This window comes from Nostoc sp. DSM 114160, assembly GCF_053470305.1.
In genome coordinates this window covers 1,667,501-1,724,465 of sequence record NZ_JBPFGO010000002.1, presented here as the reverse complement: position 1 = coordinate 1,724,465, position 56,965 = coordinate 1,667,501, and the positions used below count along the sequence as shown (strand labels likewise).

Here is a 56,965-nt window from a genome sequence, read left to right as displayed (position 1 = left end):
CATTCCTCTTACTCAAAGCCTGATTAATTGCCAACTTCCGCATATCTAACGAGAACCAACGCTGATAAGTTTGCGTGTGAACTTGTACGCTATGCCCCAAATTATCTGCCGCCGCTTTAATTGGTATTCCCAAAATATGCGCCCGAATTGCCCAAGCATGACGTAAATCATAGGGTTTAAAATCCAATCCTATCTTGCGAAACCACCAACTAACTCGCTGTGTTAACGCGGTTATCTCAGCATGATTAGTGTTATCTTTTTTAGCGATCGCACCCTTTAACATCTCCAAATACTTCGGATTTCTCAAATCAAAATCCTCAATCCATTGTCTATGTAAAGGTAATGCTTCTCTCTCACCAGTCTTACAATCTTTATCAACCTTCCATGTCAAATCTGTATTTTCTTGACTCAACCACCAATCAATATCAGGATTAATAAAAAGTTCCCGTGGACGTAAACCAAAAACTGCTAACATTCCATAAGTCCACCGCCAAAGGTGCCAACTATCTTGAAGATTTTGATTAACTTGATTGCCTCTGTTATCCAAATAATCTTCAAACTTGAGAATTCCATCAGCTATTTCCGCATCTGTAGGAATATTGCGGGAATTATTCTCAGGCATTTTGGAATATTTAGATAAATCAATTTCGATATTGAATGTCACGCAAAATGCTGCGATCGCTCTAGCTGCATTATACTTAGCCCATTCTTTATCAATTTGTTCAATGGAACTTATCAAATTTTCAGCGATCGCTAAATCTTTAGAATTCGTAAATCGTTTAGTTCGGGAAAAATAATAAAAGAAAGTATGTTCGCTTTTTGTAGTTCGTTTATGGTTTTTAAAATACTCAGTTTCAAATCGTTCGAGTAATTCTCCTATAGTTTTAAATCCTTTTTTAATTGCCTCATTTCCTAAATATTTGTCATTCCATTCAAAAGTTTTACGAGCGATTAACTTTCCTAACTCATAAGCTTCTTCCTCAGCCGTCTTGAGTCCATCCAAGTTAGCGGGAATATTCAAACTGAGATTGTATTGCTTTCTCCCAGTACCGTTGCTATCTTTGTCTCCTGGCTTAATTGGCAACGTCGCTCGTAATTGCAGACTTCCATTCGATTCTCTAATTGTCACCTTTGCTTTTGCAGACTTCAAACGCAGATTAACTTTCTCTAATTCCAGTAGTACTTTTGTTCTCATGTGTTCTTTTTGCTGCTGTGCTTGCAGAGATGAGCAAAAAAACGGGCGATTGTTTAATCGCCTTGGCTCAGGACAACATTTAGATGATGCGTGAGTCCTGAACCTAATTATGCTGTGTTTTTAGCCTATATTTAGGCTAAAAATAAATGTGTTCTCAGAGAACAATGTTTATCGCTGACACTGTTTACTGCAAACATTAGACAGTTGAAAAGAATTAAACCACAAAAAGGATTACTCCGGCCCTTATCACGGTTATGACGGCTTCGCCATCTTTGCTCGTGATATGGACTTGGCACTCAACAGCCCAACTTGGTCATTAATTGGCGCTCCTTGGAATGAAAAAGCTCAGGCTAAGAAGGCTGAAGCTAAGGCTACAGCTGCCGTTTAGGGAAATGGGAGAGAGCGATAAGTAAGGATAACCTGGGGTTAAAACCCCAGGGGGGAGTTGGGAATCCAAAATTCAAAATTAAAAAATTAAAATTTTGTTTTGATTTTTGCATTTTGAATTTTGAATCATATTTCCACCTCCCTTGTACAGACGCAATTAATCGCGTCTCTCCCACTCCCATCTCGATTAGTAAAGAATTCAGTAACCTTGGAGATCCAAAAATGCCTCAGAATCCCGAAAAAATTCAAGATCACGTCGAGTTATTCCACCAGCCTGAGTACCAACAGCTATTTGAAAACAAAAAGCAGTTTGAAAACGGTCACGAAACCGAAGAAGTACAACGGGTTGCAGAGTGGACAAAGAGTTGGGATTATCGTGAAAAGAATTTCGCTCGTGAAGCTTTAACCGTTAACCCTGCTAAAGGTTGTCAACCACTAGGAGCAATCTTTGCTGCTGTTGGTTTTGAAGGTACTCTACCTTTCGTTCAAGGTTCTCAAGGTTGCGTTGCTTACTTCCGCACCCACTTAACCCGTCACTACAAAGAACCATTCTCTGGTGTATCTTCTTCAATGACTGAAGATGCAGCCGTGTTTGGTGGTCTGCAAAACATGATTGACGGCTTGGCGAACTCTTACCAACTCTACAAGCCCAAGATGATCGCTGTCTGCACCACCTGTATGGCAGAAGTAATTGGTGATGACTTACAAGCCTTCATCAACAACGCTAAACAAGCTGGTTCAGTTCCTCAAGATTTCCCAGTACCTTACGCTCACACCCCAAGCTTTGTCGGTTCCCACATCACTGGTTACGACAACATGATGAAGGGAATTCTTTCTAACTTGACCGCAGGTCATAAGAAAGAAACCAGCAATGGTAAAATCAACTTCATCCCAGGTTTTGACACCTATGTAGGTAACAACCGCGAAATCAAGCGGATTGCTTCGCTGTTCGGCTTTGACTACACAATTCTAGCTGATAACAGCGACTACTTGGATTCACCTAACACAGGTGAGTTCGATATGTACCCAGGTGGTACAAAGTTAGAAGATGCAGCAGATTCAATCAATGCAAAAGCAACGATCGCTCTGCAAGCACACTCTACCCCCAAAACCCGCGAGTACATTGAAAAAGAGTGGAACCAACCAACTTCAGTTTCCCGTCCTTGGGGCATTAAGGGTACTGATGAGTTCTTGATGAAACTCAGCGAATTGAGCGGTATCCCCATTCCCGAACAATTGGAAATTGAACGCGGTCAGGCAGTTGATGCCATGACTGACTCTCACGCATGGATTCACGGTAAGCGCTTCGCTATCTACGGTGAACCAGATTTAGTATACAGCGTAGTTGGCTTTATGCTAGAAATGGGTGCTGAACCTGTGCATATCTTGGTTCACAACAGCAACGAAGTATTTGAAGCAGAAATCAAAGAATTGCTTGCTTCTAGCCCCTTCGGTCAACATGCAACTGTTTGGCCTGGTAAGGATTTGTGGCACATGCGTTCATTGTTGTTCACCGAACCAGTAGACTTCTTAGTTGGTAACACCTACGGTAAGTACCTGTGGCGCGACACCAAGATTCCCCTCGTGAGAATCGGCTACCCCATCATGGATCGCCACCACTTACACCGCTACGCCACCATTGGTTATCAAGGTGTGATCAACCTCCTCAACTGGACTGTAAATACCCTGTTTGAAGAAATCGATCGCAACACCAACATTCCTTCTAAGACAGATATTTCCTACGACTTGATTCGTTAGAAATTGCGTAGAAACACAACGTGTTAATTAAAGGGTAAAGAAGGGGAATAGGGAATAGGGAATAGGCTTGCCGTGACTTGTACTGAGCGCAGTCGAAGTAGCGTAGCCGAACGGGAATAGGGAAATATCCAAACCCAATGCCCGATGCCCAATCCCCCATCCCCAACTTTCCTTTTTCTTGATAGCATTTACCCAAGGGATTTATAAATGGAAACCATCAATCGCACTCACGAACATACTCACACTCATCCTCATCCTAATTACCATCCACCTAATCAGAAAAAACGAGGATGGTTCAACAATCTTCTGAATCCGTTGCGTGGTGTAGTGGATGGAATTCAGGTTAAAAATAATCGCTTCGCTCATCTAATTTGTCAAACAATTCCTTGTTGTTGTCCCTTTGAGCGACAAATTAAATTATTTGGAAAGTGTATTGATATCCCACCACTATGTAAACTCAATCCTTTATATGACGAATTTGTAGGATTGCGTTTCCGCGCTCTATCTTACCTGACTGATGTCTGTGGAGAGGATGTCACAAAATACATTTGTTAGTCATTAGTCATTGGTAGAGACGCGATTATACTCTGCGAGAAGCCGCTCTTCGAGCGTCTACGCGTCTGTACAATAGTCGATTCAAATGACAAAGGACAATTAACAATTAAGAGAAGAGAGATGAAAAGCACCCAAGGCAAAATCAACGAGCTGCTGACTGAGACAGGATGCGAGCATAATCAGCACAAACAATCCGAAAAGAAAAACAAGTCATGCGCTCAACAGGCACAACCTGGCGCGGCTCAAGGGGGCTGTGCCTTTGATGGTGCAATGATTGCTCTAGTGCCGATCGCAGATGCTGCTCATTTAGTCCACGGGCCGATCGCCTGTGCTGGTAATTCCTGGGGCAGTCGTGGTAGTCTGTCGTCTGGCCCTCAACTCTACAAAATGGGCTTTACCACTGACTTGGGTGAAAACGATGTCATCTTCGGTGGCGAAAAGAAACTCTACAAAGCAATTTTGGAACTTCACGAGCGCTACCAACCAGCAGCAGTATTCGTCTATGCCACTTGCGTTACAGCCTTAATTGGCGATGATATGGATGCTGTCTGCAAAGCGGCGGCTGAGAAAATTGGTATTCCTGTTGTTCCCGTCATTGCTCCAGGATTCATTGGCAGTAAAAATCTGGGCAACCGTTTTGGCGGTGAATCTTTATTAGAATATGTTGTCGGCACAGCAGAACCGGAACATACAACGCCCTATGATATTAACTTAATCGGTGAATACAATATCGCCGGGGAAATGTGGGGAGTAACACCACTGCTAGAAAAATTAGGCATCCGTATTTTGTCTAAAATTACGGGCGATGCTCGCTACAATGAAATTCGCTACGCCCACCGCGCCAAGCTCAACGTCATGATCTGCTCGCGAGCGCTGCTCAATATGGCGAGAAAGATGGAGGAGCGTTACAACATCCCTTACATTGAAGAGTCTTTCTACGGCATCGATGATATGAATCGCTGTCTGCGAAACATCGCCGCTAAATTAGGCGATCGCGATTTACAAGAGCGCACAGAAAAGCTAATTGCAGAAGAAACGGCTGCTTTAGATTTGGCACTGGCTCCTTATCGCGCTCGACTCAAAGGTAAGCGGGTTGTTTTGTATACTGGTGGTGTTAAGAGTTGGTCGATTATTTCGGCGGCTAGAGACTTAGGCATTGAAGTTGTTGCTACCAGTACTCGGAAAAGTACTGAAGAAGATAAAGCCAAAATCAAGAAGTTGATTGGCAACGATGGCATCATGCTAGAGAAAGGCAACGCTCAAGAATTGCTACAACTGGTTAAAAACACCAAAGCAGATATGCTGATTGCTGGTGGACGTAACCAATACACCGCTTTGAAAGCTCGAATTCCTTTCCTTGATATCAACCAAGAACGCCACCATCCTTATGCAGGTTATGTGGGAATGATTGAGATGGCGCGGGAACTGTACGAAGCTCTGTATAGCCCGATTTGGGAACAAATACGCAAACCCGCTCCTTGGGAAGAAGAGGAGGAAGTTTAATGGCGATCGTTACCGCTTCTAACAAAGCACTGACAGTTAATCCCCTCAAGCAAAGTCAAGCTTTGGGCGCAACCTTAGCCTTTTTGGGATTGAAAGGGACGATGCCCTTATTCCACGGTTCTCAAGGTTGTACTGCTTTCGCCAAAGTTGTCCTAGTGCGACATTTCCGGGAAGCGATTCCCTTAGCTACGACAGCAATGACGGAAGTCACGACCATTTTGGGTGGTGAAGAAAATGTGGAGCAAGCAATTCTGACTCTGGTAGAAAAGGCTAACCCAGAAATTATTGGTTTATGTAGTACTGGGTTAACGGAAACTAGAGGCGATGATATTGAAGGTTTTCTGAAGGAAATCCGCGATCGCCATCCTGAATTGAATGATTTAGCGATTGTTTTTGCACCTACCCCAGATTTTAAAGGTGCGTTGCAAGATGGCTTTGCGGTTGCTGTCGAAAGCATAGTTAAAGAAATTCCTCGCGCGGGTGGACTCAGAACTGAACAAGTCACAATTTTGGCGGGTTCTGCCTTCACACCTGGGGATGTACAGGAAATCAAAGAGATAATCACGTCTTTTGGATTAGTGCCAATCTTTGTACCTGACCTTGGCGCTTCCCTGGATGGACATTTAGAGGATAATTATAGTGCGGTTACAGTCAGTGGAACTACCTTAAAACAACTACGAGAAGTCGGTAGTTCTGCCTTTACCCTGGCATTGGGTGAAAGTATGCGGGGGGCTGCCAAGATTCTCGAAGAACGCTTTGGTACACCTTACGAGGTGTTTGGCGAACTGACTGGATTAGAACCAGTAGATGAATTTATCCAAGCATTGGCGATTCTGAGCGGTAATAGCGTACCCGAAAAATACCGCCGCCAACGTCGTCAGTTGCAAGATGCGATGCTGGATACTCACTTTTACTTCGGTGCAAAACGAGTTTCCTTAGCACTGGAACCAGATTTGTTGTGGTCAACAGTGCATTTCTTGCAATCGATGGGAGCGCAAATTCATGCAGTGGTGACAACCACGCGATCGCCTTTGTTAGAAAAACTCCCGGTTAAAAGCATCACCATCGGCGATTTAGAAGACTTTGAGAGTCTAGCAGGCGGTTCTGATTTGCTAATTGGTAACTCGAATGTGGGTGCGATCGCAAAACGCCTTTCGATTCCTCTTTATCGTTTAGGATTGCCCATTTATGACCGCTTAGGTAATGGTCAATTTACCAAAGTTGGCTATCGAGGCACAATGGAACTTTTGTTTGGCATCGGCAACCTGTTTTTAGAGGCAGAAGAAGCGAGAGTTAAGCAGTTCCAAGAATTCGGAACTGTCAGCGCAGAGTTTTGAATTCACACTTGAAATTCAAAACAGTTCAGTTAAGAGTTGATCCTCCCTAACCCTCCTTAAAAAGGAGGGAATAGAGCAAGTCTTAAATTAGCCCCCCTTTTTAAGGGGAGTTGGGGGGATCTTCCGAAGCTAAATATTACTAACTGAACCGTATTGCTTCAAAATTCAAAACTTTAGAGAGGAGAATTACAATGAAAATAGCCTTCACAACGAGCGACCGAGTTCATATTAACGCTCACTTCGGATGGGCAAAAATGATTGATGTTTACGAAATTTCCGATGAGGGATATCACTTCGTAGAAACCCTCACCTTTGAAGGCGAACTCAAAGAAGACGGAAATGAAGACAAAATCACCCCAAAACTTGAAGCAATAGGCGACTGTACGATTATTTACGTAACAGCAATTGGTGGTAGTGCCGCCGCTCGGTTAATCAAGAAAGGTGTCACCCCAGTGAAGGCGCGATCGGAAGAAGAAGAAATTAGTGAAGTGCTAAACAAGCTAGTGCAAACCCTCAAAGGTAATCCTCCACCTTGGTTGCGTAAAGCTTTACAGCCAAAAGCCGCAAACTTTGCTGATGAAATCGAAGACGAAGCAACAGTATGACCGCAAATAATAGTGTTAACGGAACCGCTACAACTGAAGTCTTGAACTCACCTTTTCTTAAGGTATTAATCAAACAAATCCGTGGTCAAGACAGCTATGGAGTTTATCGTACTTGGTCGGATGAGTTGATTCTCAAACCCTTTATTGTCACCAAACAAAAGAAACGGGAAATCTCCGTTGAGGGCGAAGTTGATGCGGTAACTCAAGCCCGGATTTTGGCATTTTTTCGAGCTGTAGCAGCTGGGATTGAACAAGAAACAGGTTTGATATCCCAGGTTGTAGTTGATTTGAGCCATGAAGGATTTGGCTGGGCGCTAGTTTTTTCTGGTCGTCTTTTGCTAACTGTGAAAACTTTGCGAGATGCTCATCGTTTTGGCTTTGACTCCCTAGAAAAATTAGCAGAAGAGGGAGAGAACTACGTCAAAAAAGGTCTTGATTTGGCGAAGCGTTTTCCTGAAGTTGGCAAACTTTAAGAGTGCTGAGTGCTGAGTCATGAGTGCTGAGTGAAGAGTTAAGAGTAAATAGTGAAGAGTTATAAATTAAAAATTATATAATTTATAACTTTCAACTCATAACTTCTAACTTCTAACTCATTACTTGTAACTCATAACTCAGCACTCAGTACTCAGCACTGAAAAGGAGTGGCTGATTGTGCAAGCAGAAGAAACGAGTATTGAGGAACTACAGGGACAAATCAGACGGCTCAACAGCAAAGCAGGTCAAATGAAGATGGATCTGCATGATTTAGCTGAAGGTCTGCCAACAGATTACAACCAACTTATGGATGTTGCCGCTGCAACTTATGAAATCTATCGCCAGTTAGATGAACTTAAGCAACATCTAAAACAATTGGAGAATGCGAAATGACTGGAACTATTGATGAATTCAAGAAACTCGTAGATGCAGAAGAATTTTTTCAATTCTTTAATATGTCCTACGATTTAGAAGTTGTGAATGTAAATCGTCTACATATTCTGAAAAAGTTTTCTCAATACATCCAGGAAATTGATGATAATTCTCCTGACTTGAATCAAGAAGAGAGATTAAATCAATATTCTTTGGCTTTGCAAAAAGCTTATCAGGTATTTGTCGAATCAACACCCCACGAACAAAAGCTGTTCAAAGTATTTAACGACAAGCCGAAAAATGTAGTCACACTGACAGAAATCACTTCTGATTAGGAGGTATAAATTGGTTAACCTAACGCCTACCGAATTAGAACGCTATCGTCGCCAAATGATGCTTCCGAATTTTGGCGAAACAGCACAGAAACGCCTGAAGTCAGCGACAGTTTTGGTTACGGGTGTGGGAGGATTAGGCGGTACGGCGGCGCTTTACTTAGCAGTAGCGGGCGTTGGGCGGCTAATCTTAGTCCGGGGTGGTGACTTGCGGCTAGATGATATGAATCGTCAAGTTCTTATGACTGATGATTGGGTAGGTAAGCCAAGGGTATTCAAAGCTAAAGAAACTCTGGATGCGATTAATCCTGATGTCCAAGTGGAAGCTGTTCATGATTACATCACCCCGGAAAATGTAGATTCGTTAGTGCAATCTGCGGATATGGCTCTTGACTGCGCTCACAATTTTACAGAGCGCAATTTGTTAAATGAAGCCTGTGTGCGATCGCGTAAGCCAATGGTAGAAGCCGCAATGAATGGGATGGAGGCTTACCTGACAACGATTATTCCTGGTGTGACTCCTTGTTTATCTTGTCTGTTTCCAGAAAAGCCTGATTGGGATCAGCGCGGCTTTTCAGTTCTAGGCGCTGTTTCTGGAACACTAGCTTGTCTAACAGCTTTGGAAGCTATCAAGCTGATCACCGGGTTTAGTCAGCCTCTATTGTCGCAATTGCTGACAATCGACTTAAATCGGATGGAATTTGCGAAACGCCGTTCTTACCGCGATCGCTCTTGTCCAGTATGCGGTAATAGTGCGCCTTGGAGACACGCGCAATCCAATTCGATGGAACCGACAGTCAATAGTCATTAGTCATTAGTCATTGGTCATTGGTCATTGGTCATTAGTGAATGACAAAGGACAACTGACAAATGACAAAGGACAAATAACAAATGACAACCCACATCTGCAATTAGAACAACTAATCGCTACAAATCAGGAGAACTGATGGCCGTTATTTTATCAGAAAAAGCAGAATTTCATCTGCGGGCATTCCTTAAAGGTTCCGCACCCGATGCTGATGGCGCAACTAAAGGTGTCCGCATCTCTGTAAAAGATGGTGGTTGCAGTGGCTATGAATATGCGATCGATATCACCAGCAAGCCCCAACCAGATGATTTAGTAAGTCAGCAAGGCAAAGTACTGGTTTACGTTGATGCTAAAAGTGCGCCCTTATTAGACGGAGTTATCGTTGACTTTGTTGAGGGAGTGATGGAAAGCGGTTTTAAATTCATCAACCCTAATGCAACTGATACCTGCGGTTGTGGAAAGTCTTTTAAAGCAGGCGACTGTACGCCTACTGGTGTACCTTGCAGCTAACATCATTCTATTAGTGCTAAGTCAATTGTAGAGACTTCTCATCAACGCACTCCGCAGAGTTTCAATGCCCTTGAGATAGCTTCTAGTTCGCATTGCATCCCTTATCTCTATAAAAAAGCTAACTAAACTTAGCATCTCTGTCAGAAGAAGGGAAGCAAAAAGTAGGATAGGTTGCTCAAAAAATTCGGAAATTAGACCAACTGTATAACGTTTGAGGAGAATCTGAAAATGGCTACCTACCAAGTTAGATTAATCAACAAAAAAGAAGACCTCGACACCACAATTGAAGTTGACGAAGAGACTACCATCTTAGAAGCAGCAGAAGAAAATGGTATTGAGTTGCCCTTTTCATGTCATGCAGGCTCTTGCTCTAGCTGTGTTGGTAAAGTTGTCGAAGGTGAAGTTAATCAAGACGATCAAAACTTTTTAGATGACGATCAGGTTTCTAAAGGATACGCTCTACTTTGTGTAACTTATCCTCGTTCTAATTGCACAATTAAAACACATCAAGAAGCATATCTGGTCTAAATTATTACTTTGGTTGCTGCCTTTCGCAACCAAATAAAAAATGAAGGATGAAGGATGAAAATATACTTCCTTCCTCCTTTCACAATTCCTAATTTATAATTAAAATATTTATCTGCTTTTGTGTTTTTGGCCGTTTATTATAATTATTGAGAATGGAAAAGCGAGGAATCGCAACTTTTTATAAAACTCAAAATAAAACAATCTTGAAAAAAATTGTATTAATAGGAATAGTAATAAAAACTCATATCAGATTGCAACAAGATTTTTTTGATTTGATCCTTCCTCAATCTTGATAACATAGATTTTGTCCTAGATTTAGAAAATATCCGAGCAATTTATGTTTTCTAATTGTATAAAGAAATGCAATTTTATATGAAAAAATAGAGTGGCTCGCAAAGGAAGCCAACTCTATTTTTTAATCAACAGCAACGATCACATCTGATGATTTAATCACAGCATAAGCTTGCTTACCTTCTGCAAGTGATAGCTTTTCTGCTGATGATTTTGTGATAATTGAGACTAGCTCTACTCCTGGCGCTAGTTCTAAAGTTATCTCAGTATTAACTGAACCATGTACAACTTTTTTGACAGTACCCTTCAGAGAATTACGAGCGCTAATTTCCATGTTTTTAATCCACTAATTTGAACTATTTATACTTTAGTAAGTTAGCAAGTTTTGATTTTAAAAATAGCTTTTATTAAAATATCTTAATAATTTTTAAATAACCTTATTTGTTTGACGAGCATTACGCAAATAGGTGGGACGGTCATTTGCTCCAAAAAGTAAGACAAAAACTTTAAAAAAACTAACTATTAATGTATATTATCATCAATTTAAGATGGCTATTTTGTTATGTGGAAATACTGAGGTACTAATATGATTGCATCTTTATAATAACTAGTTTAAAAAGAGGTTCATATTGTGCAGGATCGAGTTAATACAACAAGGCAAAATCTATTTTTTGAACATTTAAGTCTAGGTGTAGGTGTAGGATTTCCTGTTCCTAAAGACTGGTTGCCAATAACAAGTTTCCCTTTACTAATCATAGTAGGTATGACTGGCGTTGGAAAAAGCACGATCGCGAAAGCTTTGGCTGAAGAAGGCTTGGATTTTACACTTTTACCTAATCGTCGTGTTTTAACCGAACGCGTAATAATTGCGCCAATGTTAAAAATGCAAGAGAAACTCATGCAACCCCATTGCCGGATTAAACGCCTAACTTATACTCGCCTTTATCGAGAACACTTTCCTGGTGGAATGGGTCACATTTTAGCTTCGCTACATATTAATCCACAACAAGTCAACTCTATGTTAGTTTTCGATAGTTTACGTGGTGAAAATGAGATTCGCTATGCAGCTAAGGCTTTAAAAAATGCTAAATTTGTAATGTTGACTGTACCAAATACTGTACGTTTAGAAAGACTTATAAAACGTCATGATTCTTTCGATCGAATTGCTAATCAAGAGTTAGACGATCGGATGCAAATTATTCCAGAAGTACTGAGCAATTTTGCTAGTTTGGGCGTACCAGAAGCTTCTGCTTATTTTACTCCTAAAGAAGAACAACAAATCTTAGAACTTGTCTATAAACAAGTTGTCACAGGTCTAGAATTGCAGGAAAAACTAAAAATATTTGTCGAAGAAAGTCAGAACTATGATTCGGTTTCGACGAAACAGATTTTAGAGGCGATGGATACGAGCGATCGCTCTCTTATAATTGATACTATAGCCAGTCCCCAAGAATCAGCCAAAGCAATTATTTCTCGATTATGCAAATCTGCTAATATAAAAACTAATAAGTGAATATCCTTAGTCAGAATTAGTATAGGGATTGCTCAATGTCGCTATCTGAATTTGCAATTGTAGAAAGTACTCTCCGTGAGGGCGAACAATTCGTCAAAGCCAATTTTTCTTCAGATGATAAAGTCGAAATTGCTGAGGCCCTTGCTGCATTTGGAGTGGAATATATAGAGTTAACGTCACCAATTGCTTCACCTCAGTCTAGACAAGACTGTGAACGATTGGCTCGGTTAGGCTTGCCATCCAAAATATTAACTCACATTCGCTGTCACTTAGAAGATGCTAAAGTTGCTTTAGCAACAGGCGTAGCCGGAATTAATTTAACTATTGGTAGTTCTTCTTTGATGCGTCAGTTCAGTCATGGTAAAAATATTAATCAAATTATTGATTTAGCATCTGAAGTTTTAACTTTTATTCATCAACAAGCTCCCGATATTGAGTTACGGTTTTCAGCTGAGGATTCGTCACGTACTTCCATAGAAGATTTAATCACAGTTTATTCCGAGATTGAAAAATTAGGAATTGTCAAACGCATAGGAATTGCTGATACAGTAGGAATTATTACGCCAATGCAAGTATTTGAATTAGTGAAGACTTTACGCCAGTTCACCAATTTAGATATTGAGTTTCACGGTCATAATGATACAGAATGTGCAAATGCTAACAGTTATACAGCATTAGAAGCGGGAGCAACTCATATTGACACTTGTGTTTTGGGAATTGGTGAGCGCAATGGTATTACCTCACTAGCTGGATTTATTGCGAGGTTATATGCTACAAATCCTGAGCAGATTAAGTCGAAATATCGCTTGGAAGAACTTAGTTACTTGCATGAATTAGTTGCAAGAAAAGTAGGAATTTCTATTCCTTTTAACCACTGTGTTTTTGGTGAGAGTGCTTTTAGTCATAAAGCTGGCATTCATACTAAGGCTATGCTTAATAACTCTGAGACTTATGAAGCTATTAATCCCCGAAGTTTTGGTGTAACGCGCTCAATTTTAATCAATCATAAATTGGCTGGAAAACAGGCGGTTAATCACCGAGCTAATGAATTAGGACTTTCCTTTAATTTATCCCAGCTTCAAGATATTACCAATATGCTAAAAACTTTAGCTGACAAACAAAATCTTACTATCGAAGATGTAGACAAGATTTTATATTCTTATCATTGCCAGTAAATTTAAAAATATACGCACTTACTATTCAAGTACAGATCCCCGACTTTTTGAAGAAGTCGGAGATTTAAATCCACTTATATCTGTTATTAATCTATCTTCTAAAAGAAAACTGTAAAAATTACTGCTTTTCCATTATTTTTCCAGCTTTTTTAAAAAGAATATTTGCTGTTCTTTATAAATGATTCATAATTTAAACTTATAAAATTGATAGCATATATGTAAGTTAAAAGAATTTAAATAACATTTTTGCAAAAATGGTGAGCAATGCTCACCATTCTATTTGCCAAGCAAATTTATATTAGTAAAAAAGTTAACTTAGGAGTAGTTATGAATCGAACCAACAGTCAAAATTTGAGTGAAGCAACAACCCAATGGTTAATAGAAAAAGGCTATAATCTTAATCATTTAAATCAGCCAGGTGAAAATGGCGATACAGCTTTGATGAAAGCGACAAGAGAAGGAGTTTATACAGTCGTTAAAGAATTAATTGATGCCGGTGCGAATATCAATGCTCGAAATAGCGATCGCAACAATGCTTTGTGGTTTGCTTGTTTTGGAAATCACTACAATTTAATTAATTTACTGTTAGCTCATAACATTGATATTAATAACCAAAATGATAACGGTGCAACTGTTTTAATGTACGCAGCATCAGCCGGAAAGACAGAAGTCGTAAAGTTACTTTTACAACATCATCCTAATTTATATTTAAAAAACTTAGATGATTATAAAGCAATAGATTTTGCTAGCAACGTAGAAGTTTTGAGGATAATTAAAAATGCCATCAAGTCAGATATCGGGCAAAGCTTATCATGACGCTACCAAGCATTCTTACTTATCGGTACAACTCGATCCAAATTATGTAGATGCTTCAACACAGCCATCTTCATTTAAAGTTTATCCCAAGTTTTATCGGAGAGTGAAATTAAATCTCAATAATCCTGTTCACTCTTTTATCTCATTAACCAGTGCGATAACACTAGAAAAAGTATATAAAGATGGCCCATTAAAACTGCGAGTAAATCCATCAGCAGGCGCTCTGTATCCTACAGAAGTTTATGTACAGGTTCGCGGCATTGAGGGAATAGTAAATGGTATATACCATCTAGAAGTTGAGAATAATTGTCTAACTCTCATCTATGAATTAATTGATGATGGGTTAGAGAATTATATTATACCTGGTAAATGTATCAACGGATTCATCTTTTTAATTAGTTGTGTTTATTATAGGTCTAGCTGGAAATATCAAAACAGGAGCATAAGATATTGCTTCTTAGATAGCGGACACCATTTAGGTGCAGTTGCCGCTTCAGCTTTTCTCCACAACCGAGATATACAACTAGTTTTTGACTTTGATAAACTTACTCTCAATTCGGATTTAGGATTTGAGAATAAGGAGTTTATCACTGCTTGTGCGGTGTCAGGAGAAGTACAAGACAAGAAAATCAGACGCTTAAGGCTGAAAGTTCCTTTTGTCTGCGGTACTGATTATTTTGAATCCAATCAATTGATTGAAGATGCTTATCAAGCAACTGCTCTACAAAAGAGTCGCCAGCAGAAATTAGAGTATCCTCAATTTGATTTCGATCGGGATAAATTTTACCAAACTGTTTGGAATAGACGTTCTATTAGACGTTTCCGGAAAGAGGCTATTTCTCAAGAAGATTATTTATATGTAGTGCAACAACTTCAGCAGTCAATACCGACAGAAAACTATGAGGAGATAGAAATTTACTCAGTGGTGCATCGAGTAGAGGGAATGACACCTGGGTTATATAAAGGTACGTATTTGATTAAAGCGGGTAACTTTAGTGAAAAGACAGGTTACTTATGTATTAATCAAGCTATTGCTAGAGATGGCGCTGTAACTTTATTTTTTGTGTCAGATTATTTAAACTATCAAACTGCTATGCAAATAGCTGGTTTTCTGGGACAGAGACTTTATTTAACTAGTAATTATTTGGGGATTCAGTGTAGTGGGATTGGTGCTTATTATGATGACGAAACCCAAGAATTATTAGAAACAAATGAAGATGTACTTTATGGAATGGTGATTGGAATATAAGCAGGAACAGAAAGAGAGATGGCTAGAAAAATGTATTACTTAAATGGTGATGATTCACATCCTATACAACCGACATCTGCGGATATTATACTGCGGCAACAATTAGAGGATTCTATTAGCAGATACTTTTATGACGCGTGCGATCGCACGATTCAAAATCTTCTATCTAATTGTCGGTGGTATGTCACAACCCATGCCAATGCTTTAACATTGGTAATTGAATGTCCCGATCGAGTTACTAATTGGCGGGTTTTACAAAAAATTGTGCCAATGGGGACATTGCTATATGGAATCGTGAGCAGTGCAAAAATTCGTGTTTGTCCGCCAGAAAGCCAAGGCGTACCTTTTGAAATGAGGGTAGATGAACTTTCTGTTTATCGGGATTGGGCTTAAAAAATAGTTAAGAGTTAGGAGTTAGGAGTTTAAAATTTCTGCTCATTATTTTGGCTGATAAGTGCAGCTACCTCTTCAAAAACCAAATCAGCAGAATGTTTGATAGCAGGACTTAACTCTAGTCCCAAACCAAGATTTGCCGCTTCAATTAAATAAACTGTCACCTCTTCGGGAAAATCATTTTGAAAGATTTTCCGTCCGGCGGCTAAAGCATTATCCCAACGAAAATCGTGCAAGTTATAACTAGGTTCGGGCATTGCTTCCAGTTCTTTTCCTGGAACTTTAAACACAGCACCCGGTTCAGAACCAGTTAAACTTGCATCAATAATTACTAATTGTTTACTACCTCTAGCTTGAAACATTACTTCCATCCCTGCGGTGCCACAGTCATATATTCGTACATTGGGATAAGGGTTTTCAACTAGATATTTTTGTAAGCGTTGGGCAATGATTACGCCTACTGCGTCGTCACTGCGATTGAGATTGCCGCAACCGATAATAGTTAGCATATTATAGTGAAAAAGTTTTAGGATAGGTATTGCTTATTAATTTTTGCAAGCAATTTTAAATTGCTATACTATGCCTTTATGATTAAAGCTGTACTTTTTGACCTTGATGATACACTTATCGATCATGATGCTGCAATTAGAGCAGCAGCAAGTAGATTATTTGATAAGTTCATGCTCGAAGAAGAATATGACCATAAGATGTTTGTAGAACAATGGATATCTTTGAATCGAGATTGGTACCAAAAGTTCTTCAGAAAACAGGTAACATTTCAGGAATCAGGTAGAGGAAAACTGCGAGAAGCATTCTTACCATACGGTTGTGAATTCTCAAATGCAGATGCCGATGCTTTCTTATCAGATTACTGGCAAGACTATGTAAGTATGTGCCGATTGTTCGATGATGTCAGCAAATGCTTTGTACAGTTACAAGGGTACAAGCTTGGCGTGGTTACAAATGGTCAGGAGACTCAGCAGGTTGAAAAACTCAGACAGTGCGGTATTTTGTCTGTTTTTGATGTAGTTGTAACTTCGGAAACAGCCGGATTTGCGAAGCCACAACCTCAGATTTTTCAGTATGCTTGCGCCAAACTAGGAGTACAGGAAAAAGAAAGTTTTTATGTAGGAGACAATCTTGAACTAGATGCGATCGCGGCAAGAGATACTGGATTAGTAGGAGTCTGGCTTAACCGTATTCATAGAAATGCAGAATGCTCTATTAGCAGTGTTGAAAGAATAAATTATCTGACTGAACTATGTGAGTTATTAGTAATTTTTTAGCTTCACCCGCTACTAACGCGATTTACGATCGCAAACTGGCGGCTAAATTTAGCGATCGCGTTGTATTACTACAATCAGGTAATCTATGATGGACAGAAGCTTTGTTTGCAAATGTCATTCGCAAACAAAGCTTTTTGTTCAAAATCTAAAATATAGACGAAGCCTCTGAAAAACTAAATTATCAGCAGGAAACTAGAACTCAACACCATGTTTCTTGGCGATTTCATTCAGTTTATCATACTGATCTTGTGAGACTTTAGTTAATATCTCTTCAGCTTGTTCTTTAGTACTGCCCTCTTTAGGAATTAAGTACTTGATATAAAGAGACACAAAATCGGCTGCGATCGCTAAACCGGATAAAGCATGTTTGTCAGCTTCCTTACCAGCGATCGCAGCTACCAAACCAGCTTTAATTGGGTCTGGTTTAACTTTCATGAACTGCTCGACAAGCTTCGGAACGTAGTCTTCTGGTGGCAAATTATCTAACTTACTTCTATCAGGAGTAAAGTTAAATTCTGCGGCTTTTGCCTGTTCTAAAACACACCATTCGATGAATTCTTGCAATGCTGCATCGGGAACGCGAGGAAGATAATTATGTAGCGCTAAATCAGACACAAGCTTACCTTGTAAATTTCTGTTTTGTTGAAGTGAATTAAGGCAAGCCTAACGCACTGTTTCTATATGTTTTAGTGTGTTACGCTACGAGTTTTGAATATAAGGCATTGGGAATAGGGCATTGGGAATAGATTATTTCTCCCTTCTTTCACTCACTCTCCACTCCCCGGTTCAAATAGTTGGTGGCGCGATCGCTTTTTTAGTGTTATCTATTTGTGTAAAAAAGGGTACATTATAAAGAAAGTACAAGTATGTTATTTGTTGATGAAACCTACTTTACACATAGGACAGCTAACCATCTGGAAGGACGATCGCGGGTTTGGTTTCATACAACCCAATGATGGTACTCAAGAAGTCTTTCTACACATTACTGGATTAAAAGACGTTAACCGTCGTCCCCTAGTTGGTGATTTCATTTGTTATCAACTGATAGCTAGTAAAGATGGCAAAGTCCGCGCTTGTAATGCTTCAATCAAAGAAGTTACATCAAAATCCTCTTCTTCTACTGCATCAAAGAAGTCTATATCCAGATATGTAGACAAATCTTCATCATTAGTATTAAAGACATTACTTCTATCTTTACTACCTGGGTTAGGTTCGATTCATCTTGCACTAACAACTGGCAACCCAATTCCTCTAATTCTTTATCCTGTCATGAGTTTAATTACCTTTAGGCTATATGCCGATGATAAATCTCGTGCCCAACAAGGAGGATGGAGAAGGCAAGAAAATACTTTACATCTATGCGAATTTATGGGTGGTTGGTTAGGTGGATTTGTTGCCCAACAGAAGCTACGTCATAAAAATAGCAAAGTTTCTTATCAAATTGTATTTTGGGTAATAGCAATTCTTCACATTGTATTTTGGTTAGATTGGTTATTTTTTGGTAGAGCGTTGATAAATCTGTTTTTCAGTATTGCTTCTAAAGGGTAATTGAATTAACTAATATTGGAGAGCCTTTTAAGAGCTGATTCGTAAACAAAAGCTTAAGAAGCCATCCGCTTGATCATCAGACGAATCAATGAGCCATAAATCATAGCTTCACTTAACTCTGTGTACAACTCATAATCCTTACTCAAACGCCGAAATCTATTAAGCCAGCCAAATGTCCGTTCCACAATCCATCGTTTCGGCAATCGCTCAAATGTTTTCGATATCCTTTCAATCACCTCAACACGAACCTTTTCTCCGCAAACTTTCTTGACTGCTTGAGCAAAGTTTTCTCCTGAATAGCCTTGATCTACCCAAACAACTTCCAATTTGGACAATTCTTTAACCGCCTCATGCAGTACAACCACAGCACCTAAACGTTCTGACGCATTGGCTTCAGTTACTAAAACACCAATCAACAACCCTTGAGAATCTACAACTATATGTCGCTTACGCCCTTTAACCTTCTTACCACCATCGAAACCGTAGACCCTCCCCTTTTTTTCCGTGGTCTTCACTGACTGAGAATCTGCGATCGCCACGGTAGAATTTTCATCTCGCCCTAAATCTTGTCGCAGTTGATAGCGCACTTGGTCGTGAATCTGCTGCCAGATGCCTTTACGCTGCCATTTTTGAAAGTAGCCATACACTGTTGTATATGGAGGAAGGTCATGAGGTAGCATTTCCCATTGACACCCAGTACGTTGCACGTAGAAAATTGCATTCAATATTTCTCGTAAATCTACTTCTACAGGATGCCCAAATCCCTTTGGCGTAGGGAGAAGAGGCTTGAGAATCAACCATTCAGCATCGCTTAAATCACTTGGGTAGGGTTTGCGGTGTGGATTCTCAATCGTAGGTATACGGCTCATCGACAACAACATAAATTACACTCGATTTAGCCTATAACCTTAACAAAGCCGGATTCAGCTTTCTTTAGATTTTCTTTACGAATCAGCTCTAAGGTGGTGGATGGCGACCCAGGAGTTCCTCTTCTGCGCGAATCGCTAGCATAATCGCACGATTCATGTTTAGTGCATTGATGGTTCCTCGTCCTATAGCTGTTAATCCAAAAACTTCTACACCATTCCACTGAAAGTGTTCTTTCCATATTTGTTGACGAGGGTTGAAGATTAGGACTTTTTCTCGTGTTTCTGGATCTTCAACCATTTGTCGGGCAGCCTTACGTAAGGAACAGGACACGCAGGCAAGTGCCAAATTATCTGCTGTTGTTGTACCACCTGCTACAACAGGAATGATGTGATCGATATGAAATGTAGCTGCTTGACCTGCTTGGGATAAACTGCAATATTCACAGCGATCGCCTGCTCTTTGAATGACCAATCGACGTAAAGCGGCTGAAATCGCTACCATTTATCCCTGCTGCATCACACGCTGCGATCGCAAGTGCAGCAGAGATAAAAATTCTGCCAACTCAACCAACCCTTCTGCTTCTCGTCGTTCTCCTTGGGTAAGCGCTTCGCCTGCATCTTGGCGATCTAGCAGATAGTGTAGACGCTCGTGAACAGCTTCAGGAAGTTGAAAGTGAGTCAACTCAACAGGTATCTCAATAATTTCAACCATACAAAGTATGTCTAGCAAAATTGTAACCACTTGTAGAGTTAGTGTAACTCAATATGCATTCTGCTAGACGATCTGATATTTGAGAATTAAGCAGTCCGAAAACGCGCTAACTCTTCACCAGTTTTCGCATCGTGGGCGTGAACTGTACACACCAAACATGAATCAAACGATCGCGCCACATGACCAACTTCGACCGGATCGCTAGAATCGTAAATGGGTGTCCCAATTAACGCTTCTTCAATTGGGCCGCGGATTCCTTCACCGTCACGAGGGCCGATATTCCAAGTACCTGGAGCAATAACTTGGTAATTCTTAATTTTACCGCCTTCTATTTCTACCCAGTGAGATAAGGAACCCCGCGCTGCTTCCGTTGCACCCCAACCGCGTCCATCTTTTTCTGTAGGTTTAATATACCAAGGGTCGTTTAATTTGAATTCGCGCAAACAGTGTTCAGCTTGGCGATATAACTTGACAAGTTCGTGAACTCGTGCTAGCTGACGCACATGAATACTAGCACCACCCATCTCCTTGAATACATCTAGGATAAATCCATCGTAGTGTTGCCAAGATTCGCCATGCTTACCACCAGCTACTAATTGCCGCGCTAACGGGCCAGTTTCTAAACGTCCGAAGTCTTTATGAAGGACTGCACTTGACCAAGAGTAGGCATTATCGAAGTCTTTGGTATTGATTGCAGTGGGTTTAGTGGTGCGATCGCTAGGGTGAATATCTTCTGTCCCTTCATCGTACCAAGAATGAGTTGTATTCTCGCGGATAAATGACTGATCCATTAAGGTGTGAGTGTGTGTGAAGCTGTCATACACTCCACTTTTCATGATCGTTGCCGCATTTCGTCCTTCGATAGTCGGCTTTTGGTATTTATCTTCATGGGCTAAATATCCCCAAGTGACATATTTACCAACACCAGCGCCATATCTATCTAAACCGATATCTAAACCCATGCGCCAATAAAAACCTAAGTCGGAATCTCGATGATTTCGGTTTTCGTCTAACCAATCTCTGAAGTCATCATAAGTTTGGATTTGTTCGTAGCGTTCTAAAGAACAACCTAACCACACTGGTTCTAACCAATTGGTACGGAAATATTCGAGAATCGCCCAAGCGCGGGTAATGTCTGTTAAGGTTGGGGCGCACATCACGCCACCGGGAACCATATAACTGCTGTGGGGCCATTGTCCGCCTAATAGTGCATAAATTTCTACAGGTTTAGCGGAAATTGTTATACCGAGTTCGTAAGATTTGCCAGTGAAAGCGGCAAAGCGTCTAGTAGCTTCTTCATAAAAGCGACTATTGCGGTATTTTCTATTGGTTAAGTCAATGGCAAACAAACCATAAAAATAGCGGGGGATGCTTTGAATTGTTTCAACAATTTGTCCGAGATTTCTCGCTAAAATTGCATTGCGGGGAACTTCCGTTTCCCAAGCTGTATCTAATGCCCAAGATGCAGATGTCAGGTGAGAACCGCCGCAAATTCCGCAAATGCGAGGTGTGACAATTAAACCGGCTTGGGGATCTTTACCGCGTAGGATAACTTCAAATCCTCGGAAAAGTTCAGCGTGTGTCCAAGCGTTGACTACTCTTCCATGTTCAATATCAACTCGAACATCTAAATCGCCTTCAACTCTACCAACGGGCGATATATCTAATGATTGAATTGTCATTTGTCATTTGTCCTTTGTTATTTGTTATTTGTCATTTGTCATTTGTCATCGATCATTTCCGAAAAATAATCTTAAACTCTTATCCTCTCTAGGTAAAAACCTAATTTCTGGAGATATCTATTAGTCATTGGTTTTTCACAAAAGACTAATGACCAATGACTAATGACCAATGACTAAACAGTAAAAAAGTCTTCTTCTGCCCAAGGTGGTGCTGCGTCTTTGGCGACCATTGTGAGTAAGGCGTAGTCTTTTTTGTTCACCCCTGGCGGTAATTCTTTGGGAACTCCCATTACTGTTTGGGTTTTAAATACGGTTCCTGGTTTGAGGTCAAAGAAGGGAAATTCTGGTTCTGTGCAACCTAAACAAGGCATTCCGGCACGAGTTTTGGATGAGACGCGGTTCCATAAGATGCGGTTGCAGGAGGAATGAGTCATGGGGCCGCGACAACCCAAGTCGTAAAATAAGCATCCTTTGCGCTGACCAAATTCGGCGGTTGATGCTTTGTAGGCAAAGTGAACGTTGCGGGTACAACCTGTTTGGGTATAGGTGTTAAAGAAAGTTTGGGGACGATTTAGTTCATCAAAAGCAATGTCTGCTATGCGTCCAGTAGCGATCGCAACTAATATCTGCGTAATCCAGTCGGGATGGGCGGGACATCCAGGTATATTAATTACAGGTAATCCCGCTTGTGATACGAAGTCTTTTCCTAAAAAGCCGCCTTCTTGACGTTTGAGAAATTGTAAACCTTCCGATTCGCTGGGGTTGGGTGACATAGCAGGAATTCCTCCCCAGGTTGCACAGTCTCCTACCGCGACGATAAATTGAGCAACTTTGGCAAGGTCTAATAACCAATCTTTCATGGCGCGATCGGCAAACCGATTCCATTCGCCAGTGCCGTTGGGGGCGTTAACTACACTGCCTTCAAATACCAAGATATCTAAAGGAATTTTGCCAGAAATGCAATCCCGCAACAGTGTTTGTAGGTCGTTGCCTAATTCTAACCCCAAGGAAGGATGCCAAAGTACGTTGATACCAAAGTCGGCAATTAAATCGCAGACTGTCGGTTCTTCAGCGTTGAGAAATGACATGGTGTTGCCGGAACAAGCACCACCTTGTAGCCATAGTACGTTAGTCATCGGCTAGGTATTTTTGTATTGTTTCCCATGCATGATGTAGGTGATAATGCTTGCAAAGTCTCACCTGTTTATCAATATTTATTTTTCAATACTAAGATATTTTTTATCTAAATTACTTTCATTAAAAAAGAATTAATCATTAACAATAAATTAAATACTCTCAAGATTGTTTTCAATGGCTATGTCTGTTATCTATGTAACACATTTGAAAAATGCAAAATAGTAAAAATAAACACTAGCTCTTGCTTTTGAATGTTGATATTAAACAAACTCAATATGCTTAATTTCTCACTGACAAAACTCTGTAATAATTAATAATTACTGTAAACTGTTAATATGCGTGAGGTAATGAGTATTTTAAGTCATCAGATTTTCACATAATAAAAGAGCCAAAAATAGGGGCACTAAACTTTGCGCCCCATCAACTATATATCAGTTGTTTTAGGATTTTGGTTGTGCAGCTTGCCTAACAACTTGTTCATCCAAACCTAACGCTTGAGCTATCTGCTCAATACTGCAACCGAACGCTAATAAGTGCGGTATCACTTCCAACTTAGCTTCTTGTTTACCTTCTTCAAAAGCTTCTTGCTTACCTTCTTGTTTAGCTTCTTCAAAAGCTTCTTGCTTACCTTCTTTTTTACCTTCTTCAAAAACATCTTGGAAAAATCTAGTTTGCCTCAAGTCATTTAATTCAAAATTTGCTCCAAACATTTTTCCTATCTCCTCCTGGCTCAATCGCGGCAACTTGTAGATTAATATCGTCTCTATTAAACGCACTGTTAATCCTTGGCGCACCTCATTGTTTTAGGATTTCGGTTGTGCAGCTTGCCTAACAACTTGTTCATCCAAACCTAACGCTTGAGCTATCTGCTCAATACTTAAACCTAACCCTAATAATCGAGGTATAGTTTGTAACTTAGTTTCTTGTATACCTTCTTGTTTCCCTTCTTGCCTACCTTCTGCAAAAACATCTTGGTAAAATCTAGTTTGCTTTAACTCATTTAATCCAAACATTTTTCCTATCTCCTCCTGGCTCAATCGCGGTAACTTGTAGATTAATATCGTCTCTATTAATTGTATAATTTCCCTAATAGTAGTGACATCTGGAATTTGCTGTCGGGCAATGTTTACTATCTCTACAGCTTTTGTTGTCGCCGTTGATTCGGGTTCGATAATCAGTTTAACTGCCTCCATACCGATTGATGATGTCTCAATTGAGCTTAATTCGTCGAGATAGACGCGAGTTACTCGTTGAGAGTTGAGTAATTCTGTATATCTTTCGGTATCTCCAGTATCAACGCTGCGGTTGGGGAAGATGACAACACCACGCCAATTGTTAGTTAATTCGGTTTTGTCGAGATAGTTAAAGATTTCGGTAAATAAACGTGAGTAGAATTTTTTATCTGATTGAAATTGCACTTCAGCAAAATAAATCGGTAAGTCTGGCGTATTTGGAAGAAAGACACCATCGATTCTAAACGCCAGTTGTTTAACTTCTACTGAAGAAAATTGGTAAGCACTAGCTAGTTGGGGTGGTTGATTAATCAGTTCAAAAAAGGTGCTGGGGATACTTTGAAAGATCCGATAGAAGATACTGTCTGTTTTCAAGGTAGCTTGTTTTACAGTTGATGAATATATTTTACACTTCGGCGATCGCGTGGCGACTATTTTGAGTACAATAAATATATGTATGTCAACAATTCAATAAAAAAGATTGAAATTGTATAACACGATGATACAAAAAGTATTTAAAAAATATTAGGTGTTTAAAACTGACATTAATATTAGCAATTTCCCCCTAGAATTTTAGAAATAGGGTGTTTTATAGTATTGTATTGAGCATGGCATAAGACATTGGCTATAGGGGATTAAGTTTTTTCCCTAGTTTCTAGTCTTTAATCCTAGCTCAAATAAAAAAGGGGAATTCCGCCTAAAGGACTCGAAGCCTGCGTAAATCAGTATGGCCCGTGATTAGATGCGTTTACGTATCTCAATCATTCGTGGGCGTTGACAGATTCAATTCCCAATTGGCTAGAGTACGGCAGAGTTATGACCCCCCAGCATTACAGATTCAGCAGTGAAGGCTGCGGTAGCAGCTGTTGCTTCAGAGTCAGCCTCAGCAGAAGAAAAAATTCAAATGCTGATTGAGATAGCACAGGGTTTTCAAAAAAAACCCAAAGCTGCCCAAGACTTGCGAAATGCAGTTGGGTTATATTACCGGGCCTACGAGATGTGTGGTGAGGAGTATCCCCTATTAAAAGCCAGGGCCCAAGTAGGGATGGCGGGGACATTACAGGCAATACCGGATGCTGATTACCAACTGTTGATGCAAGCTAAAGTCGGTTATGAAGAGGCATTACCGATTTTACAACAATTAGCTGCGCCAGAGGAAGTGGCAGAGACGCAGATGAATTTTGGTCTGGTGTTGCAGTCGCTAGTGCCATTTAATTTGGCGCGGATAACTGACAGCATCCAAGCTTATCATGAGGCTTTGCGGGTGTTTACTTGGGAAGATTATCCTCAAGAATACGCCATTTTGTATAACAATATTGCGATCGCTTACCTTTCTATGCCCCTAGCATCAGAACGGGAATACTTGCGTCAAGGGTTAGCTGTGCAATCATTTGAGGTGGCGCTAAAGCACATTAATTTGATTGACCATCCTAGAGAATATGCGATGTTGCAGAACAATTTAGGTAATGCTTTGCAATACCTAGTGAGTTCCCATCCTGTGGAGAATAACTTACGGGCGATCGCAGCTTATGACGAAGCGTTAAAAGTGCGTAATTCCAAAGATACACCTTTAGAGTACGCTAACACAATTTCCAACAAAGCCAACGCCCTATTCAACTTACCAGACGACCCAGAAAAACCAGAAATTGGTAATCCTCAAAATCTTTTGCAAGCGCGTATCTACTATCAACAGGCTTTAGAAATATTTACGGAACACCAACAAATTGCACAAGCAGAAGTAGTAGTTCAAGCGTTACAAGATGTAGAAGCCGAAATGAAAGCTTAGGAGTGATGAATTATAGTTCTATAACGCTTTCCAGTTTAGTTCAATACAGACCTAATTCCCAGCCCCTTCCCTACAAGGGAAGAGGAGTAAGATTCAAAGCCTCTCTCCTTTTAGGAGAGAGGTTTGGAGAGAGGTCAAAATATATTGTATAAAAACCAAACTCCCTAGATTGAACTCTTGACTTTAACAATGAGTAAAAAACCAGCATGAGAGATATTGTTACTTACCCAAATCTGATAAATTTCCTCACAAGTTTAGCAGATGGCGATTTGAATCTAGCAACAGAATTCGTGTGGTTAATTATAGCAGCAGCCTTGTCTATGGTTGGTGGTGCTATTGGTGGAATGCTGTTAGCTGGAAAAGATATCGGCTATCAGTTTTCAGCAATGCTTGGTGCATTATTTGCTCCTGCTGGTGTAATTCCTGCTATTCTCTTAGGGTTTGCAATCTTAAATTTATTGACCAATTATTAGGAGTAAACATGTTAGAAATTGGGTGGTTTTCTGCCAAGTTATTTTTCAAAGGAAAATTACTGCGCGATCCAATATATTTTGTTCAACGAACTGCTATTGCTACTGCTGTAGGTTCGTTACTGCTAGTGTTGTTTGCACAAATCGACATTCCCTTCTACTTACCAATAACATTATCTAGCCTCGTGACGGGCTTGATTATGCCATTTCTCCTCAAAGATTTCAAAATGAAGTAATTTGTCATTGGTCATTTATGAATAACCAATGCCCCATGCCCCATGCCCCATGCTTAATGACTAATGACAAACCTTGAAGAATTAGTTCGAGAAATTAACCGCTTTGAGGCAATTATATCCGAGTGGGATGAAAGCCAACGGTGTGTAGCAGTTGGACTAAAAAGGGCAATTGAAGCTTTGCATAAGGCAGCATTGACTAGTTTAATTAAAAGCCTCAAGCAAGAATCAATGTCAGGTTTGCGTCATGCTGTGACTGATGAAGTAGTGTACGCAGTGCTGCTTTATCACGAACTTGTAAAACCACCAAAACCACCATTAGCACAGCGAATTCAAACAGCCCTTGAAGAAGTTCGCCCAAGTTTAAAAAGCCATAATGGGGATGTAGAACTAGTAGCAATTAAGCCCCCAGATACAGTAGAAGTCAGATTAATCGGAACTTGCAGCAATTGTCCGGCTTCTACTTTAACTTTATCTCAGGGAGTAGAACAAGCAATCAAAAACCATTGTCCCGAAATTACCAGAGTGGTTGCGGTCAATAATAACTCTGTTGTTAACAATGCAAGTTTTGGTTTAATTAGTCCATTCTCTTCAAAAATAACTTCTACTTGGATCAAAGTAGCGACTATTGAGCAAATTCCTGAATTTAGTGTATTGCCAGTACAACTTGCTGGTAATTCCCTAATTTTACACCGTCAAGGTATTACAGTAAAATGTTACCGTAATGCTTGCACTCATCTAGGTTCTACACTAGATAAGGGTAAGGTTGAAAATGGTATTATTACCTGTCCTTACCACGGATTTCAATATAAGTTGGAGACAGGTGAATGTTTGACTGCACCTGATATTTCACTTCAGTCGTATTCAGTAAAAATTAAAGATGATAAGGTTTTTGTGAAACTGCAAAAATGATCGTGTAAAAGTAACATCTCAGCAAATATACTTGACGATTAGAAAATCACGGCTAATTTGCTTTTCATCTCAGTAGTTCGCGCATTCATTTTAGTGTTTGTTGGAAGCAAAATGCCTAAATGTTTTCTCAATAGACCGGAATCGTTTCTCATTTGAGCAATTCAGCGATTCATTTTAGTGTTTTGAGAAAGCAAAATGCCTAAATGCTTTCTCAAAAGGCTTGATTGCTTTCTCATTTCAGTAAATTTAGCAAGCAAAATACCTAAATGCTTTCTCAAAATGCCTGATTGCTTTCTCATTTCAGTAAATTTAGCAAGCATTTCGGTAGATTCAGCAAACAAAAAGCCTAAATGCTTTCTCAAAATGCTTAATTGCTTTCTCATTTCAGTACATCGCCCATTCATTACAAATATCGCTATGTAGCAAAAGCAACTTTAGGTTAGCAATAGGTTTTTAAAATTGATTAAGATAAAAGTTGTTTAAAAGTTTTAACTTAATTTGAAATAAAAACATCATGTAAAATTGTTACTGTTGTTACACGCTAATCAGCATTAATGTTTTTAAATAATTATCAGCGTCTATCTGCGGTTCATGGATATCCCAATTATAATTAATCCCATATCACAACTACCGCTAGAAGCAACAGAAATTTCTCAATATCTACCTCTATTATCTCAAGGTGCAGAGGTCATTTTAGGTAACATTATTGAACCACAAAAATTAGTGATACCTATAGCACCTAGCCCCACAACGATGTTTGGGCCTCGTGGTGCTTGTTTGTTATCAAATGGCCTTTTATGGGTATCAGATACAGGACATCATCGATTATTAGGATGGAAAAAATTACCCACAATAGATAGTCAACCTGCTGATTGGGTAATTGGACAACCTGACTTCTATCATGAAGGACAAAATGCTAAAAATACACCAGGAAGCACAACCTTAAATGTACCAACTGGGATTTGTGCTTGCGCCGAAGGGTTAGCTGTCGCAGATGCTTGGAATCATCGAGTTTTAATTTGGAAAAATTTACCAGAAGATAACAATGTTCCAGCAGATTTGGTCTTAGGACAAGCTAATTTTATTGATAATGAACCAAATCGAGGAAGTCAACAAGCATCTGCTAGTACAATGCACTGGCCTTATGGTGTTTTCTATCATCAAGGGCAGCTATTTATTGCCGATACTGGTAATCGAAGGATATTAATTTGGCATCAATTACCAACAGAAAATGGTCAACCTGCTGATTTAGTTTTGGGACAACCAGATATGCTATCTCGCAATGAAAACGGCGGTGCTTCTCCAACCGCAGCGAGTATGCGTTGGTGTCACGATATCACCCTTTGGGGAGAAAATTTGGTTGTCAGCGATGCAGGTAATCACCGAGTGATGATTTGGCAGGGAATCCCGATAGAAAATAATGCCCCTTGTGCAGTGATTTTAGGACAAAAAAGCTTTGATTTTGTGGAAATGAATCAAGGAGTTTATTATCCTAGCGCTAGTAGTTTGAGTATGCCTTATGGTGTGGGGGTGGCTGGAGATTGGTTAGTAGTTGCAGATACAGCTAATTCTCGTTTGTTAGGATGGAGAAAGCCAGAATCAATTTTATCACTGCAAGGTGTAGTGGCAGATGGGTTAGCAGGACAAATAAATTTTCAAAGTAAAGGTGAAAATCGTAATTTCGGACTACCTAAACGAGATAGCTTAAATTGGTGTTACGGGATAAAAATTTGCGGTAATACAGCAGTGATAGCTGATTCTGGAAATAACCGAATTTTGCTGTGGCAGTTTAACTATGCCGACTGAAGAAATTAGAGTTCGTGGTACTGTTCAAGGAGTAGGATTTCGCCCTACTGTATATCGTCTGGCTAAAACCTGCGGCTTACGTGGAGATGTTTGTAATGATGGTGAAGGTGTATTAATTCGGGTATCTGGTAGTGAGGAAGCAATAACCAAATTTGTAGCCAGATTGCAAATAGAATGTCCACCGTTGGCAAGAATTAATCAATTAATTAGAACTCCTTATGAAGGCGAATTGAAATTTGATAATTTTGTAATTTCTACTAGTGTCAATAATGCCATTAAAACAGAAATTACCCCTGATGCAGCCACTTGTCCGCAATGTCAACAAGAAATATTCGACCCTTTTAGCCGCTTTTATCGCTACCCCTTTACTAATTGCACTCATTGCGGCCCCCGCCTGAGTATTATTCGTGCCATTCCTTATGACAGATGCAATACCAGTATGTCTGCGTTTGCCATGTGTTCAGAATGTGGAAAGGAATACCATGATGTCGAAAATCGCCGTTTTCACGCCCAACCTGTAGCTTGTCATGTTTGCGGCCCCGCAGCTTGGTTAGAACGCGCTGATGGTAAATCGGTTACTGCTTCTATGTTTTCGATGTTGGATGATGTCGATGCTGTTTGTACCTTGTTGCAAAAAGGTGAGATTGTGGCAATTAAGGGGTTAGGTGGTATTCATCTGGCTTGCGATGCAACACAGGAAACCGTTGTACAAAAACTGCGTCAGCGAAAAAAGCGCTATCATAAACCCTTTGCTTTAATGGCGCGGGATATTGAAATAATTGAACAATATTGTCTTGTCAACACTAAAGAAAAAGAATTATTAACAAGTTTTGCTGCACCAATTGTTTTATTACAAGTTTCGGATAAAAAACAATTAGCATCGTCAGTAGCATCAGGGCAAAATACCCTTGGTTTCATGCTACCTTATACACCGTTGCATCATTTAATTCTGCGGCGGATGAATCGCCCAATTATTTTAACAAGTGGCAATGTTGCTGATGAACCACAATGTATTGATAATGACGAAGCAAGGGAAAAATTAGGGACAATCGCTGATTATTTTCTCTTTCACAATCGAGAAATTATTAATCGGGTAGATGATTCGGTTGTGCGTGTTCTTGGTGATAAAGTTCAAACAATTCGCCGTGCCAGAGGATATGCACCAGCATCAATTAGTTTACCACCAGGATTTCACAAAATCCCGCAAATTTTAGCAATAGGGAGTGAGTTAAAAAATACCTTTTGCTTATTGCGCGAAGAAGAAGCAATTCTCTCTCAACATCTAGGAGATTTAGAAAATGCTGCTGCTTTCAACGCTTACCAAGAAAATTTAAATTTATACTTAAATTTATTTGAGCATCAACCAGAAATAATTGCTATTGATAAACACCCTGAATATCTTTCAAGCAAATTTGGTAAATCGCTTGCAGATACAAATAAAATTAAAATTTACCCAGTTCAACATCATCACGCGCACATTGCCGCTTGCATGGTAGAAAATGGGATTCCTTTAGATTCACCTCCAATATTAGGTATTGCTTTAGATGGTTTAGGTTACGGTGACGATGGCACACTTTGGGGTGGAGAATTTCTTTTAGCAGATTACCGAAAATTTCAACGACTCGCAACATTTAAACCAGTAGCAATGATTGGTGGCGAACAAGCTATTTATCAGCCTTGGCGTAATACTTATGCCCAATTAGTAGCTGCTAATCTTTGGGATAATTGCGAACAAAAGTATTCTGACTTAGAAATCGTAAAATTTCTGAGAAACAAGCCACTCAAACTACTAAATCAACTTATAGAGAAAAGAATTAACTCTCCTCCAGCGTCTTCCGTGGGGCGATTGTTCGATGCAGTGGCGGCGGCTATCGGTATTTATAGAGATGAATGTAGCTATGAAGGACAGGCTGCGATCGCACTTGAAGCTATAGTAGATGTTAGCAGCTTAAATAATGATAAAGAAGCGCTAATCTACCCTTTTAATTTTGGCTTTTTAGATAGTATTTACTGTATAGACCCGCGTCCAATGTGGCAAGCCTTGCTAAATGACTTACAGCAGCAGATTCCCCAAGCAGTTATAGCTGCCAAATTTCACCAAGGTTTAGCCAATGCAATTGTGGAAATGGTTAAGCATCTTAGTCAAGAGAATCTGATTAATCAGGTAGCTTTAACAGGAGGAGTATTTCAAAATTGTATATTGTTAAAGCAAGTTACCAAAAGATTACAAACATTGGGAATAAATGTACTTACTCACAGCTTAGTTCCAGCTAATGACGGCGGCTTATCTTTAGGACAAGCAGTTATTGCAGCCGCACAATTAATACATGAGTGTTGATATTTGAAAAAATTTCTCTCACAAATAATTCTCTTTGTATTCTCTGCGTGTCTATGGTTAATTTCTCTTAAAAAACAAAAAAATGTGCTTAGGAATCCCCGGACAAATTATAGAAATTACCAACGTTAACCATAAATTAGCCCTAGTTAACATTGGTGGTGTTAAGCGCGAAGTAAATATTGCTTGTATCGTAGATGAACAACATCCTCCCGAAGCTTGTATTGGTGATTGGGTGCTAGTACATGTTGGCTTTGCGATGAATCGAATTAACGAACAAGAAGCGGCAGAAACATTACAACTTTTCCAAGAATTAGCAGCAGCACAAACAGGGATTAGTGCGTGAAGAAGGTAGGAGGTTGAAATTTAGATGAGGCTTCTCTAAAAGACTCTGTACAAACGCGGTTCGTTAAAAAACTTCCTACCAAAAAAGCGAAATTAACAGATAGATAAAACTCACTATTCCTCACTTCCTATGAAATATGTTGACGAATTCCGCGAACCGGAAAAAGCTAAAGCGTTATACCGCGAAATCGCTAAATTATGCCATCGACTAAAAAAACCCATCAAAATCATGGAAGTATGCGGCGGACATACCCATTCCATTTTTAAATATGGTATCGAAGAAATTTTACCCCAAGCCATTGAACTAATTCATGGGCCTGGTTGTCCAGTATGCGTTATGCCAAAAGGGAGATTAGATGATGCGATCGCAATCTCTCAAAATCATAACGTCATTTTTGCCACCTTTGGCGACGCCATGCGAGTTCCCGGTTCCAAAACCACTTTACTGCAAGCCAGGGCACAAGGTGCAGACATCCGTATGGTGTACTCTCCCCTAGATAGCCTGCAAATTGCCAGAGACAACCCCGACAAAGAAGTAGTCTTCTTCGCATTAGGCTTTGAAACCACAGCCCCCAGCACCGCCTTCACCATCCTGCAAGCAGCAACCGAAAAAATTCCTAACTTTAGTATGTTTAGCAATCACGTCCTCGTGATTCCCGCCCTCAAAGCGCTATTAGATAATCCCGACTTACAACTAGATGGATTTGTTGGCCCTGGCCATGTCAGTATGGTGATTGGCAGTGACCCATACCAATTTATTTCCCAACAATATAATAAGCCGATAGTCGTCTCAGGATTTGAACCCTTAGATATTCTCCAATCCATTTGGATGCTATTGCAACAGCTAGTAGAAAATCGTTGCGAAGTCGAAAATCAATATAACCGAATTGTCGAAAAATCTGGAAATACAGTAGCCCTACAAGCGATAAATAAAGTTTTCGCCATCCGAGATAGTTTCGATTGGCGCGGCTTAGGTGACATCCCCTATTCAGGATTAAAAATTCAACCTGAATATGCTCAATTTGATGCCGAACTTAAATTTACCATTCCTAACCTTAAAGTAGCCGACCATAAAGCTTGTAAATGTGGAGAAATTCTCAAAGGAGTCTTAAAACCTTGGGAGTGTAAAGTATTCGGTACAGCCTGCACCCCAGAAACACCAATCGGTACTTGCATGGTATCTTCCGAAGGTGCTTGTGCAGCCTATTACAAATATGGGCGACACTCCACAATAGCCAAAAGAACAATCGCCCAAAAACCAAAAATAACTCAAGAACCTCTCCCCGCCTGCGGCTTCTCCTCAGACTTATAATACTCAGCGTACCTCTGCGCTTCCCTCTGCGTTCCTTTGCGTTTAAAAAAAATTTAATATGAATATTTTCCCCACAAACCCAATCCAAAATCCCCTATTCCAAAAAATAGAAAAAGTCCGCCGTCGCCAAGGAAAAGTGCAAGACACTCATATAACTCTCGCACATGGTAGCGGCGGTAAAGCGATGCGCGATTTAATAGACGAAATCTTTGTCAGCAATTTTGATAATCCCATTCTCTCACAACTAGAAGACCAAGCCAGCTTCAACTTAACCCCTCTTCTCCAACAAGGAGACAGACTCGCGTTTACAACAGATTCTTATGTTGTAGACCCGTTATTTTTCCCCGGAAGTAATATAGGAGAATTAGCCATAAACGGCACAGTTAATGATTTAGCTGTCAGTGGTGCAAAACCTTTATATTTAACTTGTAGCGTAATTTTAGAAGAAGGATTACCTGTCGAAACTTTACGCCGTGTCGCAGCCAGTATGAACGCAGCCGCAAAAAATGCTGGTGTTCAAATTGTTACTGGTGACACAAAAGTTGTACATCGTGGTGCTGCCGATAAACTCTTTATTAATACTGCTGGCATTGGTGTCATCCCGCGAGGAGTTAACATTTCCGCCCACAATATTAAACCTGGAGATGCAATAATTATTAATGGTGAAATAGGCAATCATGGCACAGCAATTTTAATTGCCCGTGGAGAATTAGCTTTAGAAACTAATATTGAAAGTGATTGTCAGCCGTTACATAGTTTAGTAGAAACTATTCTCCATAGATGTCCCCAAATTCATGCTATGCGAGATGCTACACGCGGGGGTTTAGCCACAGTATTAAATGAATTTGCCCTAAGTTCCGATGTGGGAATTCGTCTTTTTGAAGAATCTATCCCAGTGCGTGAAGAAGTCAACGGAGTTTGCGAAATTCTCGGTTTAGACCCATTGTATTTAGCTAATGAAGGTAAGTTAGTTGTAGTGGTTCCAAAAAAGAATGCTGAAAATGTTTTATCAGCTATGAAATCCCACCCAGCAGGTAAAGATGCTTGTATTATTGGCGAAGTTATTTCTTCACCTCCAGGTATCGTATTACTAAAAACACTTTTTGGTGCTGAAAGAATTGTTGATATGTTAGTAGGCGACCAATTACCACGAATTTGTTAATCTTTAAGAGATTTTATAATATGCACGAACTTGGAATTACCCAAAATATTGTGGCAATTGTGACTGAACACGCCAAAGGCGCAAAAGTGCAGCGAGTTTTATTAGAAATCGGCAAACTTTCAGCCATTATGCCAGATGCTATCCGATTTTGTTTTGATATTTGCACTCAAGGAACAGTTTTGGCAGAGGCAAAATTAGAAATTTTAGAAATCCCCGGTTTAGCAAAATGTCGTCAATGCGGTACAGAAATTTATTTAGATAAACCGTTTGGAATCTGTAACTGTGGTAGCGTGCAATTAGATTTAATTACTGGTGAAGAACTGAAAATTAAAGAAATAGAAATAGAGGAACTATGTGTGTAACCTGCGGTTGTTCTGATGATGGCGAAACTAAAATTACCAATCTAGAAACAGGTGAAGCTGAACATTACCACCATCATCATACTCATACTTTACCAGATGGTACTGTCATCACTCACTCCCACAGTCATGACACTCATATAGAAGCACCTCAAATCCATGCCAAAATACACAACACAACCATATCTTTAGAACAGGATATTTTATCAAAAAATAACCTAATAGCTGCCCAAAATCGGGGATGGTTTAAAGGTCGAAATATTCTCGCCTTAAATTTAATGAGTTCTCCTGGTGCTGGGAAAACAACTTTTTTGACACGAACCATTAATGATTTAAAAAACCAATTATCTATCAGTGTCATTGAAGGCGACCAAGAAACTGCTAACGATGCTAAAAAAATTAAAGAAACAGGTTCTAAAGTCATCCAAATCAATACCGGAACAGGCTGTCATTTAGATGCCTCAATGATAGAAAGAGGTTTACAACAATTGAATCCGCCACTGAATTCAGTTGTGATGATTGAAAATGTCGGAAATTTAGTTTGTCCAGCCTTATTTGATTTAGGAGAACAGGCAAAAGTCGTGATTCTCTCAGTCACGGAGGGAGAAGATAAGCCGCTAAAATACCCGCATATATTCCGTGCAAGTGACATCATGATTCTCACTAAAATTGATTTGCTACCTTATGTAGATTTTGATGTTCAAAAGTGCATAGAATATGCCAGACAGATAAATCCCCAAATTCAGATTTTTCAGCTTTCTGCAACCACTGGTAGTGGGCTAGAAAAGTGGTATGCGTGGCTTACTAAAAAGGTAACAAGCTTGTCATAGGGTTATAACTGGCGGTGCGATTGGGGGTGGATATTCGTTGCAAAGAGTGCGACGATCGCGCTACGCCAGTTTTAGTTTTTAGCCTTAACCCAAGCGTATTGTGGTATATATGGGTAAGTGAAAAAATCACAAGTTTTTTTACCAGTAAATCAATCACAAACTCGCTGTAGTTCCTCAACTGTATTTAGGGTTTTGATAGCCTGTTGAATCACTTTTAATCGCTGTAAATCTGTAATTTGGTAAATGATTGGCATTAAATCTAAGCCAGGAGTTCCAAATTTAATCTCCAGTGCCAATTCAATACCTGAATATAATTCCTCTCGTCGTCCGCGTGCTTCCCCGCGTGCTTCTCCGCGTGCTTCCCCGCGTGCTTCTCCTTCACGTAAAATTTCTTGATACCAAGGCGACTCACGCAACACAGCCATATCCCACCTCATGATTTCTTGGACTAGGGCACTCTCTATTACAAACGTAGCAAAAAAAGCCAAAACTGTTTCAAGTTGATTTAATTGTTCATCCTGACGCAGAATTTGCAAGGCTTCTCGAATTACAACCTCGTTTTCACCGCCTTTGAGAATGGGTACAAATGGAATTAAGGATGGTAATGGTGTCTCAAAGACAGTATTTACATCAACTTCCCATAAGTTAATCACCCGATAATCTTGAGTTGCTCTTAAACCTGCAACATTTGATGCATAACTTGTAGGTATTTCTGTGTTACTTCCTTTAAGAATGTTGATTAATACCGGATAGGTAGGTAAATTATATTTTTCTTCAGCTAGAGCTGCATAAGCACGCATCCGTCGTGGCATTTCCGGTTTATACCGCAGTTGTAATTCATTGATAACTAGAAATTTTCCATACTGCGGATTTTCGACACGGATCAGTACATCACTTTCTCTACTAAGCCACTGAAATTCTGAGTTGAGAATTTCACCTACAATAACATCAGGAATTTGTGTTACCCATTTTACCCAGTTATCGGGTGCAAGACTGATTAGGCGTTTAGTGCTGATATCAGCAGGTTTGGACATAAGCAAGTAGGTACGTTGAGATAAGCGCTATTGCACTTTTATTTAGACTACCACTGATACCAATTCAAAATTCAAAACTTGTACTGAGCTTGTCGAAGTATTCAAAATTCAAAATTAAGAAAGCCAGACAAAACAAAGGTTTGGGAGTATATATATGTCGCATTATTTTTTCAAAAAGGTATGAGTTTGGAGATTGCGATCGCCTAAATATTTCCGTCTCAAAATACAAAAATGAACCCAAATTACAATAGTTATTTCTACTTTAATAACTAACTGTATCCAATTAAAAAAAATCAATTTTATCTCTCAGAAAATACAACACCCTGCACTTTAAAAGTACAGGGTGTTAGATAGCGGTAAAGATGATTCCCAGTTTCTATTTACCTCAAAGCCAATCTCGATAAGCTGATATTTCATTAACGCTGATTTCAAACGGCGTTCCTTTACCAAATGGCGGATAAACGCGGATTTTACCATTGCTAGCAAACCGCTCTAGCCTATTACCTAACTGGGGAATATTGCTGACAATATGCCAGTAAGATACTAAGTCAGGGCAGTCAATAATTAGTGTGAGGATGGTAGCATTTGTTGTCAGATACCATTGACAATTAGATAACAGTACTCGCGTAATGCGATCGCAAGCTAGAAAAAAGCATCTGCCAGTAGACTGTTCTAGCTCCATTTGCAGCATTCCATCCTCTTTTGTTACCTCAGCGGGAGGTAAATCATCGGGAGGAAGCAAGTATAGTTTAGAAGACATAATTTCGCACCTCTTGGTTGTAGCGCGTCAAACTCTCTAGGTTTTTTTGCAAATCCGCAGACGAGGGTTTGAGTGCTAGCGTACCTAAATTTAATTCGTCCTGAAATTTCTTGATTTTGTCTCGACAAGTCTCCACATCACCGATAATTGAATTCTCAATCAAATAATCTTCATCGAAACAAATATTTGTGCGGTTGAATGGTTTTTGGTTGGGATTCGGATTATTCTGCAATAATTCAGCCGAATTAGCTTTCATTTTCTGGCTAAATTTGCGAACGAAAGGTAACGCTTCACTCACCGCCTCGTCAAATGTTTTGCCAACAAAAAAGAAGCGTGCCAGCACAAAGTTTTCCGCACCACTAGAATTTAAGGCTCGATATTTGCTAACAGTATCCTTCAATCTCTCTAGAGAAAATGGCGGCCCACCCATCAAGCTGAAGGAATGTTTAGCAGCAAGCTCAATACCATCATCACCACCAGTGGCAACATACACTGGTATTTGACTTTGCAATGGTTTCGGGTAAATCGTTAAGCGATCGCATTGATAATATCGCCCATTAAATGATACATCAGTTTCATATAAGAGCTTTTGAACTAGTGCGATCGCCTCTAGCATCTTGGGACGAGATTCACTTGGGAGGGTCGCAAAATGCTTGTTTTGTTGAGGAAATGGGCCGCCTTTGGCAACTCCAAATAATAATCGTCCATTGCATAGGTTATCCAAAGTGGCAATATCTTCCGCCACCCGAATCGGGTTATGGAATGGCAGCAACACCGCCGCAGTGCCTAATTGAATAGTTGATGTCAATCCCGCCAAATGTGCCATTAACACCAACATGGACGGGCTAAGATTAGATTCACTAAAATGGTGTTCGCTCACCCACGCTTCCTCAAAACCTAAGCTTTCTGCCTGTTTTACCAGTGCAACTTGCTCAAAGATGGCACGACGAGCATCTTGGTGAAAATTATCGTAATTGCAGAAAATTCCAGTTTTCATTACTTGCGTTGATACTTTGTATTCACCGTAGGTGCTGGTTATTCTAGTGGTCGATAGGTTTGTAGTAAGCACAAAGCGTGCTTAAATATTTGAGGAATAAAGTCCTCTCTACAAAAGAATTTACCCCTCTCAATTAATGCGATGAATCACTAAGTTGCAACCCACTGCAACTCCAACCATAAACGTGGGTTGTTCTCTTTGACCTTCGACATCGGATCGCGCAACAATCGCTTGGCATTCATACAGACAACCTGGATTAAACCCATGTTGTCTGCTACTTCTCTGAGTATTTCTTTTTGAGCTTGCACACAGGAAATCATTTCATCAGAGCAATAAATTCCTATATATTGCAAACGTCTAGCAGGTCGTCCCCAAAAACAGGTAATGACTTTCACATAACACCCATCCAGCAATTCTCCAACTTGCGGGTAGTAATGGTTGACGACTCTTGTGAATTCTTTGGCTAAGATATCTTCAGCAATCATTGGAACTGATATTTCTGTAGCGTCCATCACGCTATTTAATATAACATAATTTTATCAATTAAATATGACAAAATAGTTGATTAAGCTTAAATAAAACCTTAAATATTAATTATATAAAAAAAGAGGTGTACCTCATTTGGTCTCACCTCAGATTTGCGTAAAGCATCTTTATATTCAAGAAAATATCAAAGCATTAGTAATACCTTTACGAATAGAATGATGCCTCCGGCACGCCAAAGGCGAACGCAGCTATACAGACAAAACCTACCTGCGGGAATTTCAAATTTATTAATTCCGCGCAAATGGACGAAAGTTTATCTAGCCACAATTCCTATTTTCAGAGATATTTACTCTGATAGCAAAAATTATGAATTCAAATAGAATGCATTTAACTAGCATCTCTCAATATTGAATTCTCATTTTTGAATTGTTAATTATTATTAGCGAGCATTGCGTTCACAAACTAAGACCTCTGCTATGATTTCTGGCACATTTATAAAGTCCGTAAATCCTTCAGAACCCCGGATTGGTGAAATAAATGTATAGTTTGGATCGCACACTCCACTGTCATATACTTGAATAAACCACCGATCGGGAAATCCTTCTATACCTAGTTCCACAGTGTACCAACTCTCGCCAATCAGACGAGAGTTAAAGATTGTAAACCACTCTCTGTTTTCTTCTGAAATATTCCAGTCTGCCATGAGCAGTTCTAAAGCTATTTGTCCCGCATCCGTTGAAGTCAACAGCATTTTTACTCCTTATTTGCAACTTCAGTATTTGCAACTTCAGTACTGGGAACTTCTGGGTATAAACCTAATTCTTTCGCTAGCTCACGTGCCACAAAAAATAAAAATTGGGCACCATCTTGATTGCCTTCATGAGCAAACATAGTAGCTACTTGTAACATTGTTTCTACTAAACCGGAATCAATCAATTCGGGTTTAGCTTCCAAAATTTCTGGTTCTTGACCATTCGGACATCTAAGTAACTCATCAATCAGATTAAAATACAAGCTTTGGCGTTGTTCTTGATCTGTCATGGTAATTTTCTTGATTTTAGTAAATTGTGAATAAGTTACTGTTCGATACTTTGGCGCCACAGCCTTTCCAACATTTCAACTTGTTCTTTTAAAACAGCAGCACGATGAACCAGATATCTGTCGTAAAAGAGAATCCCTAACCCAACACAAATTGGGGTTAACAAGAAGAACCATTGCAGGATAGTGGCAAATTTATATTGTTCAGCAACAGTTAGCATTTGATGAACCACATTACGATCGAAGGATTGAATGCTAGTCTGAGGGGAATGTGTACCCTCTATCTGGGGAGCCAAGATGGGAGCATTTGTAGTTGTGTTGTTAACTTCGTAAGCTAAATTCTGAGATTTTACTAACTCCAGATGTCGCTCCCAAATTATGCCAAATACTACTAGTCCTGGTGAAAGCATTGCTAAGGTAACGACGCAAACTGTAAGAACATTTAAAAGTTTGGCTTTCATCTTGGCTCTCCCTTGCTAGGTAATATGCACCCAGTAAGAAAATATCTTTTGCTGTTTATCTAAAGTAGTTATATAATTTCTACCTCTCAAACAGTTTTGATATTAAAATATGTGTAATCGGTAATTTTTACAATCATTAGTTACCAGTTATTTTTCTCGTCACTACTGACTACTGACTAATAAAAAGTTACCACCCTTTTCACAAAACATAGGATTATTCAGTCAGAAAGAACGCACTTAATTCGGGAATCTGGTTTCATCCTACTCTCAAAAGGGAGATTAAGAAGTCCCCCCTAGTTCACTAAGCTTTCGCTCAGGAATGTTGGGGGGTAGAGGGGAATCTCTGCGTAAATCCTATACGATTTATATCAGCCGCTCTCCACCAAACAGTTTACCCCAGCCCTGTTAAGATTATTAAATTCATTAGAATAGTACTCAAAGCCTGTAATCCACACCTGATAAGTCTTATAAAAATTCATTGGGGTATGGGTGCTAGTGTTTTTTGGATGTGGTTCTAGTATTTTTGAGGTGGAGTTCTGGCGTTTTTGCACTCAACCTCAAAGCAATATAGGCAATGGTTAAAGACTGTTTTAGATGCAATTTTTAATTGAAAAAATCTGCACTCAAAAGAAAACATCAATGTCTCTCGATCAAGATAGACTAATAAATTAAAAAAAGCAATTAAATATTTTGAAAGTAAATTAAACTTTCAGAATAAGTAGAAAATAATGGGAAAATATTCATATATACAGAATTATAAAAATTGAATCTCAACCCCAGGACAATAGTCAGCAATTCCAAATGGTAAACTAGAAGAATGGTAAGCAATACTTTTCGGATAAGCCTAATAATCTCTCTTTTGGTCTGGGAAAAGGTTAAAGGCAAAGGGGAAAAGGTAAATTCAAACCCTTTCCCTTTCCCCTTTCCCCCTTAACCGAAAAGTATTGGAATGGTAAGCTAGCCTCTTCTAAAGTGAGAATCAATGGGAATATCTCATAAAAGTTCTTCCTAAACTTTCATATTTTGTGGTTTAGTTAGAATACATAGTATATGCACTCATTGAAATTAAACGGCAAAATAAATACATCAAAGCTTATTGTTATAAGTAAATACTCTGTACTTAAGATTTAGGATTTTAGGGGTTAAAGAATGCGGATTGCTCAAGACGTAACAGAACTGATTGGACGAACTCCTTTAGTTCAACTGAACAAGATTCCTCAAGCTGAGGGAGTAGTAGCAAGGATAGTTGTTAAATTAGAAGGGATGAACCCAGCGGCTTCGGTGAAAGACCGCATTGGGTTAAGTATGGTACTCTCGGCGGAAGCCGCTGGCTCAATTTCCCCTGGAAAGACCATTTTAGTTGAGCCTACTTCCGGTAATACAGGTATTGCTCTAGCAATGGTAGCAGCAGCGCGTGGCTACCGTTTAATTTTGACCATGCCTGAGACTATGAGCCAAGAACGACGAGCTATGCTCAGGGCTTATGGTGCTTCTTTGGAGTTGACACCAGGAACTGAGGGTATGCGAGGAGCAATTCGCAAAGCCGAAGAAATTGTGGCTAATACTCCTGATGCTTTTATGTTGCAACAATTCCGCAACCCTGCTAATCCCAAAGTTCACCAGGAAACCACCGCTGAAGAAATTTGGACAGATACAGACGGGGAAGTAGATATCGTCATTGCTGGGGTAGGTACCGGTGGGACGATTACTGGGATTGCAGAAGTACTCAAACAGCGCAAGAAGACTTTTAAAGCGATCGCAGTTGAACCCAGCAATAGCCCAGTCCCCCCCTCTCTGGTGGTGAAGCCGGGCCACACAAAATTCAAGGTATTGGTGCTGGATTTATCCCCGATGTTCTCCGCTTGGAATTGGTTGATGAAGTAATTAGAGTCAGCGACGAACAAGCGATCGCATTCGGGCGACGTTTGGCAAAAGAAGAAGGCTTATTATCTGGGATATCCTCTGGTGCAGCTTTGTGTGCTGCAATTCAAGTCGGTAAACGAAAAGAAAATGCCGGACGTTTAATTGTGATGATTCAGCCTTCCTTTGGCGAACGTTACCTCAGCACACCGATGTTTCAAGATTTGTCTTTAGAAACTGCTGGCGTGCGTTAAGCAAATAGAGGGATAAGAGAGCAACGAATCATCTCTGTCCTTCTCATTTGGCTCTTATATAAATTAATACAACTTACTTTTTGAGGTGCGATCGCATCCCGTATTACGTTATTAGTGCTTCTAACTCTTTGAAACTCTTACAGCTGCGTAAACATTGCTACGCTCATTCCCCCTAAAAGCCGTGGGATTCTTATGCGGAACTTGCTGATGTTGGCTTGCCCTCTGTTACAGGTTTATAGTTCCTACTTACCCAATTATAGATGTAGTGTTTCTGGGTTGAGTGCAATACAGACCTAACAAACAGTCCTTACCCTGACAAAAAGATTTATTTTCTCGAAACTCTTGCTGTCTGGGTGGGTAAAGATTAACATATCTGTGGGCAGAAGCAATATCTCGTGAAATCAACCATAACAATAGTGAAAACCTTGCGCTGTCTATTTTGAATCTTGTTTAGCACCAGTTAACCTTATCTGCATATAGTGACTTAAGACCATTACCTGCTAGGTTATAAATCAAGCACAGACTATACTATAGAAAATTTAGTCAAAATTCTTTACAGCTTTAAAATCAGAGGTATCAATGATTATAACTAATTTTAGCAAACAAAGAAATGAATTTAAGGAATCTAAAGTACTCAAAGCGAAACCACATTGGCAAGGGCAAAATTTGAGCGATACTGCTGTCAAAGGTAAAGATACCAAGATGCGAGATCCTGCACCTGATAGTTCGATTTTGAATAACTTAAATCGCGGTCGAGTTGCTATTTTTATTGATGGCTTAAGCCTGTTCCATACAGCCTTACAACTCGGCATAGAAATTGACTACGTTAAATTGCTTTGTCATTTAACCAGTGGTTCCAGACTGTTGCGTGCTTTTTTCTATACTGGAGTTGATATCAGTAATGAAAAGCAGCAGGGTTTTCTTTTGTGGATGCGTCGCAATGGCTATCGCGTAGTGGCAAAGGAACTCGTTGTACCAACAGAGAATTTCAAAAAATCAAATCTGAACGTAGAAATTGCTGTAGATATGATAACTTTAGCTCCTTATTACGATACAGCGGTTTTAGTCAGTGGCGATGGAGATTTAGCTTATGCTGTGAACGCTGTCAGCAGAATGGGAGTTCGGGTGGAAGTAGTCAGTCTGCAAACAACCACTAGTGAAAGTTTGATTGATGTTGCTGACTGCTTCATTGACCTCGATAGTATTAAAACACACATTCAAAAAGATTCTAATCTTGGTTATAGTTATCGCACCACAACAAATTCAAATCTCTAGGTAATAGAGGGGGGAGACAAGGGAGACAAGGAAGAGGGGGTAGACAAGGAGAAAAGTCCGATCGGAGGTTTTCGACCATCAGAACTTCAAACAGAAAGATTGCTACCTTGTCTACCTTGTCACCCTTGTCTACTCTATCCCCCTTCCCTTGTACCCCTTATCCCTCTCATCTCCCACTCCTCGCATCTTTTTAAATCTGCGTATTTTCGGATGGATATTTTAATAGTTGAAGATGAACCAGAAATTGCTCGTTTAATCGAACTCTCTTTAGAAAAAGAAGGATTTTTTTGTCGCACTAGCCGCGATGGCATGAATGCTTTGCGGATGTTTCAAGAGCAACCACCGGATTTAATCATTCTAGATTTAATGATTCCTGGTTTGGATGGGTTGGAAGTTTGTGCCCGAATTCGCCAGAAACCAGGTGCGAAAGATCCTTACATTTTAATGCTTACTGCTAAGGGTGAAGAAATCGATCGCGTCATTGGTCTGTCTACTGGTGCTGATGATTATATGGTCAAACCCTTTAGCCCTAGAGAGTTAGTAGCTAGGGTGCGGGCACTATTACGGCGTAGCCTCCGCCAAGGGGGACAACATCAAGTCAATCGTACCCAACACTTTATTGTCGATGTAGACCAGCGCACTGCCAGTCGCCAGATGAATTCCAAAGAACCTGAGATTTTGGACTTAACTACCCTAGAATTTAACTTGCTAACCACCTTTGTCAGTAATCCTGGTCGAGTTTGGAACCGTACCCAACTAATTGATAAACTTTGGGGAGATAATTTTTTTGGCGATGAACGAGTGGTAGATACTCATGTAGCTCGGTTGCGAAAAAAGATTGAACCCGATCCGGCAAATCCCACTTTTATTAAAACTGTTGTTGGGGTTGGCTATAAATTTGAAGATCCTCTGGTGGCGTAAATGTTATGAAGATGGGGCTGAGAGGGCGGCTATTTTTCTCCCACTTAGTAGTAATGATCGTGGGGGTAGCTAGTCTGGTGAGCATCAGCAAAATCTCTTCCCCACGCTTATTTGTCTTGCATTTGGAAGGATTAGAAAATCAGGGGTTCGACTTAATCGATGTCCGTGCTGAATTGGTGACAGGATTTGAACTTGCTTGGCAGCGCAGCACTCTTTGGTCAGTCTTAGTGGGTACTACCGCCGCCGGAGGATTGAGTTACTGGGTGTCGAGACGAATTATGCAGCGATTGACCGAGATGGAACAAATCACCCAAAAATTTGCTGCTGGTCAGATGGATGCACGACTACCTGTATCTGACATTCCAGAACTTAGTGGATTGAGCAGTAGTTTCAACCACATGGCTGCCAGTTTAGAAGGCGTAGAAGCGCGGCGGCGAGAAGTGATCGGAGATATGACCCATGAATTACGAACACCATTAACTGTAGTGCGCGGTTATTTGGAAGAACTGGCTGATGGGGAAATTGAAGCGTCTCCTGAAATCTATCGGCGTTTAGCTAAAGAAACTCGACGCTTAGAGCGGTTGGTGAACGATTTACAAGAACTATCCAAAGCAGAAGCCGGTTATCTACCAATTAATATCCAACGGGTAAATTTGCGTCCATTGTTAGAGTCATTAGTGGAAAAATTTTCCGACCAACTATTGGAAGATGGGCCAGTTATGCTCTTGCAATGTCCATCTGTGCTACCTCCTGTATTAGCAGATATTGACCGCACGGAACAGGTATTGGTTAATCTGCTAGGTAATGCAGTTCGTTACACTAACGAAGGTTCAATTACCATTACTGTTGGGACTGAAGCTTCTCAACTCTCGATTGCGGTTAGTGATACAGGCATTGGTATCGCTCCAGAAAATTTGCCTCATGTGTTTGAGCGCTTCTGGCGAGCCGATCAATCGCGCGATCGCCATTCGGGAGGTACTGGTATTGGTTTAACTATTTCCCGCCGTTTGATTGAATTACAAGGCGGTCAAATTCAGGTAGAAAGCGAATTAGGAGTTGGCAGTACGTTTCGCTTTTTTCTGCCTTTGGCTTGAGTTGAGCCATAAAACCTTGAGATCCGAGGGATTGACACAAGGTAGTCATGGCTGTGTCATACCCAATTGCTAATTTGAAAGTATCCAAAATTCTAGCTTGTTGATGAATGCCAGGATTTTAGAAACGCATAGAGTGTAACATTATGTCTACTTTTATTTTGGCTGCTTTTTTGGTTAGTTTACTCAGTGCTTCGGGTTATGCTGCGATCGCCTACTTGTTCCCTCAAAATCGTTCATTAAAATAATTCGTAATTCGTAGTTAAAAATTGAATTACGAACTTGTACTGAACGTCTTGCCCTGACTTGTGCCGAGCGGAGTCGAGGTAGCGAAGTCGTAAAGCCTGCGGCATAGCTACGCTTAGGGCGCAGCCTCTCCAAGAGTTGGGAGCCGAAGTATTAGTAATTAGTTAATTTCTTTTCGCAATAATTCTGGAATTTGAGAAGGGCGTTCTGCTACTGTCACTTCTGCTTCTTTTAAAGCAGCTAATTTACTTTGGGCTGTGCCAAAATTGGGATCGCGTCCGATAACTGTTGCTAAAGTCCCGGTTTGACGCCAAGTTTTTCCTGGTGGTGCAAGTCTACCTGCAATGTAGGCAATTACTGGTTTATCAATTGCTTCAGCAATATACCGCGCGGCTGCTTCTTCACTACCACCACCGGGTTGACCGACTAAAACGATCGCTTGTGTGGTTTCATCCTCATCGAGAATTTGCAGCCATTGCAAAAATGAGGAACCGACGATCGCATCACTACCAATACTGACACTAATCGACTGCCCTAAACCTGCTTTTGTTAATTCGTAGGCTATTTCGTAGGTGAGGGTGCTGCTACGACTAACGATCCCCACTGTTCCAGGGGTATAAAATTCGCTGGGTTGAGTCCCTAAGAGAATTTTTCCCGGTACAATGATCCCCGGACTATTTGGCCCGATTACCAAAGTTTCACAAGCTTCGGCTTTGCGGAGTAATTGCACCATATCCAAAGGCGGCACACCAGCAGTAATAATAATAATCTGGCAAATATTAGATGCGATCGCTTCTAATGCTGCATCTAACACGTCGTAAGGGTCTACACAAATAATTGTCGTGTCAATTGCCCCAAATTGTTCTATTACTTCCTCTACTAAATCAAATACTGGCAGTCCATGCAATTCCTGTCCGCCGCATCCAGGATTGACACCAGCTACTAAATTTGTGCCATAAGCTTTCATTTGAGCAACATGAGTGCCTGATATAAATTCACAAAAGCCTTGAATTAAGACTTTACTTTCTGGCGTTAGGTTCATAAAAAATTACCTTAAGTTTGGCAACCAGTGCCTTCAACCACAGAGCATAGAAATGACACATTTACAGTGTCATATTGATTCAATTTTTACTGAAATTCCAAAAATTAGTCTGGAAGCTGAGTGTTCCAAAAGTGAGAAAACGCACTTCTAGATAGGAATATCCAGTTTGGATGTACTATATAATTTAGTCCCAGAAAGCAAAGCTGTACTTGATTTGAGCATCAAATTCAACAATTTATACCCGACGGTAAAAATTAATAATTTTTGATTTTTAAATTGGAACACAATGACATTCACTATCTTTTATTAACCGTTGGTTTAGCAAGGAGAACTGCTGCTGCCACTGCCTCATCTAAATTTTCTACCACGACAAGCGCATCGGTGCGGGTTTTTAGTGTTGTCAAATATTTTCTCGCAGTGTTAAATTCAGAACCAGCAAGACGGACAACTAAGGATGGAAAATTAAGCTCTCGCCGAACTTTACTACCATTAGAACGTACAACCTGTGATTGAAGTTCGCTGTCGTCTTGCTGCACTACTCTAGCTATAACTTCAGCCACTTCCTCAGTTTGCGGAATGCTACCTAGAAAGTTAATTAGTATTACTTGAATGCTTTTATCAGCCTCCAGCATTTTCAAACCTGTTTCTAGGCGATCGCGGAAGGTAGTTGGTGTAGTATCTGTAAGGAAAGCATGACGTACATTCAAACAAACACCTGGATTGCCACCAGCATTCGCAACTAAATCTAAAGTTGCCATCACTGAACCAGTACCGTTACCTAAAATACCGATTTTTCCATGCATTTGCACACCATCCCAGTCACCCAAAATACCGTTAATTTCAGTAGTGGTATGACGACTGATAATTTTTGCTGCCATCTCGGCAAGATCGGGATGACGCTTGATCGACCGTTCGTTGACCCTGACTTTACCATTAAGAGCCATAACTTGACTAGTAGTACTGACTGCCAAGGGATTAATTTCGACTAAATCCAGGTCTTTTTGGACAAATAAGTGGTACATCTTCTCGACAACGCTGCTTACCGACTGCATCAGCGTTCCTTGCAAACCCATTTTCAAAGCCAATCGTCGAGCATAAAATGGCGAAAATTCCTGCTTCACGACAACGTAGTGCATTCTTTCCCCAGCCGATTCCCAATCGATGTCTGCTTCTTTGCAACCTAAAAGTACCGGTCGGCAGGCAGCTGTGTCTAAAACCACTGCTAGATAAAATTCTTGGTTAGCGTCGTATTTAGATTCTGCCAGTACAACTTCCGGCAATTCGCCCCATATTGGTAAACTAAAGATATTTTGAGCTGCTGCGATCGCATCGATAGTCGTTTGGGCAAATCTGACTCCACCAGCTTTTGCCCGTTCCGCTCCGTGGACTTGAGATTTCAGTACAATTGGAAAGCGAATTTTTAACCGTTTCAAATCTGTAGGATGGTCAATTCGTTGGGAAGGCAATACCGGGATGCCTATCTCCGCAAACCATTCTTTAACTTGGTACTCTAATAAATCCATTGATACACCTTGTATTGACACTTTCCAAGATTTTGGTTATTCCTGTCTTGATATTTTGCAGCACCTTTATTGCAGAATTAACCTTTTTGCAGCTATAAAAACTTATTTTTCACGGATCAATTTTATCGAATTCAGCAAATGAAGCATATTAATTTTGATAGTCAACTTGTTTGTGCCAGAGCCACAACACATAATTAATTTCCTCAGCAAGTTCCCCAGCATAGAAGATAACTAGCTTTTTTGTCAAAACCCTCTGACATAGCATCGTTTTCTTAACCTTTAGATAATTTGGCAACAATTGCTTGCAACTAGCGTTTCGCAAAGCAGTAGCTTTTGTGAATTTAATTATCGCAAAGTAATGCAGTGAAAATACCCAAATCTTCTATTATTCCCATTTTTTATTTGTAATTTATACCTGAAGACAGATTATTTAATTTTGCATCTAGCGCTGTAAAAATGTATCGCCACGAACAATAACTACTTTTTTAATTTTTGGTGAAAAATCAGAATTTGTGTTAGAAAGTTGGTCGTTCAGATTCTCAGGCTGTGGTTGATTAAACTGTGCATTTGCATTCAACAAATCTAAAAAGTTCATTTCATCCCCTTAAAGATAATCAAAACAATATAGAAATTCAGCGGGAAAGCTGTATGAAAGTAGCAGTCCAGCAGGAAGATTTACAGCTTTTAGCCAAAACTTTGCAAGAACAATTACTTGTAGAAGTCTCAACTGCTGAAGTCTTCGAGGTTAAGTGCGTCGTCAATAAAGGCGAGCTAATGATTTTAACGCAACACGCGTCAGATGTAATCGTTGACGCTCAACTAATTTTTGCAATCATTGAGGAGGTACTTCAGTCTCTAACACCCCACAAAGAGCAACGGGTGCAATGTTTTCTGAGAGTTTTTGGCGAACAACTTCCTTATGCTAAATGTTTCTTGGCGTTGAAGCCGACGGGGGGATGGGTAGCAGAGGGAGATGGGGAAGTACAAAAAGATGAGGAAGTAATATCCCCCTCATCATCTCTGACATATTCTCCATTAATCAATGAAAGCGAAGAAGAAAAAGAAGAAGAAGAACTCTTTGACCCCGTTTGCAGATGTGCCGAATTTCTCGGCTTCAAAGCCAGGATTCCAGGCCAAACCTATCCTCCTGGGTGCAGCGTTGGTGGGAATTATAGTTTTAGGCGGTGGTGCTTACTTATTGACTCGCCCTTGCGTGATGTCTGAGTGTAAGGAAATACAAAACGCCGAGCAATTAAAAATAAAATCTCCGCAACTGATGCGCCGCGCCAAGTCTGAAAAAGAATTAGTTGCTGTACAACAGCAACTTGCAGCAGCCAGCACAGACCTGAATGTAATTCCTAGTTGGTCGCCTCGTTACCAACTATCACAGGAACTAAAAGCAAGTTTATCTGGGCGATCGCAAAAAATCGATCGGGTGGTCAAAGCTTTGCAAACGGCATCTTTAGCGACACAAAAAGTTCAAACTCCAGCATCTAGCTTAGAGGAATTACAAACTAGGCAACACTTATGGCGACAGGCTATAGCGCCACTAGAAAGTATAAGTTCTAGTAGCGAACTTTATGGGCTGGTGCAGGGTAAATTACTGAATTATCGTGTCCGTTTGCACGCTGTAAATCAACAGATATTTATTGAGGAAAAATGGCTGAAAAAACTAACAATGGCAAAAGGTGTAGCTGTTGCAGCCGAGAAGCAGGAAGCTGCTGCTAAATCCTTGAATGACTGGCAAAAGGCGCAGTCTACTTGGCTGGTGGTAATCAATGCCTTGAATACGATTCCTCGAAATAGCGTTGGATACCAAGAAGCCCAAAAGCTGTTGCTAGATTATAAACCTAAGTTAGTATTAGTACGCGATCGCGCTACTAAAGAACAATTAGCTGTTAAAACCTACCAACAGGCCCTTACCACTGCCAAGCAAGCCAAAGTTTATGAACAACAAAAACAATGGCAAGCAGCGGCGATATATTGGGAGCAGGCTTTACAAACTACTAAAAAAGTTCCCCAAGATAGCTTGTACTACACTCAGGCTCAGTCTCTCATCGAACCCTATTCATCTGCGCTCAAACAAGCACAAGAAAAAGTACAAGTTGTTAGTAGTTTGCAACAAACCCGCACTGACTTAGATAAGACTTGTATTAATGGAATTCGGATTTGCACTTTTAGCATAGACAATGCAGAAATTATTGTCCGACTAACCCCTGAGTATGACCAAATAAGGCAAAATAACTTGGCTAATCCTTATTCTCAAAATTCGGATACAGCTGTTGATGTTACCAATCACTTGCAAATCTTACGCGAAGCCCTAGCCGTAATTGGTGAAAATGCCAATCTGTCCCTTTTTCTTTATGATTCCCAAGGTCAGGTAATTTATACGCGGACTTTAGGCGGGTAAGTAGAATACCGATTGAAGTATAAAGGATGAATTGTAGATTAACTAATTATTTGTCAATTTAACAAAATACTGCCACAGCATTTCAAATACCTAAAACCCTGACATAGTAAGGATTATGTCAGGGTTTTTCCTATTTCAGGAAAATAGCGATCGCACTACTGGCTAAAAGTTACAGATTTTAGAGCGGGCGATGGGACTCGAACCCACGACGTTCACCATGGGAAGATGACATTCTACCACTGAATTACACCCGCAAATTACTAACATAAATTTATGCCTAAAATTAAGCATACCACTATTTACAGCTGTTTTCAATTGGCTGGAAAATACACTATTTTGACAACTACTGATGCATAATTCCTGTAGGTGTTCAAATTAGGAAATTTTTTTAGCTAGCTAATGACGGCACTTATTACAATATTTAACTAAAGAACAATTTCCTCGCCTCGCTCCCTGAAGCGAACCTCTTTAATATTCCATTGAGCATTACTCGTTAAGGTTTTGCGGAGACTGCCAAACAGAGCAAACTGTTCGCAACTAGAAAGAGAACTTATTTGCCGCTTTGACTCAGGAGATATTCGTAAATCAACTGTAGCAATGCCATTTTTGATGTTGACACGATACCCAGATAAGCTAAAGTCGCTTGTATCTCGTTTTTCTAATATTTTACTTACAACATTTGTCACTGGTTCCTCGGCTGGTACTGAAACATTTTCTGGAATTAGTTTTTGACATTGGGTATCACTGGTGTATAGTGTTACATTAGTAGTTTTGCTAGTGGCAACCTTAGAAGTTGGTGAGGAAGGCGTATTTTCCTTAGAAGATTCTTGATTAGGAGATTTTTCTCTCAATTGAGCTACGCTAGGAATTTGGCTGGGAGACTGAGAAGGTAGGCTATTCGTCGGTGCTGGTACTGTGGTAGGGTATGAAGTTGCGCTATCAATATTACCTGCGGTAGGGTTAGAACTACAACTACCCAGGCTCACAACCATTGTCACAAAAATAGGGGGTAAAAAATATCTCTTGATTGTGTTCATAAATCTTGCTTATAAATAATGTTGTTATCGATTTCAGTGTTATTGGTATCAATTCCGCATAAATTTGTGAATATTGAGCCAGTCTATAAAGTGTCAACTCAAAATCTTTTAAAGTCAAATTTTATACTATTCACTCAAATTAAAACATCTGCTATTCAAGGAGCTATGTCTGACAACATTAGGGATACAATAAACTAGAGAATTACTAGAACCACTAGCACTGCATCTGCGCCTGTTGCTTGTGCTAAATAAATTTGGCAAGAGTAAAATCAACTCCTTGGAGAATATTAGAAAAACTTGTGCTTTTAGATGACTGATTAAAAGCAAATTACTAGTTTTCACTACTTTTTTGCTTCGTCAATTGCTGCACTAATAATTGCACTCCCAAAGCCAACAAACCAATTGCGACTATAGCAAAAATTCCGCTACCTAAAGCAACTACACCAACAACCAGAGTGCGGATAGCAGAAGAAATCTTTATCACCAATGGATTGATTGAATGGATCGGTTTACTAGCAAAATTTGTTGCGATCGCAATCATCAGCGAATAGGCTGCAAATGCCATACCTCCAGAAATCGCCGCCCCAGTAAAACAGCGTAACGGACTAGCTGTCACCTGTTCTTTAGCATTTGTTTGCGGCGTTAGATTTTGGTCATTCATAATATTTAGATTTTAGATGTTAGATTTTTGATTGGAGCATTAGGAATAATTATTATTTGTCATTTAAATTGCGTCTTTGCGTTTTTTTGGTGATTTGAACTATGCAATTTCAAAGCTCATCCATCAGCTTATTCCTCATACTCCATTAACAATAAAGATTTATTTAAACTGAAGATGCCACCTGAATACCGTGTGTAATTGTCCGAGTCACAAACAATTCTAAGTCTTCATCAGGAATTGCTTCCCTAACTTGCAGTTTCACTTGTTCTGCTTGCTGCTGAGACTCAACAAGAGCAAAAACTGTTGGACCAGAACCAGACATCATTGTTCCTAAAACGCCTTCTTGATTTGCAAACATTTCTCGCAACTGCAAGACTTGCGGATAGGCTGGCAAGACGACACGCTCTAAATCATTGTGCAGTTTTTGGGCAATTTCTCTGGCATCTTTATCCCAGATAGCTTTTACTATTTTTCCTGAATGAACTGCATTAGCGCGCGCTGCCAAGTTGTCGCTATCTCTAATATAAGAATGACCAAACTGCTGTCGATAGGTTTTATATGCCCAAGGGGTGGAAACTTCCAAACTGCGGTATTTCCCCAATACTATATATATGTTATTTAAACTCGGCAGGGGAGAAAGTTGCTCACCTCTACCTGTTGCGATCGCAGTTCCACCCGCTACACAAAAAGGTACATCTGAACCGAGTGTACCTCCCAACTCTTCTAACTCTGACTGAGTTAATCCCAACTTCCATAATAAATCTATCCCTACCAACACAGCCGCTGCATTTGTCGAACCTCCAGCCAACCCAGCAGCTACAGGAATCTGTTTATTAACGGTAATCTCTACACCTCCATGTTTAGCAAAGGCTTCGGGAAATTGCCTCACCATTAATTCTGCTGCGCGGTATGCCAGATTACTTTTATCTGTTGGTACTTGTGGGTGGTTGCAGTGAACTCTAATAGTATCAGTGCTAATGGGACGCACATCAATTTTGTCGGCAAGTCCGATACTTTGAAGTATCATGGCTAACTCGTGATAACCATCGGGGCGATTACCAATGATTTCCAGATATAAGTTGATTTTGGCAGGGGCAATTAGGCTGTAGGAATGCATTTTATGGAAGTGGGGAAGGTGGGGCCCCTGAAGGGGATAAGGGGTAATGGGGAGTGGGAAATGGGGAATGAAGAAGGAGGAATGGGAAAAATCTGCCTTGTTCCCTACTCCCTACTTTCTACTCCCAATTCATTTGCTAAAGTTACCCATTGCTGAACGCTGAGGTCTTCGGCTCTAGCTTGGGGATTTATTTTTAATTGTTCCAGTAAGTGGCTCAAGCGATCGCGCTCCATAACAGATTGCAAATTATTTCGTAACATTTTGCGCTTGGCACCAAATCCCAACTTTAAGAAATTCTCTAACTGTCGGGGATTAAGCGCTGGTATTTCTATTTTTCGGGGACGCAATCGCACCACTGCTGAATCGACTTTTGGCGATGGATAGAATGCGGTCGCTGGAACTGTGCAGATTAACTCACACTCAGCCAAATACTGTACCCGCACACTCAACGCCCCAAAAGCTTTTGAGCCTGATTTAGCATATAATCTTTCTGCTACTTCTTTTTGTACCAGCAACACTATGGAGTCAAATGGTTCGGGATTAGGGTTAGCGATGGTACCTAGTAGTTTCTCAATGATTGGCCCTGTAATATTGTAGGGAATATTGGCTACTACCTTATTTAGCTGTTGGAAATTGGGAAAGGCTGCCAGATAATATGGTAAATCTAGGCTGAGAAAATCCCCTTGCAGAAGTAAAAAATTTTCAGTCTTACCAAGTTGCTTTGATAACAGTTGGCATAAGTCGCGGTCTATTTCAACTGCAACCAGAGATTGTACTAAGGGTAATAAACGACGAGTCAGAAGCCCGGTTCCAGGCCCAATTTCCAGGACGCGATCGCTTTGTGTACACTCAGCTGCTTTTATAATCGCGTCGAGCGCCTTTTCACTTTTGAGCCAATGTTGAGCAAAGACCTTACGCGGTCGGATCATCTGTATTTATTGCCTAGTCTAGTTTTTAGCTGTTTATCAAAAACTCATTATAAATTTTGAAGTCCCTCTACAGTGCTAGATTCACTGTAACGCCTATTTTCTCCTCCAAACGCTTGGCGATCGTAGTGATGGCGATCGCGTAAATGTCCATATAAGCCTCACGTGTAGGATGGGAGTCTTAAACCGCAAGCTTCCCAACAACTATGCTCTTATATATCTTTTATATATAATTAATTGATTAGGGTATTTGGATTCAAGATACATACCTCCAGCAAGACTACCTCCTGCCTTTTTCAATAATTATTAATTACTTAACTTGCATCAGCTCCCATTTAGAGACAAGTAACGTCTATTATTCACACACTCAGGTTTAGCCACTTCGTTCTCGCCTCGCTCCTGTTGCTTAACCTATTAACCCAAAAGCAAGTCCAGGCAAGCGATTTGCAATTTTAGAAAAAAATAAATTTACCCCTTGACAAACTAGGGGATGACTAGTTACTCTAGTTAAGTGGAAAGGCGACAGACGCCAAACCACTGCTGAACCTGTAAAACATAATACTTTGAAAGCTTAAGAAAAAACCAATCCTCGTCAAAAGATTTTGCTTTTGGTAAATCCAAAAGGATAATCAAAATTAACAACAGGATTCCGGAAAATATTTTTTCGGAGCCACAAACTCGAAACACAACAAAACGGAGAGTTTGATCCTGGCTCAGGATGAACGCTGGCGGTATGCTTAACACATGCAAGTCGAACGGTGTCTTCGGACACAGTGGCGGACGGGTGAGTAACGCGTGAGAATCTGGCTCTAGGTCTGGGACAACCACTGGAAACGGTGGCTAATACCGGATGTGCCGAAAGGTGAAAGGCTTGCTGCCTAGAGATGAGCTCGCGTCTGATTAGCTAGTTGGAAGTGTAATGGACTCCCAAGGCGACGATCAGTAGCTGGTCTGAGAGGACGATCAGCCACACTGGGACTGAGACACGGCCCAGACTCCTACGGGAGGCAGCAGTGGGGAATTTTCCGCAATGGGCGAAAGCCTGACGGAGCAATACCGCGTGAGGGAGGAAGGCTCTTGGGTCGTAAACCTCTTTTCTTAGGGAAGAACACAATGACGGTACCTGAGGAATAAGCATCGGCTAACTCCGTGCCAGCAGCCGCGGTAATACGGAGGATGCAAGCGTTATCCGGAATGATTGGGCGTAAAGCGTCCGCAGGTGGCAATGAAAGTCTGCTGTTAAAGAGTCTAGCTCAACTAGATAGAAGCAGTGGAAACTACATAGCTAGAGTACGTTCGGGGCAGAGGGAATTCCTGGTGTAGCGGTGAAATGCGTAGAGATCAGGAAGAACACCAGTGGCGAAGGCGCTCTGCTAGGCCGTAACTGACACTGAGGGACGAAAGCTAGGGGAGCGAATGGGATTAGATACCCCAGTAGTCCTAGCCGTAAACGATGGATACTAGGCGTGGCTTGTATCGACCCGAGCCGTGCCGTAGCTAACGCGTTAAGTATCCCGCCTGGGGAGTACGCCGGCAACGGTGAAACTCAAAGGAATTGACGGGGGCCCGCACAAGCGGTGGAGTATGTGGTTTAATTCGATGCAACGCGAAGAACCTTACCAAGGCTTGACATGTCGCGAATCTTGATGAAAGTTGAGAGTGCCTTCGGGAGCGCGAACACAGGTGGTGCATGGCTGTCGTCAGCTCGTGTCGTGAGATGTTGGGTTAAGTCCCGCAACGAGCGCAACCCTCGTTTTTAGTTGCCAGCATTAAGTTGGGCACTCTAGAGAGACTGCCGGTGACAAACCGGAGGAAGGTGGGGATGACGTCAAGTCAGCATGCCCCTTACGCCTTGGGCTACACACGTACTACAATGCTTTGGACAGAGGGCAGCAAGCGAGCGATCGCAAGCAAATCCCGCAAACCAAAGCTCAGTTCAGATCGCAGGCTGCAACTCGCCTGCGTGAAGGAGGAATCGCTAGTAATTGCAGGTCAGCATACTGCAGTGA

Annotated in this window: 58 protein-coding genes, 1 tRNA gene, 1 rRNA gene and 3 pseudogenes (2 of these 63 cut by a window edge); 36 read left to right on the top strand and 27 right to left on the bottom strand. The window is 40.4% G+C overall.

Translation table 11 applies throughout. The features are described 5' to 3' along the window. Positions 1-1,195: the 5' portion of a site-specific integrase gene (locus NSTCB13_RS24645; protein WP_448274105.1), read on the bottom strand. The gene continues 119 nt to the left of window position 1, outside the view; the window shows 1,195 of its 1,314 coding nt (coding positions 1-1,195); it begins with the start codon at positions 1,193-1,195; its stop codon lies beyond the left edge, outside the window. 220 nt (positions 1,196-1,415) lie between these two features. Between NSTCB13_RS24645 and NSTCB13_RS24640 the strand changes: the two are divergent. The 12 genes and pseudogenes from NSTCB13_RS24640 to NSTCB13_RS24585 all read left to right on the top strand — a co-directional run. Continuing rightward, positions 1,416-1,583 (top strand): annotated as a pseudogene (locus NSTCB13_RS24640) (nitrogenase molybdenum-iron protein alpha chain); the annotation flags it as partial. Between the two features lie 221 nt (positions 1,584-1,804). Continuing rightward, positions 1,805-3,340, top strand: coding sequence for a nitrogenase molybdenum-iron protein subunit beta (gene nifK / locus NSTCB13_RS24635; protein WP_445630346.1), 1,536 nt, complete (start codon positions 1,805-1,807; stop codon positions 3,338-3,340). Positions 3,341-3,547: 207 nt separating this feature from the next. Further along, positions 3,548-3,895, top strand: coding sequence for a Mo-dependent nitrogenase C-terminal domain-containing protein (locus NSTCB13_RS24630; protein WP_445630347.1), 348 nt, complete (start codon positions 3,548-3,550; stop codon positions 3,893-3,895). 120 nt (positions 3,896-4,015) lie between these two features. Next, the gene (nifE, locus tag NSTCB13_RS24625) at positions 4,016-5,398 is read left to right on the top strand and encodes a nitrogenase iron-molybdenum cofactor biosynthesis protein NifE (RefSeq protein ID WP_445630348.1); all 1,383 of its coding nucleotides are present in this window, start codon (positions 4,016-4,018) and stop codon (positions 5,396-5,398) included. After that, the gene (gene nifN, locus NSTCB13_RS24620; RefSeq protein WP_448274104.1) at positions 5,398-6,735 is read left to right on the top strand and encodes a nitrogenase iron-molybdenum cofactor biosynthesis protein NifN; all 1,338 of its coding nucleotides are present in this window, start codon (positions 5,398-5,400) and stop codon (positions 6,733-6,735) included. Before nifE ends, nifN begins: the two co-directional genes overlap by 1 nt. 191 nt (positions 6,736-6,926) lie before the next feature. Then, complete coding sequence (gene nifX, locus NSTCB13_RS24615; RefSeq protein ID WP_448274103.1) at positions 6,927-7,340, top strand: nitrogen fixation protein NifX; 414 nt, start codon at positions 6,927-6,929, stop codon at positions 7,338-7,340. Then, positions 7,337-7,813 carry a NifX-associated nitrogen fixation protein gene (locus NSTCB13_RS24610; RefSeq protein ID WP_448274102.1) on the top strand — a complete coding sequence of 159 codons (477 nt, stop codon included), beginning with the start codon at positions 7,337-7,339 and terminating at the stop codon, positions 7,811-7,813. Before nifX ends, NSTCB13_RS24610 begins: the two co-directional genes overlap by 4 nt. A gap of 178 nt (positions 7,814-7,991) precedes the next feature. After that, entirely contained in the window at positions 7,992-8,207 is a 216-nt protein-coding gene (locus NSTCB13_RS24605; RefSeq protein ID WP_322667906.1) for a CCE_0567 family metalloprotein, read from the top strand. Then, the gene (gene nifW / locus NSTCB13_RS24600; protein ID WP_322674579.1) at positions 8,204-8,521 is read left to right on the top strand and encodes a nitrogenase-stabilizing/protective protein NifW; all 318 of its coding nucleotides are present in this window, start codon (positions 8,204-8,206) and stop codon (positions 8,519-8,521) included. The genes NSTCB13_RS24605 and nifW overlap by 4 nt, the downstream gene beginning before the upstream one ends. A 10-nt stretch (positions 8,522-8,531) precedes the next feature. After that, positions 8,532-9,329: a HesA/MoeB/ThiF family protein gene (locus NSTCB13_RS24595; protein WP_322709710.1), complete on the top strand. Its 798-nt coding sequence runs from the start codon at positions 8,532-8,534 to the stop codon at positions 9,327-9,329. Between the two features lie 135 nt (positions 9,330-9,464). Further along, positions 9,465-9,836: a HesB/IscA family protein gene (locus tag NSTCB13_RS24590; RefSeq protein WP_322681497.1), complete on the top strand. Its 372-nt coding sequence runs from the start codon at positions 9,465-9,467 to the stop codon at positions 9,834-9,836. A gap of 228 nt (positions 9,837-10,064) precedes the next feature. Further along, positions 10,065-10,364, top strand: coding sequence for a 2Fe-2S iron-sulfur cluster-binding protein (locus tag NSTCB13_RS24585; RefSeq protein WP_445630352.1), 300 nt, complete (start codon positions 10,065-10,067; stop codon positions 10,362-10,364). Positions 10,365-10,779: 415 nt separating this feature from the next. Here NSTCB13_RS24585 and NSTCB13_RS24580 read toward each other — a convergent pair whose 3' ends face one another. Further along, positions 10,780-10,989 (bottom strand): TOBE domain-containing protein, encoded by a 210-nt coding sequence (locus NSTCB13_RS24580; RefSeq protein ID WP_322667910.1) that lies wholly within the window; start codon positions 10,987-10,989, stop codon positions 10,780-10,782. Positions 10,990-11,286: 297 nt separating this feature from the next. On the opposite strand from NSTCB13_RS24580, the gene NSTCB13_RS24575 reads away from it, so the two are divergent. The 5 genes from NSTCB13_RS24575 to NSTCB13_RS24555 all read left to right on the top strand — a co-directional run bounded on the left by NSTCB13_RS24575 (position 11,287) and on the right by NSTCB13_RS24555 (position 15,801). Beyond that, positions 11,287-12,168: an AAA family ATPase gene (locus tag NSTCB13_RS24575; protein ID WP_448274101.1), complete on the top strand. Its 882-nt coding sequence runs from the start codon at positions 11,287-11,289 to the stop codon at positions 12,166-12,168. A gap of 35 nt (positions 12,169-12,203) precedes the next feature. Continuing rightward, positions 12,204-13,343, top strand: coding sequence for a homocitrate synthase (gene lysS, locus NSTCB13_RS24570; RefSeq protein WP_445630354.1), 1,140 nt, complete (start codon positions 12,204-12,206; stop codon positions 13,341-13,343). A gap of 327 nt (positions 13,344-13,670) precedes the next feature. Continuing rightward, positions 13,671-14,159, top strand: coding sequence for an ankyrin repeat domain-containing protein (locus NSTCB13_RS24565; protein ID WP_448268117.1), 489 nt, complete (start codon positions 13,671-13,673; stop codon positions 14,157-14,159). Next, a complete protein-coding gene (locus tag NSTCB13_RS24560; protein ID WP_448274100.1) occupies positions 14,122-15,408 on the top strand; it encodes a SagB/ThcOx family dehydrogenase in 1,287 nt (428 codons plus the stop codon). Before NSTCB13_RS24565 ends, NSTCB13_RS24560 begins: the two co-directional genes overlap by 38 nt. A gap of 18 nt (positions 15,409-15,426) precedes the next feature. Further along, a complete protein-coding gene (locus tag NSTCB13_RS24555; protein WP_448274099.1) occupies positions 15,427-15,801 on the top strand; it encodes a hypothetical protein in 375 nt (124 codons plus the stop codon). A 29-nt stretch (positions 15,802-15,830) separates the two neighbouring features. Here NSTCB13_RS24555 and NSTCB13_RS24550 read toward each other — a convergent pair whose 3' ends face one another. Continuing rightward, the gene (locus NSTCB13_RS24550; RefSeq protein WP_448274098.1) at positions 15,831-16,310 is read right to left on the bottom strand and encodes a hydrogenase maturation protease; all 480 of its coding nucleotides are present in this window, start codon (positions 16,308-16,310) and stop codon (positions 15,831-15,833) included. A 78-nt stretch (positions 16,311-16,388) separates the two neighbouring features. Here NSTCB13_RS24550 and NSTCB13_RS24545 point away from each other — a divergent pair, with 78 nt between their 5' ends. After that, positions 16,389-17,087 carry an HAD family hydrolase gene (locus NSTCB13_RS24545; RefSeq protein WP_448274097.1) on the top strand — a complete coding sequence of 233 codons (699 nt, stop codon included), beginning with the start codon at positions 16,389-16,391 and terminating at the stop codon, positions 17,085-17,087. Between the two features lie 192 nt (positions 17,088-17,279). Here the strand turns inward: NSTCB13_RS24545 and NSTCB13_RS24540 are convergent, their stop codons facing one another. Further along, positions 17,280-17,702, bottom strand: coding sequence for a hypothetical protein (locus NSTCB13_RS24540; protein ID WP_448274096.1), 423 nt, complete (start codon positions 17,700-17,702; stop codon positions 17,280-17,282). A gap of 264 nt (positions 17,703-17,966) precedes the next feature. Here NSTCB13_RS24540 and NSTCB13_RS24535 point away from each other — a divergent pair, with 264 nt between their 5' ends. After that, entirely contained in the window at positions 17,967-18,635 is a 669-nt protein-coding gene (locus NSTCB13_RS24535; RefSeq protein WP_448274095.1) for a DUF1294 domain-containing protein, read from the top strand. A 53-nt stretch (positions 18,636-18,688) separates the two neighbouring features. Here NSTCB13_RS24535 and NSTCB13_RS24530 read toward each other — a convergent pair whose 3' ends face one another. From NSTCB13_RS24530 to NSTCB13_RS24500, 7 genes are all read right to left on the bottom strand, one after another. Beyond that, positions 18,689-19,504, bottom strand: a complete 816-nt coding sequence (locus tag NSTCB13_RS24530) for an IS5 family transposase (RefSeq protein WP_448273213.1) — start codon at positions 19,502-19,504, stop codon at positions 18,689-18,691. Positions 19,505-19,592: 88 nt separating this feature from the next. Beyond that, a complete protein-coding gene (locus NSTCB13_RS24525; protein WP_448274094.1) occupies positions 19,593-20,006 on the bottom strand; it encodes an HNH endonuclease in 414 nt (137 codons plus the stop codon). Then, positions 20,007-20,216, bottom strand: coding sequence for a hypothetical protein (locus NSTCB13_RS24520; protein WP_448274093.1), 210 nt, complete (start codon positions 20,214-20,216; stop codon positions 20,007-20,009). Positions 20,217-20,302: 86 nt separating this feature from the next. Next, positions 20,303-21,898 carry a nickel-dependent hydrogenase large subunit gene (locus tag NSTCB13_RS24515; RefSeq protein ID WP_448274092.1) on the bottom strand — a complete coding sequence of 532 codons (1,596 nt, stop codon included), beginning with the start codon at positions 21,896-21,898 and terminating at the stop codon, positions 20,303-20,305. 173 nt (positions 21,899-22,071) lie between these two features. Next, positions 22,072-23,034 (bottom strand): NADH-quinone oxidoreductase subunit B family protein, encoded by a 963-nt coding sequence (locus NSTCB13_RS24510; protein ID WP_448274091.1) that lies wholly within the window; start codon positions 23,032-23,034, stop codon positions 22,072-22,074. Positions 23,035-23,475: 441 nt separating this feature from the next. Then, on the bottom strand, positions 23,476-23,811 hold the full coding sequence (locus NSTCB13_RS24505) for an Rpn family recombination-promoting nuclease/putative transposase (protein ID WP_448274214.1): 336 nt from the start codon (positions 23,809-23,811) through the stop codon (positions 23,476-23,478). Between the two features lie 27 nt (positions 23,812-23,838). After that, positions 23,839-24,642, bottom strand: coding sequence for an Rpn family recombination-promoting nuclease/putative transposase (locus tag NSTCB13_RS24500; RefSeq protein ID WP_448274090.1), 804 nt, complete (start codon positions 24,640-24,642; stop codon positions 23,839-23,841). Between the two features lie 469 nt (positions 24,643-25,111). Between NSTCB13_RS24500 and NSTCB13_RS24495 the strand changes: the two genes are divergently transcribed. From NSTCB13_RS24495 to NSTCB13_RS24480, 4 genes are all read left to right on the top strand, one after another. Beyond that, entirely contained in the window at positions 25,112-26,053 is a 942-nt protein-coding gene (locus NSTCB13_RS24495; RefSeq protein ID WP_448274089.1) for a hypothetical protein, read from the top strand. Positions 26,054-26,259: 206 nt separating this feature from the next. Next, positions 26,260-26,526 (top strand): hypothetical protein, encoded by a 267-nt coding sequence (locus NSTCB13_RS24490; protein WP_448274088.1) that lies wholly within the window; start codon positions 26,260-26,262, stop codon positions 26,524-26,526. A gap of 8 nt (positions 26,527-26,534) precedes the next feature. Next, on the top strand, positions 26,535-26,759 hold the full coding sequence (locus tag NSTCB13_RS24485) for a hypothetical protein (protein ID WP_445630368.1): 225 nt from the start codon (positions 26,535-26,537) through the stop codon (positions 26,757-26,759). 63 nt (positions 26,760-26,822) lie between these two features. Further along, entirely contained in the window at positions 26,823-27,668 is an 846-nt protein-coding gene (locus NSTCB13_RS24480) for a NifU family protein (RefSeq protein ID WP_448274087.1), read from the top strand. Between the two features lie 161 nt (positions 27,669-27,829). On the opposite strand, the gene NSTCB13_RS24475 is transcribed toward NSTCB13_RS24480, so the two are convergent. Continuing rightward, a complete protein-coding gene (locus NSTCB13_RS24475; protein WP_448274086.1) occupies positions 27,830-28,051 on the bottom strand; it encodes a hypothetical protein in 222 nt (73 codons plus the stop codon). Positions 28,052-28,259: 208 nt separating this feature from the next. On the opposite strand from NSTCB13_RS24475, the gene NSTCB13_RS24470 reads away from it, so the two are divergent. The 7 genes from NSTCB13_RS24470 to hypB all read left to right on the top strand — a co-directional run bounded on the left by NSTCB13_RS24470 (position 28,260) and on the right by hypB (position 35,817). Further along, entirely contained in the window at positions 28,260-29,474 is a 1,215-nt protein-coding gene (locus NSTCB13_RS24470; protein WP_448274085.1) for a hypothetical protein, read from the top strand. Next, complete coding sequence (hypF, locus tag NSTCB13_RS24465; protein WP_448274084.1) at positions 29,464-31,812, top strand: carbamoyltransferase HypF; 2,349 nt, start codon at positions 29,464-29,466, stop codon at positions 31,810-31,812. The genes NSTCB13_RS24470 and hypF overlap by 11 nt, the downstream gene beginning before the upstream one ends. An 82-nt stretch (positions 31,813-31,894) precedes the next feature. Then, positions 31,895-32,155, top strand: a complete 261-nt coding sequence (locus tag NSTCB13_RS24460; protein WP_445630373.1) for a HypC/HybG/HupF family hydrogenase formation chaperone — start codon at positions 31,895-31,897, stop codon at positions 32,153-32,155. Between the two features lie 129 nt (positions 32,156-32,284). Continuing rightward, the gene (gene hypD / locus NSTCB13_RS24455; RefSeq protein WP_448274083.1) at positions 32,285-33,466 is read left to right on the top strand and encodes a hydrogenase formation protein HypD; all 1,182 of its coding nucleotides are present in this window, start codon (positions 32,285-32,287) and stop codon (positions 33,464-33,466) included. 58 nt (positions 33,467-33,524) lie between these two features. Further along, positions 33,525-34,628, top strand: a complete 1,104-nt coding sequence (hypE, locus tag NSTCB13_RS24450; RefSeq protein WP_448274082.1) for a hydrogenase expression/formation protein HypE — start codon at positions 33,525-33,527, stop codon at positions 34,626-34,628. Between the two features lie 20 nt (positions 34,629-34,648). After that, entirely contained in the window at positions 34,649-34,990 is a 342-nt protein-coding gene (hypA, locus tag NSTCB13_RS24445) for a hydrogenase maturation nickel metallochaperone HypA (RefSeq protein WP_448274081.1), read from the top strand. Beyond that, positions 34,981-35,817: a hydrogenase nickel incorporation protein HypB gene (gene hypB, locus NSTCB13_RS24440; protein WP_448274080.1), complete on the top strand. Its 837-nt coding sequence runs from the start codon at positions 34,981-34,983 to the stop codon at positions 35,815-35,817. Before hypA ends, hypB begins: the two co-directional genes overlap by 10 nt. Positions 35,818-35,966: 149 nt before the next feature. On the opposite strand, the gene NSTCB13_RS24435 is transcribed toward hypB, so the two are convergent. From NSTCB13_RS24435 to NSTCB13_RS24405, 7 genes are all read right to left on the bottom strand, one after another. Beyond that, positions 35,967-36,851, bottom strand: a complete 885-nt coding sequence (locus NSTCB13_RS24435; protein ID WP_448274079.1) for an Rpn family recombination-promoting nuclease/putative transposase — start codon at positions 36,849-36,851, stop codon at positions 35,967-35,969. A 385-nt stretch (positions 36,852-37,236) separates the two neighbouring features. After that, entirely contained in the window at positions 37,237-37,611 is a 375-nt protein-coding gene (locus NSTCB13_RS24430; protein WP_445630379.1) for a hypothetical protein, read from the bottom strand. Further along, entirely contained in the window at positions 37,601-38,608 is a 1,008-nt protein-coding gene (locus NSTCB13_RS24425; RefSeq protein ID WP_445632045.1) for an LLM class flavin-dependent oxidoreductase, read from the bottom strand. Before NSTCB13_RS24425 ends, NSTCB13_RS24430 begins: the two co-directional genes overlap by 11 nt. Before the next feature lie 149 nt (positions 38,609-38,757). Next, positions 38,758-39,120: a hypothetical protein gene (locus tag NSTCB13_RS24420; RefSeq protein ID WP_069068421.1), complete on the bottom strand. Its 363-nt coding sequence runs from the start codon at positions 39,118-39,120 to the stop codon at positions 38,758-38,760. Positions 39,121-39,533: 413 nt separating this feature from the next. Beyond that, entirely contained in the window at positions 39,534-39,845 is a 312-nt protein-coding gene (locus tag NSTCB13_RS24415) for a hypothetical protein (protein WP_448274078.1), read from the bottom strand. A gap of 2 nt (positions 39,846-39,847) precedes the next feature. Next, on the bottom strand, positions 39,848-40,135 hold the full coding sequence (locus NSTCB13_RS24410; protein ID WP_445630381.1) for a hypothetical protein: 288 nt from the start codon (positions 40,133-40,135) through the stop codon (positions 39,848-39,850). 35 nt (positions 40,136-40,170) lie between these two features. Further along, positions 40,171-40,593 carry a hypothetical protein gene (locus tag NSTCB13_RS24405; RefSeq protein ID WP_445630382.1) on the bottom strand — a complete coding sequence of 141 codons (423 nt, stop codon included), beginning with the start codon at positions 40,591-40,593 and terminating at the stop codon, positions 40,171-40,173. 1,149 nt (positions 40,594-41,742) lie between these two features. On the opposite strand from NSTCB13_RS24405, the pseudogene cysK reads away from it, so the two are divergent. The 4 genes and pseudogenes from cysK to NSTCB13_RS24385 all read left to right on the top strand — a co-directional run bounded on the left by cysK (position 41,743) and on the right by NSTCB13_RS24385 (position 45,997). Beyond that, positions 41,743-42,707: pseudogene (gene cysK / locus NSTCB13_RS24400) on the top strand (cysteine synthase A). 579 nt (positions 42,708-43,286) lie between these two features. Further along, positions 43,287-43,982, top strand: a complete 696-nt coding sequence (locus tag NSTCB13_RS24395; protein ID WP_445630384.1) for a LabA-like NYN domain-containing protein — start codon at positions 43,287-43,289, stop codon at positions 43,980-43,982. 210 nt (positions 43,983-44,192) lie between these two features. Next, positions 44,193-44,903, top strand: coding sequence for a response regulator transcription factor (locus NSTCB13_RS24390; protein WP_448268098.1), 711 nt, complete (start codon positions 44,193-44,195; stop codon positions 44,901-44,903). 5 nt (positions 44,904-44,908) lie between these two features. Beyond that, positions 44,909-45,997, top strand: coding sequence for a sensor histidine kinase (locus tag NSTCB13_RS24385; protein ID WP_445630386.1), 1,089 nt, complete (start codon positions 44,909-44,911; stop codon positions 45,995-45,997). Between the two features lie 403 nt (positions 45,998-46,400). On the opposite strand, the gene NSTCB13_RS24380 is transcribed toward NSTCB13_RS24385, so the two are convergent. The 3 genes from NSTCB13_RS24380 to NSTCB13_RS24370 form a co-directional block, all read right to left on the bottom strand. After that, positions 46,401-47,282: a succinate--CoA ligase subunit alpha gene (locus tag NSTCB13_RS24380; RefSeq protein ID WP_448268097.1), complete on the bottom strand. Its 882-nt coding sequence runs from the start codon at positions 47,280-47,282 to the stop codon at positions 46,401-46,403. 296 nt (positions 47,283-47,578) lie between these two features. Then, positions 47,579-48,805 carry an ATP-grasp domain-containing protein gene (locus NSTCB13_RS24375; RefSeq protein WP_448274077.1) on the bottom strand — a complete coding sequence of 409 codons (1,227 nt, stop codon included), beginning with the start codon at positions 48,803-48,805 and terminating at the stop codon, positions 47,579-47,581. 442 nt (positions 48,806-49,247) lie between these two features. Next, positions 49,248-49,400, bottom strand: a complete 153-nt coding sequence (locus tag NSTCB13_RS24370; protein WP_448274076.1) for a hypothetical protein — start codon at positions 49,398-49,400, stop codon at positions 49,248-49,250. Positions 49,401-49,453: 53 nt separating this feature from the next. Here NSTCB13_RS24370 and NSTCB13_RS24365 point away from each other — a divergent pair. Next, positions 49,454-51,215, top strand: a pseudogene (locus tag NSTCB13_RS24365) (hypothetical protein). Between the two features lie 182 nt (positions 51,216-51,397). Here the strand turns inward: NSTCB13_RS24365 and NSTCB13_RS24360 are convergent. The 5 genes from NSTCB13_RS24360 to rsmA form a co-directional block, all read right to left on the bottom strand. Beyond that, positions 51,398-51,469, bottom strand: a tRNA-Gly gene (locus NSTCB13_RS24360). A gap of 171 nt (positions 51,470-51,640) precedes the next feature. Then, entirely contained in the window at positions 51,641-52,252 is a 612-nt protein-coding gene (locus NSTCB13_RS24355) for a sporulation/spore germination protein (RefSeq protein WP_448268095.1), read from the bottom strand. A 331-nt stretch (positions 52,253-52,583) separates the two neighbouring features. Then, positions 52,584-52,913: a DUF3082 domain-containing protein gene (locus tag NSTCB13_RS24350; protein WP_445630392.1), complete on the bottom strand. Its 330-nt coding sequence runs from the start codon at positions 52,911-52,913 to the stop codon at positions 52,584-52,586. A gap of 163 nt (positions 52,914-53,076) precedes the next feature. Further along, a complete protein-coding gene (gene ispE, locus NSTCB13_RS24345) occupies positions 53,077-54,030 on the bottom strand; it encodes a 4-(cytidine 5'-diphospho)-2-C-methyl-D-erythritol kinase (protein WP_448274075.1) in 954 nt (317 codons plus the stop codon). Positions 54,031-54,134: 104 nt separating this feature from the next. Beyond that, positions 54,135-54,959 carry a 16S rRNA (adenine(1518)-N(6)/adenine(1519)-N(6))-dimethyltransferase RsmA gene (gene rsmA / locus NSTCB13_RS24340; RefSeq protein ID WP_445630394.1) on the bottom strand — a complete coding sequence of 275 codons (825 nt, stop codon included), beginning with the start codon at positions 54,957-54,959 and terminating at the stop codon, positions 54,135-54,137. Between the two features lie 687 nt (positions 54,960-55,646). Here rsmA and NSTCB13_RS24335 point away from each other — a divergent pair. Next, positions 55,647-56,965 (top strand): 16S ribosomal RNA (locus NSTCB13_RS24335); it runs 170 nt beyond the window's last position.

Excerpts from the sequence above, each read along its gene's own strand:
- nifK (WP_445630346.1), top strand. The coding sequence starts at position 1,805 with ATGCCTCAGAATCCCGAAAAAATTCAAGATCACGTCGAGTTATTCCAC.
- NSTCB13_RS24630 (WP_445630347.1), top strand. The coding sequence starts at position 3,548 with ATGGAAACCATCAATCGCACTCACGAACATACTCACACTCATCCTCAT.
- nifE (WP_445630348.1), top strand. The coding sequence starts at position 4,016 with ATGAAAAGCACCCAAGGCAAAATCAACGAGCTGCTGACTGAGACAGGA.
- nifN (WP_448274104.1), top strand. The coding sequence starts at position 5,398 with ATGGCGATCGTTACCGCTTCTAACAAAGCACTGACAGTTAATCCCCTC.
- nifX (WP_448274103.1), top strand. The coding sequence starts at position 6,927 with ATGAAAATAGCCTTCACAACGAGCGACCGAGTTCATATTAACGCTCAC.
- NSTCB13_RS24610 (WP_448274102.1), top strand. The coding sequence starts at position 7,337 with ATGACCGCAAATAATAGTGTTAACGGAACCGCTACAACTGAAGTCTTG.
- nifW (WP_322674579.1), top strand. The coding sequence starts at position 8,204 with ATGACTGGAACTATTGATGAATTCAAGAAACTCGTAGATGCAGAAGAA.
- NSTCB13_RS24590 (WP_322681497.1), top strand. The coding sequence starts at position 9,465 with ATGGCCGTTATTTTATCAGAAAAAGCAGAATTTCATCTGCGGGCATTC.
- NSTCB13_RS24585 (WP_445630352.1), top strand. The coding sequence starts at position 10,065 with ATGGCTACCTACCAAGTTAGATTAATCAACAAAAAAGAAGACCTCGAC.
- NSTCB13_RS24580 (WP_322667910.1), bottom strand. The coding sequence starts at position 10,989 with ATGGAAATTAGCGCTCGTAATTCTCTGAAGGGTACTGTCAAAAAAGTT.
- lysS (WP_445630354.1), top strand. The coding sequence starts at position 12,204 with ATGTCGCTATCTGAATTTGCAATTGTAGAAAGTACTCTCCGTGAGGGC.
- NSTCB13_RS24565 (WP_448268117.1), top strand. The coding sequence starts at position 13,671 with ATGAATCGAACCAACAGTCAAAATTTGAGTGAAGCAACAACCCAATGG.
- NSTCB13_RS24560 (WP_448274100.1), top strand. The coding sequence starts at position 14,122 with ATGCCATCAAGTCAGATATCGGGCAAAGCTTATCATGACGCTACCAAG.
- NSTCB13_RS24555 (WP_448274099.1), top strand. The coding sequence starts at position 15,427 with ATGGCTAGAAAAATGTATTACTTAAATGGTGATGATTCACATCCTATA.
- NSTCB13_RS24550 (WP_448274098.1), bottom strand. The coding sequence starts at position 16,310 with ATGCTAACTATTATCGGTTGCGGCAATCTCAATCGCAGTGACGACGCA.
- NSTCB13_RS24545 (WP_448274097.1), top strand. The coding sequence starts at position 16,389 with ATGATTAAAGCTGTACTTTTTGACCTTGATGATACACTTATCGATCAT.
- NSTCB13_RS24535 (WP_448274095.1), top strand. The coding sequence starts at position 17,967 with ATGAAACCTACTTTACACATAGGACAGCTAACCATCTGGAAGGACGAT.
- NSTCB13_RS24530 (WP_448273213.1), bottom strand. The coding sequence starts at position 19,504 with ATGAGCCGTATACCTACGATTGAGAATCCACACCGCAAACCCTACCCA.
- NSTCB13_RS24525 (WP_448274094.1), bottom strand. The coding sequence starts at position 20,006 with ATGGTAGCGATTTCAGCCGCTTTACGTCGATTGGTCATTCAAAGAGCA.
- NSTCB13_RS24520 (WP_448274093.1), bottom strand. The coding sequence starts at position 20,216 with ATGGTTGAAATTATTGAGATACCTGTTGAGTTGACTCACTTTCAACTT.
- NSTCB13_RS24515 (WP_448274092.1), bottom strand. The coding sequence starts at position 21,898 with ATGACAATTCAATCATTAGATATATCGCCCGTTGGTAGAGTTGAAGGC.
- NSTCB13_RS24510 (WP_448274091.1), bottom strand. The coding sequence starts at position 23,034 with ATGACTAACGTACTATGGCTACAAGGTGGTGCTTGTTCCGGCAACACC.
- NSTCB13_RS24490 (WP_448274088.1), top strand. The coding sequence starts at position 26,260 with ATGAGAGATATTGTTACTTACCCAAATCTGATAAATTTCCTCACAAGT.
- NSTCB13_RS24485 (WP_445630368.1), top strand. The coding sequence starts at position 26,535 with ATGTTAGAAATTGGGTGGTTTTCTGCCAAGTTATTTTTCAAAGGAAAA.
- NSTCB13_RS24480 (WP_448274087.1), top strand. The coding sequence starts at position 26,823 with ATGACAAACCTTGAAGAATTAGTTCGAGAAATTAACCGCTTTGAGGCA.
- NSTCB13_RS24475 (WP_448274086.1), bottom strand. The coding sequence starts at position 28,051 with ATGAGAAAGCAATTAAGCATTTTGAGAAAGCATTTAGGCTTTTTGTTT.
- NSTCB13_RS24470 (WP_448274085.1), top strand. The coding sequence starts at position 28,260 with ATGGATATCCCAATTATAATTAATCCCATATCACAACTACCGCTAGAA.
- hypF (WP_448274084.1), top strand. The coding sequence starts at position 29,464 with ATGCCGACTGAAGAAATTAGAGTTCGTGGTACTGTTCAAGGAGTAGGA.
- NSTCB13_RS24460 (WP_445630373.1), top strand. The coding sequence starts at position 31,895 with ATGTGCTTAGGAATCCCCGGACAAATTATAGAAATTACCAACGTTAAC.
- hypD (WP_448274083.1), top strand. The coding sequence starts at position 32,285 with ATGAAATATGTTGACGAATTCCGCGAACCGGAAAAAGCTAAAGCGTTA.
- hypE (WP_448274082.1), top strand. The coding sequence starts at position 33,525 with ATGAATATTTTCCCCACAAACCCAATCCAAAATCCCCTATTCCAAAAA.
- hypA (WP_448274081.1), top strand. The coding sequence starts at position 34,649 with ATGCACGAACTTGGAATTACCCAAAATATTGTGGCAATTGTGACTGAA.
- hypB (WP_448274080.1), top strand. The coding sequence starts at position 34,981 with ATGTGTGTAACCTGCGGTTGTTCTGATGATGGCGAAACTAAAATTACC.
- NSTCB13_RS24435 (WP_448274079.1), bottom strand. The coding sequence starts at position 36,851 with ATGTCCAAACCTGCTGATATCAGCACTAAACGCCTAATCAGTCTTGCA.
- NSTCB13_RS24430 (WP_445630379.1), bottom strand. The coding sequence starts at position 37,611 with ATGTCTTCTAAACTATACTTGCTTCCTCCCGATGATTTACCTCCCGCT.
- NSTCB13_RS24425 (WP_445632045.1), bottom strand. The coding sequence starts at position 38,608 with ATGAAAACTGGAATTTTCTGCAATTACGATAATTTTCACCAAGATGCT.
- NSTCB13_RS24420 (WP_069068421.1), bottom strand. The coding sequence starts at position 39,120 with ATGGACGCTACAGAAATATCAGTTCCAATGATTGCTGAAGATATCTTA.
- NSTCB13_RS24415 (WP_448274078.1), bottom strand. The coding sequence starts at position 39,845 with ATGCTGTTGACTTCAACGGATGCGGGACAAATAGCTTTAGAACTGCTC.
- NSTCB13_RS24410 (WP_445630381.1), bottom strand. The coding sequence starts at position 40,135 with ATGACAGATCAAGAACAACGCCAAAGCTTGTATTTTAATCTGATTGAT.
- NSTCB13_RS24405 (WP_445630382.1), bottom strand. The coding sequence starts at position 40,593 with ATGAAAGCCAAACTTTTAAATGTTCTTACAGTTTGCGTCGTTACCTTA.
- NSTCB13_RS24395 (WP_445630384.1), top strand. The coding sequence starts at position 43,287 with ATGATTATAACTAATTTTAGCAAACAAAGAAATGAATTTAAGGAATCT.
- NSTCB13_RS24390 (WP_448268098.1), top strand. The coding sequence starts at position 44,193 with ATGGATATTTTAATAGTTGAAGATGAACCAGAAATTGCTCGTTTAATC.
- NSTCB13_RS24385 (WP_445630386.1), top strand. The coding sequence starts at position 44,909 with ATGAAGATGGGGCTGAGAGGGCGGCTATTTTTCTCCCACTTAGTAGTA.
- NSTCB13_RS24380 (WP_448268097.1), bottom strand. The coding sequence starts at position 47,282 with ATGAACCTAACGCCAGAAAGTAAAGTCTTAATTCAAGGCTTTTGTGAA.
- NSTCB13_RS24375 (WP_448274077.1), bottom strand. The coding sequence starts at position 48,805 with ATGGATTTATTAGAGTACCAAGTTAAAGAATGGTTTGCGGAGATAGGC.
- NSTCB13_RS24370 (WP_448274076.1), bottom strand. The coding sequence starts at position 49,400 with ATGAACTTTTTAGATTTGTTGAATGCAAATGCACAGTTTAATCAACCA.
- NSTCB13_RS24355 (WP_448268095.1), bottom strand. The coding sequence starts at position 52,252 with ATGAACACAATCAAGAGATATTTTTTACCCCCTATTTTTGTGACAATG.
- NSTCB13_RS24350 (WP_445630392.1), bottom strand. The coding sequence starts at position 52,913 with ATGAATGACCAAAATCTAACGCCGCAAACAAATGCTAAAGAACAGGTG.
- ispE (WP_448274075.1), bottom strand. The coding sequence starts at position 54,030 with ATGCATTCCTACAGCCTAATTGCCCCTGCCAAAATCAACTTATATCTG.
- rsmA (WP_445630394.1), bottom strand. The coding sequence starts at position 54,959 with ATGATCCGACCGCGTAAGGTCTTTGCTCAACATTGGCTCAAAAGTGAA.